The 57,671-nt window shown below is 65.4% G+C and carries 51 protein-coding genes (1 of these 51 cut by a window edge); 27 read left to right on the top strand and 24 right to left on the bottom strand.

Going from position 1 to position 57,671, the window contains the following annotated elements; translation table 11 throughout:
• Positions 1-1,973: the 5' portion of an NADP-dependent malic enzyme gene (locus RPB_RS12570; RefSeq protein ID WP_011441387.1), read on the bottom strand. 337 nt of this gene lie to the left of the window's left edge; 1,973 of the gene's 2,310 nt are visible here — the first part of the coding sequence; its start codon is at positions 1,971-1,973; its stop codon lies off the left edge, out of view.
• A 50-nt stretch (positions 1,974-2,023) separates the two neighbouring features.
• On the bottom strand, positions 2,024-3,796 hold the full coding sequence (gene aspS, locus RPB_RS12565) for an aspartate--tRNA ligase (RefSeq protein ID WP_011441386.1): 1,773 nt from the start codon (positions 3,794-3,796) through the stop codon (positions 2,024-2,026).
• Between the two features lie 250 nt (positions 3,797-4,046).
• Here aspS and RPB_RS12560 point away from each other — a divergent pair, with 250 nt between their 5' ends.
• Together RPB_RS12560 and rnd are read left to right on the top strand one after the other, a co-directional pair.
• Positions 4,047-5,525, top strand: a complete 1,479-nt coding sequence (locus RPB_RS12560; RefSeq protein WP_011441385.1) for a protein adenylyltransferase SelO — start codon at positions 4,047-4,049, stop codon at positions 5,523-5,525.
• 109 nt (positions 5,526-5,634) lie between these two features.
• Positions 5,635-6,783 (top strand): ribonuclease D, encoded by a 1,149-nt coding sequence (rnd, locus tag RPB_RS12555; protein ID WP_011441384.1) that lies wholly within the window; start codon positions 5,635-5,637, stop codon positions 6,781-6,783.
• A 3-nt stretch (positions 6,784-6,786) separates the two neighbouring features.
• Here the strand turns inward: rnd and ppx are convergent, their stop codons facing one another.
• The 4 genes from ppx to RPB_RS12535 all read right to left on the bottom strand — a co-directional run bounded on the left by ppx (position 6,787) and on the right by RPB_RS12535 (position 11,926).
• A complete protein-coding gene (gene ppx, locus RPB_RS12550; RefSeq protein WP_011441383.1) occupies positions 6,787-8,292 on the bottom strand; it encodes an exopolyphosphatase in 1,506 nt (501 codons plus the stop codon).
• A 12-nt stretch (positions 8,293-8,304) separates the two neighbouring features.
• Positions 8,305-10,506, bottom strand: coding sequence for an RNA degradosome polyphosphate kinase (locus RPB_RS12545; protein ID WP_011441382.1), 2,202 nt, complete (start codon positions 10,504-10,506; stop codon positions 8,305-8,307).
• 150 nt (positions 10,507-10,656) lie between these two features.
• A complete protein-coding gene (locus RPB_RS12540) occupies positions 10,657-11,334 on the bottom strand; it encodes a DnaA ATPase domain-containing protein (protein ID WP_011441381.1) in 678 nt (225 codons plus the stop codon).
• 46 nt (positions 11,335-11,380) lie between these two features.
• A complete protein-coding gene (locus RPB_RS12535) occupies positions 11,381-11,926 on the bottom strand; it encodes a CDP-alcohol phosphatidyltransferase family protein (protein ID WP_041798228.1) in 546 nt (181 codons plus the stop codon).
• 266 nt (positions 11,927-12,192) lie between these two features.
• Between RPB_RS12535 and purM the strand changes: the two genes are divergently transcribed.
• Entirely contained in the window at positions 12,193-13,266 is a 1,074-nt protein-coding gene (purM, locus tag RPB_RS12530; RefSeq protein WP_011441379.1) for a phosphoribosylformylglycinamidine cyclo-ligase, read from the top strand.
• A 4-nt stretch (positions 13,267-13,270) separates the two neighbouring features.
• Positions 13,271-13,927, top strand: a complete 657-nt coding sequence (gene purN / locus RPB_RS12525) for a phosphoribosylglycinamide formyltransferase (RefSeq protein WP_011441378.1) — start codon at positions 13,271-13,273, stop codon at positions 13,925-13,927.
• Positions 13,928-13,946: 19 nt separating this feature from the next.
• Here the strand turns inward: purN and RPB_RS12520 are convergent, their stop codons facing one another.
• A complete protein-coding gene (locus RPB_RS12520; protein WP_011441377.1) occupies positions 13,947-14,150 on the bottom strand; it encodes a cold-shock protein in 204 nt (67 codons plus the stop codon).
• Positions 14,151-14,702: 552 nt separating this feature from the next.
• Between RPB_RS12520 and RPB_RS12515 the strand changes: the two genes are divergently transcribed.
• Positions 14,703-15,503: a Crp/Fnr family transcriptional regulator gene (locus RPB_RS12515; RefSeq protein ID WP_011441376.1), complete on the top strand. Its 801-nt coding sequence runs from the start codon at positions 14,703-14,705 to the stop codon at positions 15,501-15,503.
• 149 nt (positions 15,504-15,652) lie between these two features.
• On the opposite strand, the gene ndk is transcribed toward RPB_RS12515, so the two are convergent.
• Positions 15,653-16,075, bottom strand: a complete 423-nt coding sequence (gene ndk / locus RPB_RS12510) for a nucleoside-diphosphate kinase (protein WP_011441375.1) — start codon at positions 16,073-16,075, stop codon at positions 15,653-15,655.
• 176 nt (positions 16,076-16,251) lie between these two features.
• Between ndk and RPB_RS12505 the strand changes: the two genes are divergently transcribed.
• Complete coding sequence (locus tag RPB_RS12505) at positions 16,252-18,129, top strand: ABC-F family ATP-binding cassette domain-containing protein (protein ID WP_011441374.1); 1,878 nt, start codon at positions 16,252-16,254, stop codon at positions 18,127-18,129.
• Between the two features lie 36 nt (positions 18,130-18,165).
• Here the strand turns inward: RPB_RS12505 and RPB_RS12500 are convergent, their stop codons facing one another.
• From RPB_RS12500 to RPB_RS12490, 3 genes are all read right to left on the bottom strand, one after another.
• Positions 18,166-18,702 (bottom strand): hypothetical protein, encoded by a 537-nt coding sequence (locus RPB_RS12500; RefSeq protein WP_011441373.1) that lies wholly within the window; start codon positions 18,700-18,702, stop codon positions 18,166-18,168.
• Positions 18,703-18,821: 119 nt separating this feature from the next.
• On the bottom strand, positions 18,822-19,274 hold the full coding sequence (locus RPB_RS12495) for a DNA polymerase III subunit chi (RefSeq protein ID WP_011441372.1): 453 nt from the start codon (positions 19,272-19,274) through the stop codon (positions 18,822-18,824).
• Between the two features lie 14 nt (positions 19,275-19,288).
• Positions 19,289-20,791, bottom strand: a complete 1,503-nt coding sequence (locus tag RPB_RS12490) for a leucyl aminopeptidase (protein WP_011441371.1) — start codon at positions 20,789-20,791, stop codon at positions 19,289-19,291.
• A gap of 403 nt (positions 20,792-21,194) precedes the next feature.
• Between RPB_RS12490 and lptF the strand changes: the two genes are divergently transcribed.
• The 8 genes from lptF (at position 21,195) to RPB_RS12450 (ending at position 31,124) form a co-directional block, all read left to right on the top strand.
• Positions 21,195-22,361, top strand: a complete 1,167-nt coding sequence (gene lptF / locus RPB_RS12485; RefSeq protein ID WP_011441370.1) for an LPS export ABC transporter permease LptF — start codon at positions 21,195-21,197, stop codon at positions 22,359-22,361.
• Positions 22,362-22,374: 13 nt separating this feature from the next.
• A complete protein-coding gene (gene lptG / locus RPB_RS12480; protein WP_011441369.1) occupies positions 22,375-23,460 on the top strand; it encodes an LPS export ABC transporter permease LptG in 1,086 nt (361 codons plus the stop codon).
• Between the two features lie 5 nt (positions 23,461-23,465).
• Positions 23,466-25,967 carry an LPS-assembly protein LptD gene (locus RPB_RS12475; protein WP_011441368.1) on the top strand — a complete coding sequence of 834 codons (2,502 nt, stop codon included), beginning with the start codon at positions 23,466-23,468 and terminating at the stop codon, positions 25,965-25,967.
• Between the two features lie 67 nt (positions 25,968-26,034).
• Complete coding sequence (locus tag RPB_RS12470; protein ID WP_011441367.1) at positions 26,035-26,964, top strand: peptidylprolyl isomerase; 930 nt, start codon at positions 26,035-26,037, stop codon at positions 26,962-26,964.
• Between the two features lie 63 nt (positions 26,965-27,027).
• Complete coding sequence (pdxA, locus tag RPB_RS12465) at positions 27,028-28,032, top strand: 4-hydroxythreonine-4-phosphate dehydrogenase PdxA (RefSeq protein ID WP_011441366.1); 1,005 nt, start codon at positions 27,028-27,030, stop codon at positions 28,030-28,032.
• Positions 28,029-28,892, top strand: coding sequence for a 16S rRNA (adenine(1518)-N(6)/adenine(1519)-N(6))-dimethyltransferase RsmA (gene rsmA, locus RPB_RS12460; protein ID WP_011441365.1), 864 nt, complete (start codon positions 28,029-28,031; stop codon positions 28,890-28,892). Before pdxA ends, rsmA begins: the two co-directional genes overlap by 4 nt.
• Positions 28,893-28,905: 13 nt before the next feature.
• Positions 28,906-29,964 carry an alcohol dehydrogenase gene (locus RPB_RS12455; protein WP_011441364.1) on the top strand — a complete coding sequence of 353 codons (1,059 nt, stop codon included), beginning with the start codon at positions 28,906-28,908 and terminating at the stop codon, positions 29,962-29,964.
• 170 nt (positions 29,965-30,134) lie between these two features.
• On the top strand, positions 30,135-31,124 hold the full coding sequence (locus RPB_RS12450; RefSeq protein ID WP_011441363.1) for a hypothetical protein: 990 nt from the start codon (positions 30,135-30,137) through the stop codon (positions 31,122-31,124).
• Positions 31,125-31,160: 36 nt separating this feature from the next.
• Here the strand turns inward: RPB_RS12450 and gmk are convergent, their stop codons facing one another.
• From gmk to fabD, 7 genes are all read right to left on the bottom strand, one after another.
• The gene (gmk, locus tag RPB_RS12445) at positions 31,161-31,823 is read right to left on the bottom strand and encodes a guanylate kinase (RefSeq protein WP_011441362.1); all 663 of its coding nucleotides are present in this window, start codon (positions 31,821-31,823) and stop codon (positions 31,161-31,163) included.
• 2 nt (positions 31,824-31,825) lie between these two features.
• Entirely contained in the window at positions 31,826-32,713 is an 888-nt protein-coding gene (locus RPB_RS12440) for a YicC/YloC family endoribonuclease (RefSeq protein ID WP_011441361.1), read from the bottom strand.
• Between the two features lie 97 nt (positions 32,714-32,810).
• Positions 32,811-34,058 carry an endolytic transglycosylase MltG gene (gene mltG / locus RPB_RS12435; protein ID WP_011441360.1) on the bottom strand — a complete coding sequence of 416 codons (1,248 nt, stop codon included), beginning with the start codon at positions 34,056-34,058 and terminating at the stop codon, positions 32,811-32,813.
• 203 nt (positions 34,059-34,261) lie between these two features.
• Positions 34,262-35,527, bottom strand: a complete 1,266-nt coding sequence (gene fabF / locus RPB_RS12430; protein WP_011441359.1) for a beta-ketoacyl-ACP synthase II — start codon at positions 35,525-35,527, stop codon at positions 34,262-34,264.
• 95 nt (positions 35,528-35,622) lie between these two features.
• Positions 35,623-35,862: an acyl carrier protein gene (locus RPB_RS12425; RefSeq protein ID WP_011441358.1), complete on the bottom strand. Its 240-nt coding sequence runs from the start codon at positions 35,860-35,862 to the stop codon at positions 35,623-35,625.
• Between the two features lie 313 nt (positions 35,863-36,175).
• Complete coding sequence (gene fabG / locus RPB_RS12420) at positions 36,176-36,913, bottom strand: 3-oxoacyl-[acyl-carrier-protein] reductase (RefSeq protein ID WP_011441357.1); 738 nt, start codon at positions 36,911-36,913, stop codon at positions 36,176-36,178.
• A gap of 20 nt (positions 36,914-36,933) precedes the next feature.
• Positions 36,934-37,893, bottom strand: coding sequence for an ACP S-malonyltransferase (gene fabD, locus RPB_RS12415; RefSeq protein ID WP_011441356.1), 960 nt, complete (start codon positions 37,891-37,893; stop codon positions 36,934-36,936).
• Positions 37,894-38,196: 303 nt separating this feature from the next.
• On the opposite strand from fabD, the gene RPB_RS12410 reads away from it, so the two are divergent.
• The 5 genes from RPB_RS12410 to rplI all read left to right on the top strand — a co-directional run bounded on the left by RPB_RS12410 (position 38,197) and on the right by rplI (position 42,154).
• A complete protein-coding gene (locus RPB_RS12410; RefSeq protein ID WP_011441355.1) occupies positions 38,197-39,480 on the top strand; it encodes a GGDEF domain-containing protein in 1,284 nt (427 codons plus the stop codon).
• 246 nt (positions 39,481-39,726) lie between these two features.
• Positions 39,727-40,206, top strand: a complete 480-nt coding sequence (gene rpsF, locus RPB_RS12405; protein ID WP_011441354.1) for a 30S ribosomal protein S6 — start codon at positions 39,727-39,729, stop codon at positions 40,204-40,206.
• Between the two features lie 5 nt (positions 40,207-40,211).
• A complete protein-coding gene (gene rpsR, locus RPB_RS12400; RefSeq protein WP_011441353.1) occupies positions 40,212-40,451 on the top strand; it encodes a 30S ribosomal protein S18 in 240 nt (79 codons plus the stop codon).
• Between the two features lie 126 nt (positions 40,452-40,577).
• Positions 40,578-41,528, top strand: a complete 951-nt coding sequence (locus tag RPB_RS12395; protein ID WP_011441352.1) for a hypothetical protein — start codon at positions 40,578-40,580, stop codon at positions 41,526-41,528.
• 35 nt (positions 41,529-41,563) lie between these two features.
• Positions 41,564-42,154 carry a 50S ribosomal protein L9 gene (gene rplI / locus RPB_RS12390; protein WP_011441351.1) on the top strand — a complete coding sequence of 197 codons (591 nt, stop codon included), beginning with the start codon at positions 41,564-41,566 and terminating at the stop codon, positions 42,152-42,154.
• A 93-nt stretch (positions 42,155-42,247) separates the two neighbouring features.
• On the opposite strand, the gene RPB_RS25170 is transcribed toward rplI, so the two are convergent.
• Positions 42,248-43,393, bottom strand: coding sequence for a hypothetical protein (locus RPB_RS25170; protein ID WP_011441350.1), 1,146 nt, complete (start codon positions 43,391-43,393; stop codon positions 42,248-42,250).
• A gap of 551 nt (positions 43,394-43,944) precedes the next feature.
• Between RPB_RS25170 and RPB_RS25165 the strand changes: the two genes are divergently transcribed.
• The 3 genes from RPB_RS25165 to alr all read left to right on the top strand — a co-directional run bounded on the left by RPB_RS25165 (position 43,945) and on the right by alr (position 47,107).
• Positions 43,945-44,067: a hypothetical protein gene (locus RPB_RS25165; protein ID WP_283804828.1), complete on the top strand. Its 123-nt coding sequence runs from the start codon at positions 43,945-43,947 to the stop codon at positions 44,065-44,067.
• A gap of 251 nt (positions 44,068-44,318) precedes the next feature.
• Positions 44,319-45,815: a replicative DNA helicase gene (locus RPB_RS12375; RefSeq protein ID WP_011441348.1), complete on the top strand. Its 1,497-nt coding sequence runs from the start codon at positions 44,319-44,321 to the stop codon at positions 45,813-45,815.
• A 50-nt stretch (positions 45,816-45,865) separates the two neighbouring features.
• A complete protein-coding gene (gene alr, locus RPB_RS12370; RefSeq protein ID WP_041798226.1) occupies positions 45,866-47,107 on the top strand; it encodes an alanine racemase in 1,242 nt (413 codons plus the stop codon).
• Between the two features lie 24 nt (positions 47,108-47,131).
• Here alr and RPB_RS12365 read toward each other — a convergent pair whose 3' ends face one another.
• Entirely contained in the window at positions 47,132-47,386 is a 255-nt protein-coding gene (locus RPB_RS12365) for a hypothetical protein (RefSeq protein WP_011441346.1), read from the bottom strand.
• 229 nt (positions 47,387-47,615) lie between these two features.
• Positions 47,616-48,008, bottom strand: a complete 393-nt coding sequence (locus RPB_RS12360) for a NifB/NifX family molybdenum-iron cluster-binding protein (RefSeq protein WP_011441345.1) — start codon at positions 48,006-48,008, stop codon at positions 47,616-47,618.
• Between the two features lie 205 nt (positions 48,009-48,213).
• Here RPB_RS12360 and radA point away from each other — a divergent pair, with 205 nt between their 5' ends.
• The 5 genes from radA to RPB_RS12335 all read left to right on the top strand — a co-directional run bounded on the left by radA (position 48,214) and on the right by RPB_RS12335 (position 54,242).
• Complete coding sequence (radA, locus tag RPB_RS12355; RefSeq protein ID WP_011441344.1) at positions 48,214-49,665, top strand: DNA repair protein RadA; 1,452 nt, start codon at positions 48,214-48,216, stop codon at positions 49,663-49,665.
• Between the two features lie 212 nt (positions 49,666-49,877).
• Positions 49,878-50,504: a CvpA family protein gene (locus tag RPB_RS12350; RefSeq protein ID WP_011441343.1), complete on the top strand. Its 627-nt coding sequence runs from the start codon at positions 49,878-49,880 to the stop codon at positions 50,502-50,504.
• 22 nt (positions 50,505-50,526) lie between these two features.
• The gene (gene purF / locus RPB_RS12345; protein ID WP_011441342.1) at positions 50,527-52,071 is read left to right on the top strand and encodes an amidophosphoribosyltransferase; all 1,545 of its coding nucleotides are present in this window, start codon (positions 50,527-50,529) and stop codon (positions 52,069-52,071) included.
• Positions 52,072-52,192: 121 nt separating this feature from the next.
• Complete coding sequence (locus RPB_RS12340) at positions 52,193-52,936, top strand: SDR family NAD(P)-dependent oxidoreductase (protein WP_011441341.1); 744 nt, start codon at positions 52,193-52,195, stop codon at positions 52,934-52,936.
• A 79-nt stretch (positions 52,937-53,015) separates the two neighbouring features.
• Positions 53,016-54,242 carry an ABC transporter substrate-binding protein gene (locus tag RPB_RS12335; protein ID WP_011441340.1) on the top strand — a complete coding sequence of 409 codons (1,227 nt, stop codon included), beginning with the start codon at positions 53,016-53,018 and terminating at the stop codon, positions 54,240-54,242.
• 105 nt (positions 54,243-54,347) lie between these two features.
• Here RPB_RS12335 and RPB_RS12330 read toward each other — a convergent pair whose 3' ends face one another.
• The 3 genes from RPB_RS12330 to RPB_RS12320 all read right to left on the bottom strand — a co-directional run bounded on the left by RPB_RS12330 (position 54,348) and on the right by RPB_RS12320 (position 57,603).
• On the bottom strand, positions 54,348-55,622 hold the full coding sequence (locus tag RPB_RS12330) for a TCR/Tet family MFS transporter (RefSeq protein WP_011441339.1): 1,275 nt from the start codon (positions 55,620-55,622) through the stop codon (positions 54,348-54,350).
• Entirely contained in the window at positions 55,619-56,998 is a 1,380-nt protein-coding gene (der, locus tag RPB_RS12325; RefSeq protein ID WP_011441338.1) for a ribosome biogenesis GTPase Der, read from the bottom strand. Before der ends, RPB_RS12330 begins: the two co-directional genes overlap by 4 nt.
• A 71-nt stretch (positions 56,999-57,069) precedes the next feature.
• Positions 57,070-57,603, bottom strand: coding sequence for a hypothetical protein (locus tag RPB_RS12320; protein WP_011441337.1), 534 nt, complete (start codon positions 57,601-57,603; stop codon positions 57,070-57,072).
• Positions 57,604-57,671 lie beyond the last annotated feature (68 nt).

The following is a 57,671-nucleotide window of genomic DNA, read 5'->3' as shown; positions in this document are numbered from 1 at the left end:
AGGATCGCCGTGGCGCGCCGCATCTTCATCGACGATTCGGTCGGATAGCTGCCGAAATCCGAATGCGACAGGAACGCGATCCGCGGCTTGATATTGAAGCGCTGGACGTGGACCGCGGCGAGCGCGGCCACCTCGGCCAGTTCCTCGGCGGTCGGATTGGGCCGCACCTGGGTATCGGCGATGAAGATCGCGCCCTTGCTGGTGATCAGCAGCGCCAGCGCCGCGTAGTCCGAGACGCCCGGCAAGGAACCAATCACGTCGCGGACATGACGCAGATGATTCATGTAACGGCCGTCGAGGCCGCAGATCATCGCGTCCGCCTCGCCGCGCGCCACCGCCAGCGCGGCGATCACGGTCGAATTGGTGCGCACCACCGTGCGGGCCGCCGCCGGCGTCACGCCGGCGCGACCGGCAATGTCGATATAGGACTGCACGTAGGAGCGGTAACGCGGATCGTCCTGCGGATTGACCAGGTCGAAATCCACGCCGGGCTTGATCGACAGGCCGGACCGCTTGATCCGCGCCTCGACCACCGAGGGCCGCCCGACCAGAATGGGCCGCGCCAGCTTTTCCTCGAGGATCACCTGCACGGCGTGCAGCACGCGCTCGTCCTCGCCTTCGGCATAGATCACCCGCACCGGCTGCGCCTTGGCCTTGGCGAACAGCGGCTTCATCACCAGGCCGGAGCGGAACGCGAAGCGCTCGAGCTGGGCGTAGTAATCGTCGAACGAGGTGATCGGCCGGGTCGCGACGCCGGAATCCATCGCCGCCATCGCCACCGCGGGCGCGATGCGCAGGATCAGCCGCGGATCGAATGGACTGGGGATCAGCGAACCTTCGCCGAAGCCCAGCACTTCGTCGGTGTCGAGGCTGCCCGCCACCGGATCGGCCGGCGGATCGCGCGCGAGCTGGGCGATCGCATCGACCGCGGCGATCTTCATCTCCTCGTTGATCGCGGTGGCGCCGACATCGAGCGCGCCACGGAAGATGTAGGGAAAGCACAGGACGTTGTTGACCTGGTTCGGGAAGTCGGAGCGTCCGGTGCAGATCAACGCGTCGGGCCGCACGCGGCGGACTTCGTCCGGCATGATCTCCGGCGTCGGATTGGCGAGCGCCATCACCAGCGGCTTGTCGGCCATCTGCATGACCATCTCGGGTGTCAGCACTTTCGGGCCAGACAGGCCGAGAAACACGTCGGCGCCGCCGATCACGTCGGCGAGCTTCCGCTTGTCGGTCTTCTGCGCGTAGACCGCCTTCCAGCGATCCATCAGCACGGTGCGGCCTTCGTACACCAGGCCTTCGAGATCGCAGACCCAGATGTTCTTGCGCTGCGCGCCGAGCGACACGAGAAGATTGAGACAGGCCAGCGCCGCGGCGCCGGCGCCGGCGGTGACGATCTTGACCTCGCTGAGCTCCTTGCCCTTCAGCAGCAGCGCATTCTTGACCGCCGCGCCGACGATGATCGCAGTGCCGTGCTGATCGTCGTGAAACACCGGGATCTTCATGCGCTCCTTGAGCTGCGCCTCGATCTCGAAGCACTCCGGTCCCTTGATGTCCTCGAGATTAATGCCGCCGAAGGTCGGCTCCAGCGCCGCCACCGTCTCGACCACGCGCTCGACCGTGTCGGCCGCGATCTCGATGTCGAACACGTTGATGTCGGCGAACTTCTTGAACAGGACCGCCTTGCCCTCCATCACCGGCTTGGAGGCGAGCGGACCGATATTGCCGAGACCGAGCACCGCGGTGCCGTTGGTGACCACGGCGACCAGATTGCCGCGCACCGTGAGCGACGCGGCCTGGGCCGGATCGGCCGCGATCGCGTTGCAGGCGGCGGCGACGCCCGGTGTGTAGGCGAGCGCGAGGTCGCGCTGGTTGGCCAGCGGCTTCGACGCATGCACTTCGAGTTTGCCGGGCCGCGGCAGCCGGTGATAGGCCAGCGCCGCAGCTTGCAGGTCTTCGGAATTGGACGCCATGAATTCTCCCGGCAGCTTCGTCGGCATGTGGATCGTCGACTCGGCCGTGTTCAGCTTTCCGGCAGATTGAGACGGATGTGCAACTCACGCAACTGCTTCGGCGCCACCTGAGACGGCGCGCCCATCAGCAGGTCCTCCGCGCGCTGGTTCATCGGGAAGAGCGAGATCTCGCGCAGGTTGTTGGTGCCGCACAGCAGCATCACGATGCGGTCGACGCCGGCCGCCATGCCGCCATGCGGCGGCGCGCCGTATTGGAAGGCGCGATACATGCCGCCGAAGCGGTCGATCACTTCCTGCTCGCCGTAGCCGGCGATCTCGAAGGCCTTCACCATCGCCTCGGGGCGATGGTTGCGGATGCCGCCCGACGCAATCTCGTAGCCGTTGCAGGTGATGTCGTATTGGAACGCCTTGATGGTCAGCGGATCCTGCGACGTCAGCGCATCCATGCCACCCTGCGGCATCGAGAACGGGTTGTGCGAGAAGTCGACCTTCTTGTCGTCCTCGTTGTACTCGTACATCGGGAAGTCGACCACCCAGGCGAGCGCGAACTGATCCTTGTCGATCAGGTTGAGCTCCTCGCCGACCTTGGTGCGCGCGAGGCCAGCGAACTTCACGAACTTCGCCGGATCACCGGCGACGAAGAACGCGGCGTCGCCAGCCTTCAGGCCGAGCGCCACGCGGATCGCCTCGGTGCGCTCGGGACCGATGTTGTTGGCCAAGGGTCCCGCGCCCTCATTGCCTTCGCGCCACATGATGTAGCCGAGCCCGGGTTGGCCCTCGCCCTGCGCCCACGAGTTCATGCGATCGCAGAACGCGCGGCTGCCGCCGCCCGGACCGGGGATCGCCCAGACCTGGTTGCGCTCCTCTTCGAGCATCCGCGCGAACACCTTGAAGCCGGAGCCGCGGAAATGCTCGGAGACGTCCTGCATCTCGAGCGGATTGCGTAGGTCCGGCTTGTCGGTGCCGTACTTCCGTAGGCTTTCGAAATAAGGAATCCGCGGCCACGACTTTGTCACAGGTTTGCCTTTGGCAAAATCCTCGAACACGCCGGTAATCACGGGCTCCATGGCGGCGAAAACGTCGTCCTGGGTGACGAAGCTCATCTCGACATCGAGCTGATAGAATTCGCCCGGCAGCCGGTCAGCGCGCGGATCTTCATCGCGGAAACACGGCGCGATCTGGAAGTAGCGATCGAAGCCGGACATCATCAGGAGCTGCTTGTACTGCTGCGGCGCCTGCGGCAGCGCGTAGAACTTGCCCGGATGAATCCGGCTCGGCACCAGGAAGTCGCGCGCGCCTTCGGGCGACGACGCCGTCAGGATCGGCGTCTGGAATTCGAAGAAGCCCTGCTCCTTCATCCGCTTGCGCATCGCGTCGACGATCGCGCCGCGGGTCATGATGTTCTGATGCAGCTTCTCGCGTCGCAGGTCGAGAAACCGGTACCGCAGGCGCACATCTTCGGGATAGTCCTGCTCGCCGAACACCGGCAGCGGCAATTCGCCGGCCGGGCCGAGCACTTCGATCTCGGTGATGAAGATCTCGACCTTGCCGGTCGGCAGATCGTCATTGTCGGTGCCTTCGGGGCGACGGCGGACGCGGCCATCGATCCGCACCACCCATTCCGCGCGCAGTTTCTCGGCATCCTTGAACGCCGGCGAATCCGGATCGGCAACGCATTGCGTGAGCCCGTAATGGTCGCGCAGATCGATGAACAGAAGGCCGCCATGGTCGCGGATGCGATGGCACCAGCCGGACACGCGGACGGTCTGGTCGATGTCGCTGTCGCGGAGCGCGCCGCAAGTATGGGTTCGGTAACGGTGCATGGAAATCCCGGGGAAAGCCGTCTCAAAGCAGAATCGAAGCGTCCGCAGCCTTGCGGAGAGCGTCAGGGTTTACCCGAGCGGACCCATCGCGGCAACCAAATGCGGCCACCTCCCGGCTGCGGTTTCGGGTCGAGGCGGCCCGGCCGCCACCGCTGCTGGCAAACGCGTGCAGGAAGCTTGCAGAAGCTGTTGATCCGGGCCGCTTTCGGGCTGATTGTCAGAGTGGCAAACCGTTCCTATCTGGTGCCGGATGACAGTCCATTTCCCGTTCGACAACAGCTATGCCGCACTGCCGGAAAACTTCTTCGCGCGGGTGGCTCCAACGCCGGTCGCCGCCCCGCGGCTGATCAAGCTCAACCGCCCTCTGGCGCAGCGGCTCGGTCTCGATCCGGACAGGCTCGACAGTCCCGAAGGCGCCGAGATCCTCGCCGGGACCCGCGTCCCGGAAGGCGCGGCCTCGATCGCGATGGCCTATGCCGGGCACCAGTTCGGAAATTTCGTGCCCCAACTCGGCGATGGCCGCGCCATCCTGCTCGGTGAAGTGATCGACCGCGACGGCGTCCGCCGCGACATCCAGCTCAAAGGCTCCGGCCGGACGCCATTCTCGCGGATGGGCGATGGCCGCGCCGCACTCGGGCCGGTGCTCCGCGAATACATCGTCAGCGAGGCGATGGCTGCACTCGGCGTCCCGACCACCCGCTCGCTGGCCGCGGTGCTGACGGGGGAGCGGGTTCTGCGCGATCCGATCCAGCCGGGCGCCGTACTGACCCGGATTGCGTCGAGCCACATTCGGGTCGGCACCTTCCAGTTCTTCGCCTCCCGCGGCGACCGCGACGCCGTCCGGGCGCTGGCCGACCACGTCATTGCCCGGCATTATCCGGAAGCGGCAGAGGCGGATTCGCCCTACCTGGCGTTGCTGGAGGGCGTGATCGCCAGGCAGGCCGACCTGATCGCACGGTGGATGATGATCGGCTTCATCCACGGCGTGATGAACACCGACAATACCTCGATCGCCGGCGAAACCATCGACTACGGCCCCTGCGCCTACATGGACACGTTCGACCCCAAGACGGTGTTTTCGTCGATCGACCATATGGGCCGCTACGCCTTCGGCAATCAGCCGCCGATCGCACTTTGGAACCTGACCCGGCTCGCGGAGTGCCTGGTTCCCCTGCTGTCCGACGATGACGACAAGGGCGTGGAGATCGCCCAGCGCGCGCTGGGCGGCTTCGCCGACCGCTTCAATGCCGCCTATCTGGCAGGACTGGCGGCCAAGCTCGGCTTGGCGACGACGCAACCGGAGGATACGCAGCTCGCGCAGGATTTTCTGGCCGCGATGGCGAAGGGCCGCGCCGACTTCACCCTCGCCTTCCGCAGGCTGAGCGACGCCGCGATCGACCCGGTCGACCTCGGTGCGGTACGGGCGCTGTTCGACGATCCAACCGCCTTCGACGAGTGGGCGCCACGTTGGCGAAGCCGGATTTCACTCGAAGAGCAAAATAATACCGCTCGACAAACCGAAATGCGGGAGGTCAATCCGATCTATATCCCGCGCAATCACCGCGTCGAGGCGGTCATTCGAGCCGCGGTCGACCACGACGACTTCGCTCCGTTTGAGGAAATCCTGGCGGTGCTCAGCAACCCCTTCCGGGAACAAGCGAAATTCGCCCGCTATGCGGAGCCGCCGCAGCTCCATGAAAGGGTTCTCGAAACCTTCTGCGGAACTTGATCGCCGCACGGCGAGCGTGTCTAGTGGTCCGGAGTCGACGGCTTTCTGGGCAGACGGCGCTTTGCCGCTTGTTGCCTATGCCACCATTTCCGGAACGTGACAGAGTTTGATGGACCTGATTTCGACCACTGAGCAGCTCGCCAGCGCCTGCACCCGCCTCGCCAGCCACCCCGTCATCACGGTCGATACCGAGTTTCTGCGCGAGACCACCTACTACCCTCTGCTCTGCGTCGTGCAGATGGCAAGCCGGGATGAGGCGGTTGTCGTCGATACGCTGGCACCCGGGATCGACCTGAAGCCGTTCTTCGACCTGATGGCCAACGAGAACGTCCTCAAGGTCTTCCACGCCGCCCGCCAGGACATCGAAATCGTCTGGCACCGCGCCGGCATCGTCCCACACCCGATCTTCGACACCCAGGTCGCGGCCATGGTGCTCGGCTATGGCGACAGCATCGCCTACGACCAGCTCGTCGAGCGCATCACCGGCCACCGTCCGGACAAGACTCACCGCTTCACCGACTGGTCGCGCCGCCCGCTGACCGACGAGCAGCTGCACTATGCCGTCTCCGACGTCACCCATCTGCGCGACGTCTTCGCCGCACTGGATGCGGACCTGAAACAGCGGGGCCGCAGCGATTGGGTCAGCGAGGAGATGGAAGTTCTGACCTCGCCGAAAACTTACGACTTCCATCCCGAAAGTGCCTGGGAGCGGCTGAAGACCCGCGTGCGCAAGCCGAAAGAGCTCGCGGTGCTGATGGAGGTGGCGGCCTGGCGCGAGCAGGAAGCGCAAACCCGCGACGTGCCGCGCTCGCGCGTGTTGAAGGACGACGCGCTCGGCGACATCGCAACCCACGCGCCGACCTCACTCGAGCGGCTCGCCAATCTGCGCTCGCTGCCGAAGGGGTTCGACCGCTCGAAATGGGGTTCCGAGATCGTGGCCGCGGTCCAGCGCGGTCTGGCGCGAGATCCGCAGACGCTGCCCAAGATCGACAAGCCGCGGAATAATTCCAACGGCGGCGCCATCGTCGAACTGCTCAAAGTATTGCTGCGCATGACGTCCGAGCGCCACGCCGTCGCCGCCAAAGTGATCGCCACCGTCGACGATCTCGAGCAGATCGCCTGCGACGACAAGGCCGAAGTCGGGGCGCTGCGGGGGTGGCGACGCGAATTGTTCGGCGAAGCGGCGCTGGCGCTCAAGCACGGCCAGCTCGCGCTCGCGATCGAGAAGGGCCGCGTGATCCACGTCGACCGCGGCTGAGCGCTATCGCCTGACGATCGTCCCCGAGCGCCCGACCATACGGCCGAGCTGCTTGAAGCGGCTGCCGACTCGATCGGCGACCAGGTCGACCAGCCTGTGCTCGAACACCAGCATCAGTTTGCGTTCGCTGGTCCGGAAATGCGTCGCCGGCAACACGCCCGGCCGCGCCGCACTGATCAGATGCGCGACCCGGAAAGCGGCGCCGAGCAGGCGCGCGCGCTCGTCCATCGCCTGCGTCACCAGCTCGCGCACAGCAGCTGGCGGCTCGTTCTGCTCGCTGAATCCCGCGTAGCGATAGAACACCGAGAGCGCCATGAAGGCGCGCTCCTGATGGGTCACGTCGCCGAAATTGCCGTTGGTGATCAACGCCAGCGTCTGCTCGCCGCGATGGTCGGGATGCACACGCCAGCCGACATCGGACATCAGGCAGGCGGCACGGCGGAGACGTCGATCGATTTCGGTCTCGCGCACCTTTGCGACCCGGAACAGCCGGTCGGTCCATTCGATGAGTTCTTCGGCGTGGCGCGCCGAGCGCGACAACAACAGGTTGAGGTTCTGCGCGGAGCAGATCAGGCCGTCCTTGGCGCGCTCCGCGGCAGGCAATTGCTCGTAAAGCAGTCCCTCACGAACACCGTAGGTCGAGAACACGATGGTCTTCGGCTTCGCGGCTTCGATGACGTATTCGAGCACCAGCGCCGCGTAAGCCAACAGCGGCCGCCGCGCATCAGCGACGAGGTCGAGATCGGCCAGTTGATTGGTCGAGGCCAGCACACGCAGCCGCTTGGCGAACCTCAGCGCTTCCGCGGCCGGGATCGCGTAACCATGCATCACCTTGAGCGCGTAGCCGCTCTGCGCGATGTGAATCCGCGCCAAAGCGCGCCAGGTCCCCCCGACTGCGTAGAACGTCCGCCCGCTCGCCGCCTTCAGCGGGAGGGCACCCGCGAGAGCGTCTTTCGCGATCCGTTCGGCCCGCTTCAGGGATTTCTGCGAGGCATCCTGAAGCGCCAGACTCCCGAGCGGCAAGGTTACGCCCTTGCGAACCAGGTTGCCGCGAACATCGATCAGTTCCAGCGATCCGCCGCCGAGATCGCCGACGATGCCGTTCGGCTTGTGAACCCCGGCGATGACGCCGAGTGCCGACAGCTTGGCCTCGCGCGGCCCCGACAGGATTTCGATCGTGACACCGCAGATCCGCTCTGCGGCTGCGATGAAATCGGGACCGTTGCTGGCGTCGCGGCACGCTGCCGTGGCAATGGCGTAGACTCGGCCGACGCGCATCACCCGAATCAACGCGCGGAACCGACGTAGCGCGGTCAGCGCCTTGTCGACGGCATCGGTCGCCAACAGCCCCGTGCTCTGCACTTCACGCCCGAGCCCGCACAGCGCCTTTTCGTTGAAAACCGTGACCAGGCTGCGCGCGAGCGACTCGTAGACCACGAGACGCACGGAATTCGAGCCTATGTCGATCACTGCGACGCTGGTTTCGCGCCTGCGCGCCCGCTTCGTCACCGTGCAAAATCCTCAAGGCGACTGATGGCGCTCCGAACGGCGCGTGAGTCGTCGCGGCGAAGATTCTTTGAGCGACTTTCCACGGCCGGACAGACTCGGATTGGTCATGAAGTAGTTGTGCACGTTGAAGGGTTCTTCACCCTTCGCCGCCTTCATACGCGTCGATGACCCATCCGGCAACAACTGCCAGCTCTGCTCGGTATCCTTCAGGTTCGCGACCATGATCTGCTCCAGCACCTGCTGATGCACGGTCGGGTTGAGCAGCGGGCAAAGGATCTCCACGCGCCGATCGAGGTTGCGCGGCATCATATCGGCCGACGAGATGTAAACCGCCGCTTTGGCGCTGGGCAGGCCGTGGCCGTTTCCAAAGCAATAGACGCGGCCGTGCTCCAGGAACCGGCCGATGATCGATTTGACACGGATGTTCTCGGACAGGCCCGGCACACCGGGCCGCAGGCAGCAGATGCCGCGAACCACGAGTTCGACCGAGACGCCGGCGCGCGACGCCTCGTACAGCGCGTCGATGATGTCCGGATCGACCAGCGAGTTCATCTTCAGCCAGATCGCCGCCGGCTTGCCGTGGCGCGCGAAAGCCGTCTCGCCTCGGATGTGTTCGAGCATGCGCTTGCGCAGCGTGAGCGGCGACACCGCCATTTTTTCGATGTCGCTCGGCTCGGCATAGCCGGTGATGTAGTTGAAGACCCGTGCCGCGTCGCGGCCGATGATCGGATCGGAGGTGAAATACGACAGGTCGGTATAGATTCGCGCGGTGACCGGGTGATAGTTCCCTGTCCCGGTATGGACATAGGTGGTCAGGGTATTGCCTTCGCGACGCACCACCAGCGACAGCTTGGCGTGGGTCTTGAGCTCCAGGAAGCCGTAGACCACTTGGACACCAGCGCGTTCGAGGTCGCGCGCCCAGCGGATATTGGCCTCCTCATCGAACCGCGCCTTCAGTTCCACCAGCGCCGTGACCGACTTGCCGGCCTCCGCGGCTTCCGCCAACGCCCGGACGATCGGCGAGTTGTTCGAGGTCCGGTACAGCGTCTGCTTGATCGCAACGACATCCGGATCGCGGGTCGCCTGTTGCAGGAACTGCACCACCACGTCGAACGACTCGTAGGGATGATGGACGATCAGATCCTTCTTGCGGATCGCCGCGAAGATGTCGCCGCCATGGTCGCGCACACGCTCCGGATGGCGCGGCACGTACGGTGGAAATTCGAGGTCGGGGCGATCGACCCGTGTCAGTTGCGACAGTTCGTTCATCGCCAGCACGCCGTCGACGAGCAGCACTTCGTCGTCGGCGGTCGACAGCGCGCGCTGCACGAAGGCACGCAATTCTTCCGGCATCGTCGAATCGACTTCGAGCCGGATCACCGACCCCCGCCGCCGCCGCTTCAGCGCGGTCTCGAACAGCCGGACCAGATCTTCGGCCTCTTCCTCGATTTCGAGTTCGCTGTCGCGAATGACCCGGAAGGAGCCCTGCCCCTTCACGACATATCCCGGAAACAACCTCCCGATGAACAGCGACGTCGCCTGCTCCAGCGTCATCAGCCGGACGGACTGGTCCTTGCCGTTCGGCGGCAGCCGAATGAAGCGGTCGATTTTGCCCGGCATGCGGATCAGCGCGTTCATCGACTTGCCGTCCGACACCCGCGCGAGTTGCAGGCCGATGGTGAAACCGAGGCTCGGGATGAAGGGAAACGGATGCGCCGGATCGATCGCCAGCGGGGTCAGCAGCGGAAAAATGTTGTGGAGAAAATGATCCTCGATCCACGCCCGCTGCGACTTGGTGGCGTCGCGGCCGTCGAGCAGCACGATGCCGGCCTCGGTCAGAATCCCGCGCAGGTCACGCCAGATCGCCTGCTGGTCGCTCGCCAGGCGCGAGACCGCCTCGTTGATCAGCACCAATTGCTCGGCCGGCGTCAGCCCGTCCGGGCTGCGCTCGGTAATGCCTTCCCGGACCTGCGCCTTGATGCCGGCGACTCGCACCATGAAGAATTCGTCGAGGTTGTTGGCCGAAATCGACAAAAAACGGACGCGCTCGAGTACCGGATGGGAGGGATTGACCGCCTCCTCGAGCACCCGCCGATTGAAATGCAGCCACGACAATTCGCGGTTGATGAAGCGTTCCGGCCCGGCGGCAACCACGGACGCCGGCTCGGCTTCACCATTTTTCTCTTCGATGACAATGATTTGGTCGGAGTCCATGAGAGGTCGGTCCAGTGCGATGCGGGGTCGTCGTGCCGGAGGTGGCGGTGCGGCGAGACAATGCTGCACACGCAAGACGTTTCCATGACATTGAGGGACTTAGCGAAGATCGCGTCAAGCCGAGCCGGCCGGCAAGGATGCCGCAGGGGCTCAGTCGTTGCGCAGGACGTCCGCCGCCAGCGCTCGGGTCACTGGCCGGCCGAGACGCAGCGCCTCGGTGTCCAGCCGCTCCACCGTCTGACGCGCGGCAGCGAAAGACCGGTCGATTCTGTTGGCGAGATAGCCGACCAGATTGGCGTCGATGCTCATCTGGCGGTCGGCGCAGAATTTGACGATCAGCGCCCGAAACAATGCATCGTCGGGCGGCAGCAGGGTCACCACTGGCACCGCCCTCAGCCGGGACCGCAGATCGCGCAAGTCGGCTGGAAATGCCGCAGGGGCCAGCCGCGCGGTGATCAGAACATAGGCCTCGTCTTCACGTGCCAGATTGATCAGATGAAACAGCGCGCGCTCGTCGAAGCTGCCCGGCGTCAGGTCTTCCACCACCAGCGCGCCAGTGGCGAGCTCGCCGGGGACGTTCGCCGCGGTCAGCGCCTGAGCCGAGGTCGATCGCGCGCCGGCCTGCTCGGCCCAGATCGATGCCAGATGACTCTTGCCGCTGCCCTCCGGTCCGACCAGCAGCATGATGCGGTTCGGCCAGTCGGGCCAGCTTTCGATCAGCCTCAGCGCCGAGGAATTGGCCGTGCCTTCGAGGAAGTCCTCGCGCGACAGGCTTTCGGCGTGCGGCAGGTCCAGGGCCAGTTGACGGGGTTGTACGCGGACTACCACGGGGTCGCTCCATGCCGGCCCGCACTGCGCGGCCGGCCGACGCGTTTCAGTGGCCAGGCTCGATCGTGCTCATATGCCGCGTCCACTCCACGAGATAGAAGGAGACCGAAAGCAACGTCAAGAGCGTCACCAGAATCATCAAGACTAGGTCATAGGGCGCCGGCTCGAACCCGAAGCCGAGCGCACCGAGCACCAATGCGGCAAATCCGACCTGCGCCACCGTATTCAGTTTCGAGACCATCAACGGTTTCATCGGCACCGGCTTGCCGAACAGCCAGGAAATGATCACCGCTCCCACGATCATGATGTCGCGCGACACCACCAGAATCACCAGCCAGCGCGGGATCGCGCCCCAGATGCCGAGCGACACGTAGATCGACACCAATAGCGCCTTGTCGGCCAGCGGATCGAGCAACGCACCGAGCTCGCTGCTCATGTTGAAACGCTTGGCGAGAAAGCCGTCGATCGCGTCGCTGACGCCGGCGATCACGAAGACCGCGAACGCGACTGCCATTTCATTCGACGCAATGGCCCAGACGATGACCGGCACCAGCAGAATCCGGCCCAGGGTAATAATATTCGGAATGCTCACGCGACGTTCCCGGCTTCCAGCCCAGATCCGGCGAAACCATTCGACTTTCGACGGCGGGAGGGGCTGGTTGTCTACATAGTACATGCTGGGTCCCCTTGCGAGCCATTGCACGCCGGCGGAATCCGACGTAACCACCCCAAAACCATTGGTCGGACGCGGACAAGCGGGACTTAGGTCTAGCGCGATCGACGGGGGTTCATCGGCGGCGGCTCGATGCCGGGCGGCAATCGTTGCCGCGCAGCGCCTTTTTCTTGCGGGAGCCGGCCATGACCGAGCGGAAGCACGGCCTCACCTATGCCGATTCCGGCGTCGATATCGACGCCGGCAATCGCCTCGTCGACCTGATCAAGCCGATGGTCCGGGCCACCGCCCGGGCCGGCGCGGACTCCGAAATCGGCGGCTTCGGCGGACTGTTCGACTTGAAGGCCGCGGGCTTCAAGGACCCGGTGCTGGTGGCGGCGACCGACGGCGTCGGAACCAAGATCAAGGTCGCGATCGAGGCCGGGGTGCACGCCGGGATCGGTATCGACCTGGTCGCGATGTCGGTCAATGATCTGGTCGTCCAGGGCGCCGAGCCGCTGTTCTTTCTCGACTATTTCGCGTGCGGCAAACTCGATCCCGAGGCCGTGGCCGAAATCGTCGCAGGCGTCGCCGAAGGCTGCCGCGAGTCTGGCTGTGCGCTGATCGGCGGCGAGACCGCGGAAATGCCGGGCCTCTACAAGGACGGCGACTATGATCTCGCCGGCTTCGCGGTCGGCGCGGCGGAACGCGGCACGCTGCTGCCCTCCCCCGACATCACCGCCGGCGACGCGGTGATCGGGCTGGCCTCATCCGGGGTGCATTCGAACGGGTTTTCGCTGGTCCGCAAGATCGTCGAAAAATCCGGCCTGCCCTACGACGCCAAGGCGCCGTTCTCGCCGGTGATGACGCTCGGCGGAGCGCTGCTGACGCCGACCCGGCTCTACGTGAAATCCTGTCTGCAGGCGATCCGCACCACCGGCGCGATCAAGGGGCTGGCGCATATCACCGGTGGCGGTTTCACCGACAACATCCCGCGGGTGCTGCCGAAGCATCTCGGCGTCGGCATCGACCTGCCGCGGCTGCCGGTGCTGCCGGTGTTCAAATGGCTGGCCGAACAAGGCGACATCGCCGAACTCGAACTGCTGCGCACCTTCAATTGCGGCATCGGCATGATCGCGATCGTCAAGGCGGACGCCGTCGACGCCGTCACCGAGGCGCTGACCGCGGGCGGCGAGAGCGTGCATCTGCTCGGCGAAGTGATCGCGGCGAAGGGCGAACATCGCGTCGTCTACGACGGTCACCTCGACCTGTCCTGGTGATCGCGTGAGCAAGCGTCGTGTCGCCATCCTGATTTCCGGGCGCGGGTCGAACATGGCCGCGCTGATCGAAGCCGCGGCCGAAGACGGCTTCCCTGCCGACATTGCGGTCGTGATCGCCAACACCGCGAGCGCCGGCGGCCTTGCGATCGCTCAACGCAGCGGGATTGAAACGCTGGTGATCGAAAGCAAGCCGTTCGGCAAGGATCGCGCCGGCTTCGAAGCCGTGTTGCAGGCGGCGCTTGACGCACGCGGCATCGAGCTGATCTGCCTCGGCGGCTTCATGCGGCTGTTCACGGCGGATTTCGTCAATCATTGGTACGGCCGGATGCTCAACATTCATCCGTCGCTGCTGCCGTCCTTCCCGGGCCTCGATCCGCACGGTCAGGCCCTGCGCGCCGGCGTGAAGATTTCCGGCGCCACCGTGCATTTCGTCATCGCGGAAACCGACGCCGGACCGATCGTGATTCAAGGCGCGGTGCCGGTGCACGACGACGACACCGCCGACACGCTGGCCGACCGCGTCCTGGCGATCGAGCACCGGATCTATCCGAGAGCCCTGCAGATGGTGGCATCCGGCCAAACGCGATTCGAGGGCGATCTGTGCAGATCGACCTCGAGTGGCCCGCATGATCAGGCGCTGATCGTACCGTCGGAGAACTGATCGAGACGATCGAACCTGCTCACGTGAGCTTGAGGTTCTCCGCCGAGGTCTTGCCGCGATTTTCGACCAGATCGTATTCGATCGCCTGGTTTTCATTCAGAGTGCTGAGACCGGCGCGCTCGACCGCCGAGATATGGACGAAGACGTCCTTGTCGCCGCTGGTAGGACGGATGAAACCATAACCCTTGGTCGGGTTGAACCACTTGACGGTGCCCTTTTGCATCGCCTGTCTCCTGTCTAGACACAAAAAAGACGTGGCGCGCTATCCGCGTGCCACGCCACAAACGGCGATCCCGTAAGCGCTGCCTGCTGCAAGACTTGATATCCGAGGTGATATTCAAGCCCCGACTGCAAAGCCCTGATTTTCGAGTCGCGAAACATAAAGCCGAACGGCCCACATTCGATTGCGGGTCAATTGCAACATGATTTTTCCGGGTTAGCAAGCCTTGCGAGTGCCGCAGATATAAGCGCCGCATAGTTGCGCCGGGCCGCTCTTCATTGTGGCAGCCGCCCCGCGCGATCTGGCAGCGCCACCAATGGCGCGCTTCCAACGGTTCCGAGCTGATTGCTGGTCGCGTTTGGTGGCGAGGCGGCGACATCGAAACGCCCTCCCGCGCGGCTCTGCACGGCTCACATCTCGGCGCGTGCGACAATATTGAACACCCGGCAAGATGTTCATGCGGACCACACTTGACTAGTGTTGCCCTGAATCGGCCACGGCCGGTTCCCTTCGCAACCTGACAAACACCCCGCGTGCGAGGAGATCATCCTGATCGTGTCCAGCGACATCAACAACAACCATTGCCCTTCGACGGTGAAGAACCGCGTTCTTGCGCAGCTGTCACCCGAGGATTTTCAGGCCCTCAAGCCGATGCTGCGGCCGGTCGAATTCAAGGGACGCGCTGTGCTGCAGGAGGCCAACCGGCCGGTCGAGTGCATTCACTTCATTGAAGACGGTCTCGTTTCGCACGTTTCCGGAAGCCGCACCGACTACGTCGAGACCGCAATGGTCGGCGTGTTCGGATATGTCGGAGTTCCCTTGGTCCTCGGAGCGTCGGTTGCGTCACAGCGCTCGATCGTATCCATGCCGGGAACCGCGCTGCGGATCGAGGCCGAGGATCTCGCGCGCGTGATCGCCAGCCGGCCGCAGATCCGCGAGCAGTTGTTGCGCTACGTCCCCGCGCTGATCGCTCAGAACACTCAGAGCGTGCTGTGCGCCGCCCGCCACGAGATCAATCAGCGTCTGGCGCGATGGCTGCTGCTGGCCAACGATCGCATCCAGAGTGACGTGCTGTACATCACTCATGAATTGTTGGCCGCCAGCCTCGGCGTCCGCCGCGCAAGTATCACCAATGCGCTGCTGCAGTTCGAGACCGAAGGCATCGTGCAGAAGACCCGCGGTGCGGTGCGCGTGATCGATCGGCCAGGGCTCGAAAACCGCGCCTGCGATTGCTACCACATCGTGCGTGACGCCTATGCGTGGACGCAGATCACGCATGACGGCCACGATCACGCCAAGGGTTCCGACGCGTGCTCCCATGGGCACGACGGCGGCGTCATCGCGGGCACGGCTTGAGGCTCCGTCCCGCACCGACCAGGTGCGGAGACGCCCTCCGGAACAGGGACGGCACAGCGAGGACGGGTCCCCCGCTCAGCAAGGCCGACCCGATTGCCACGACCGCGGCCGCCCGATCAGCGGTCCGCGGACGTGGTGTGGTGCGGGGCTCAGCCGACGATTTCGTTGCCGGCGAAGAACTGCGCGATCTCGATGGCAGCGGTCTCCGGCGCATCCGAACCGTGCACCGAGTTTTCGCCGATCGATTTGGCATGCAGCTTGCGGATGGTGCCGTCCGCGGCCTTCGACGGATCGGTCGCGCCCATCACGTCGCGATACTTCGCAATCGCCCCCTCGCCTTCGAGCACCTGCACGACGACCGGGCCCGAGGTCATGAAGTCGACCAGTTCGCCGAAGAACGGGCGTTCCTTGTGGACCGCATAGAAGGTCTCGGCCTGGCCGCGGGTCATGTGAATCCGCTTCTGCGCCACGATGCGCAGGCCGGCCTTCTCGATCAGGGCATTGATCGCGCCGGTGATGTTGCGCTCGGTCGCATCGGGCTTGAGGATCGAGAAAGTTCGTTGAACAGCCATGGAAATGTCCTTGAAACGCTTGGGGCGGGAGAGTTGCGCGCTTATATCGGCGCCGCCGCGGCACGGCAAGCCGCGCCACCAGACGAACGCCGCCCTCCCCACCTGTCGCGCGTGCGGCCGATCACAATCGCCCTGATCCCGGTTGCCTTTGAGGCCCGTCCCGGTCAAAACGCGCCATGCTCACTTTGTCCGACATATCGGTCCGGATCGCGGGACGGCTGCTGATCGACCAGAGCACGGTGCAGATCGCGCCGGGTGCCCGGGTCGGCTTCATCGGCCGCAACGGCGCCGGCAAGTCGACGCTGTTTCACGCCATCCGCGGCGAGCTCGCGACCGAGACCGGGCGCATCACCATGCCGCCGCGCTGGCGCGTCGGCAGCCTCGCGCAGGAAGCGCCCAACGGGCCCGAGACCCTGCTCGAAGTGGTGCTCAAGGCGGATTTGGAGCGCGACGCCCTGCTCGCGGAGGCGGAGACCGCGCACGATCCGCATCGCATCGCCGACATCCAGACCCGGCTGGTCGACATCGACGCGCATTCGGCCCCGGCGCGCGCCGCCGCCATTCTCAGCGGCCTCGGCTTTTCCGCGGCGGACCAGGCGCGCTCCTGTTCGGAATTCTCCGGCGGCTGGCGGATGCGGGTGGCGCTTGCGGCGACGCTGTTCGCAGCGCCCGATCTGCTGCTGCTCGACGAGCCGACCAACTATCTCGATCTCGAAGGCACGCTGTGGCTCGAGGATCACCTCGCCAACTATCCGCGCACGGTGATCGTGATCAGCCACGACCGCGATTTGCTCGACACCTCGGTGAACGAGATCTTGCATCTCGATCGCGGCCGGCTGGTGCATTTCCGCGGCACCTACTCGGCCTATGCGGAATTCCGTGCCAACAAGGAGGCGCTCGACGCCAAGAACGCCAAGCGGGAAGAAGCCCGGCGCAAGCACCTGCAGGAATTCGTCGACCGCTTCAAGGCCAAGGCCTCGAAAGCGCGTCAGGCGCAGTCGCGCGTCAAGATGCTGGAGAAGATGAAGCCGGTGACGCGGCTGGTGAGCGACGACGTGCCCGACATCGTCTTTCCCGCGCCGGAGAAGACGCTGTCGCCGCCGATCATCGCCGCCGACAACGTCTCGATCGGCTACGACCCCAAACACCCGGTGCTGCGTCATGTCACGCTGCGCGTCGACACCGAAGACCGCATTGCTTTGCTCGGCGCCAACGGCAACGGCAAGTCGACGCTGGTGAAGCTGCTGGCCGATCGGCTGACGCCGTTCTCAGGGACGGTGACGCGAGCCGACAAGCTGTCGGTCGCTTACTTCGCCCAGCACCAGCTCGACGAGCTCAACGAGGATGGCTCGCCCTACGACCACATCCGCAAGCTAATGCCGGACGCGCCCGAGAGCAAGATCCGCGCCCGCGCCGGCCAGATCGGGTTTTCCGGCAAGGCCGCCGACACCCTGGTGAAGAGTCTGTCGGGCGGCGAAAAAGCGCGGTTGCTGTTGGGCCTCGCGACCTTCTACGGCCCGAACATGATCATTCTCGACGAGCCGACCAACCATCTCGACATCGACAGCCGCGCGGCGCTGGCGGAGGCGATCAACGACTTTCCGGGCGCGGTCATCATGGTGTCGCACGATCGCTACCTGATCGACGCCTGCGCCGATCAATTGTGGGTGGTCGCCGATCACAAGGTGAAGCCCTATGACGGCGATCTCGACGACTACCGCCGCGCCGTGTTGTCGTCACGCGGCGCCCGCAGCGGTTCGCGCGAGCCCAGGGAGCGAGCCGCGGACGGAACCGGCGCCAAGCAACCACGTCAGAAGTCGGAGAAGCGCGTACCGCTGAAGCAGCAGATCGCCGACGCAGAAGTCGAGATCGAGCGGATCACCGCGATCATCGCCAAGATCGATGCAGCGCTTGCATTGCCGGACCTGTTCACGCGCGATCCGAAACAGGCCGCACAGCTCTCCGGCGCGCGCGCGAAAGCCGAAGCTGCGCTGCAGAAGGCCGAGGAACAATGGCTGGACGCGAGCTCGGCCTACGACAAGGCGCAAGGCTGAGACGCGAAGCTTACGGCCGTGGCGGTAGCGTCGCCGCTACGACCTACTGCGCTTCTTCGCGGCTCGCGGTTGCGGCGCCGGCTCCGGTGCGCGTTCGATCGACGTCAGCCGCCCTGCAGTGAAGGTATAGATTCCGGCGCGCGGACCACGCGAATAGGTCAGCAGTGCGACGCGCTGGCCACGCTCGTTGGTCGAGAGGTTGACGCCGTCAGGCGCACCGGCGCCGCGGGCGACGTCGCATTCGGTGTGGCCGAGCGCCACCGTGCCGCCACGCGCCATCGTCGAAGCGGCAGGGTCGCCCCCCTGCGCGTTGGCGTTGGCGTCGGCCGCGCCGGGCTGGGCCATGCCCGGACACATGCCGTCGGCGGAGATCAGGTCTTCCGCCGTCACCGCTTTGTCGGGTGTCAGCGGCGGCGTCTCGATCGAGATGTTCTTGATGAAAACCCGGCCCGGCCGCGCAAACCAGTCGGCATCGCGTGACAGCAGGTCCGAGCCGCCAGCACAGCCGGCGAGCAGCGGGGTCGCCAGCACCAGGGTGAGCAGGACTGGCCTGTAAGGAAGCTTGTGTTGCACGATCGATTGGGTCCCATCCCGCAGCGTAAGCATCTGTCCAAACATCGATTTACGGCACGACCGTGACCGGCTCCGCGCAGTTGCAAGGATACCAGAATAACCTTAACGGCGTCGCCCAGCTATTCCCGCTTTTGCCATCGGCCGGCGGCATCGGCCTGCCAATAGGTCACCTCGAAGCCACGCGACTTGCTCTGTTTCCACATATCGCGCGCCATGCCGACGGCGTCTTCATCGTCGCCGTCGAACAGCAACACCATCCGCTCGTAGCCTTCCGCGTCGGCCGGCAACGCCGCATTGTCGAGCAGAAACCGAACGGTGGCGGCGTTCGGATTGCTCTCTTCGGCTGTCAGCACGATAGGCTGATGCATCGCGTCGGCCACGCGCCAGGTCGCGTGCGGCAGAAACGAATCGTCACGATAGGTCCACAGATGCGCGTCGAGCGTATCGGCGCGCTCCTCCGAGCCGGCCTGCACCACCACCCGCCAGCCGCGCGCCAGCGACTTCTCGAGCAACGGCGGCAGCACCTGCTCGATCGTCCGTCCCTGCAGGTGATAGAACAGGACCTCGGTCATCGCATCGGATCGGATTACTTCTTGGCTTCGTAGTACTCCGCGACGAGCGCGTTCAAGAGCCGCACGCCGTAGCCCGAACCCCAGCTCTGGTTGATGTCGTTCTTCGGTGCGCCCATCGCCGTGCCGGCGATGTCGAGATGCGCCCAGGGCGTATTGTCGACGAAGCGCTGCAGGAACTGCGCCGCGGTGATCGAGCCGCCGTTGCGCGAACCGGTGTTCTTCATGTCGGCGAATTGCGAGTCGATCTGCTTGTCGTATTCCGGACCGAGCGGCATCCGCCACACCTTCTCGCCGGTCGAAACACCGACCGCAGTCAGCCGTTCGGCGAGTTCGTCGTTGTTCGAGAACAGGCCGGCGTGATCGGTGCCGAGCGCGACCATGATGGCGCCGGTCAGCGTGGCGAGGTCGACCATGAATTTCGGCTTGTGCTTCTGCGCCACGTACCAGAGCACGTCGGCGAGCACGAGACGGCCCTCGGCGTCGGTGTTGATGATCTCGATGGTCTGGCCCGACATCGAGGTCACGATATCGCCAGGGCGCTGCGCGTTGCCGTCCGGCATGTTCTCCACCAGACCGATGGCGCCGATCACATTGACCTTGGCCTTGCGCGCGGCGAGCGCGTGCATCAGGCCGACGACGCAGGCAGCGCCGCCCATGTCGCCCTTCATGTCTTCCATGCTGGCCGACGGCTTGATCGAGATGCCGCCGGTGTCGAAGCACACGCCCTTGCCGACGAAGGCGACCGGCTGTTCGCCGCGCTTGCCGCCGTTCCAGCGCATGATCACGGTGCGGCCCGGATGCGCCGAGCCCTGCGACACCCCGAGCAGCGCGCCCATCTTGAGTTGCGTCATCGCCTTGACGTCGAGGATCTGGATGTCGACGCCGAGCTTCTTCAGCTGCGCCGCGCGCTTGGCGAATTCTTCCGGATACAGCACGTTCGGCGGCTCGTTGACGAGTTCGCGCGCCAGGATCACACCGTCGACGACGGCACTGTCGGGCGCGAATGCCTTCTTCGCCGCGGCGGCGTCCGCAACAGCGATCGACACGTTGGCGTTCAGCGCATTCGCGTCATCGTCCTTCTTCTTGGTCTTGTAGCGATCGAACTTGTAGGCCCGGAGCAGGATGCCGGAGGCGATCGCCGCGGCCTGCTCGGGCTTCATCGCGCCGCCCGGCAGCTCGGCGATCACGGTGACGGCCGTGTCGCCTGCCCCGATCTTGCCCGCAATTGCGCCGCCGAGCTTGAGGACGTCGTAGTCCTTGAGTGCTGCCGCCTTCCCGGTCCCGATCACGACCAGCCGTCCGACCTTGAGGCCCTCGGGCGCCAACAGGTCGAGCGCAGAGCCCGACTTGCCCTTGAACTGGCTCGCCGCCACCGCCCGTTTGACCGTGCTGACCGCGACCCCCAGCGCCTTGCTGGTCGCCGGGCCGAATTTCAGCGCGTCGTCGCAAAGCACAACGAGCGTGCCGCGCGCGGCAACGGAAAACGGGACGAAGCCGACCTTGACGGCGTCGGGCATGGGCATTCCTCCAAATGGGGCTGTCGGGCAGTGACGGAATCCGGCAGGCGGTGCAACCTGTTGTTTTGGTGCCCTGCGTCGTCAAGTCAAGCCGGCATCGCGATCGCCGCATCCCGGCGCCGTGGAACGCATCGACGATATGTCCCGGCGGCTCGCCGGATCCCAATCTCCCCTGGACTTATAAGCGGTACAAAAACACCTCTCACGACCCCCTACCGTGGCGAGCGGGGTACACTCGGGCAACATTAACCATATCCGGAAGCCGCCGCCGGTCAGCCATTTTGTTGACAGATCAGACAGATGGTAATGCGATCGTGGGACAGCCCGCACGATCGCCGCCTGGGGAGGATTCGGATCGAATCCTGGCGGGGATCGAATTGGGCGCAGGGGATTTCGCCGGCCGATGGGCTCCATCGATAGCTATATTTTCCGCACGACTCTGACGTCGTTCGCGGTCGTCATGGCCAGCCTCACCGGCGTGATCTGGATCACCCAGGCTTTGCGTGGCATCGATTTGATGACCAGCCAGGGCCAGACCATCGTGACCTTCCTCGGCCTGACCGGCCTTGCGGTGCCCGTCCTGATCCTGGTGATCGCCCCGATCGCGCTGATGATCGCGGTGGCGCATACGCTGAACCGACTCGCCACCGACTCCGAAATCATCGTGATGAACGCCGCCGGCCTGTCACCGCTGCGACTGTTTCGGCCGTTCGTCTATGCCACGATCTTCGTCGCTGCACTCGTCACTCTGATCGGCTCTTATATCGCGCCGGACGGGTTGCGCCGCATCGCCCGGTGGGACGCCGAGATCACCGCCGACGTGCTTGCCAACGTGCTGCAGCCGGGCCGCTTCGCGCAGCTCGAGCAAAATCTGACGATCCGCGTTCGCGAGCGGCAGGCGGGCGGGCTTCTCGTCGGTGTGTTCATCGATGACCGCCGCGATCCCGCCGATCGCGTCAGCATCATCGCCGACCACGGCACGGTGCTGAAGAACAAGGATGGCTCCTTCCTCGTGCTCGAGGACGGCCATTTGGAGCGGTTTCAGGGCGGAAAGCAGGAGCCGACGCTGGTCGCCTTCAGCCGCTACGCCTTCGATATGTCGAAATTCTCGCGAGCCCGCGACGTCGCCTATGGAATTCGCGAGCATTACCTGTGGGAATTGATCTGGCCGGATCCGAAGGATCCTCTGCTGGCACAATTGCCGACCCAATTCCGCTCGGAGATGCACGATCGCCTGCTGGCGCCGATCTATCCGTTCTTCTTCGCAGCGGTCACGTTCGCGTTCTTGGGCATGCCGCGAACCACGCGCCAGAGTCGAAACTTCTCGATGATCGGCGCTGTTCTGTGCGCGTTCGTCGTCAGGCTCGCGGGATTTGCGCTGTCGGTGGTCGCCAACCACACGCCTTATATCGCCGGCCTGCAATATCTGCTGCTCGCCGTTGCAATTGCCGCCAGCGTCTGGCTGATCCGGCGCAACGTGGTGATCGAACCGCCGACCCTTTTGGTCGACGCGTTCAACGCCCTCACCGCTTCGCTCAGCCGGCTGGTCCGGCGGCCGATGCCGGCGTGATGCGGTGCCCGCCATGGTCTTGAACACGCTCGGACGCTATTTCGCTGCCCGGTTCGTCTCGTCGGCTCTCGGCGTGTTCTTCGGCCTGTTCGTGTTGCTGGTGTTCGTCGACTATATCGATCTGTTGCGTCGCGCCGGCGGTCTCTCCGTGTCGGCCTTCGTGATCGCCCAGGCCTCGTTCTTTCGGGTGCCGCAGTTGCTCGAACGGCTGCTGCCGTTCTGCATCCTGATCGGCGGCATGACCTGCTACCTCGCCCTGTCGCGTCGACTCGAGCTCGTGATCGCGCGAGCGGCTGGGCTGTCGGCCTGGCAGTTCATCGCCCCGGCACTGTGGAGCGCGCTCGCGCTCGGCGTGTTCGCCAGCGCGGTCTTCAACCCGATGTCGGCCTATATGCAGGAACGCGCCAAGCAGATGGAGGCCGAACTGTTCGGCCAGGGCTCGGGCAGTTTGCAGGATGCCAACGGGTTCTGGATGAATCAGGTCAGTCCCGAGGGGCAGTCGATCATCAATGCCGCGCGGAGCCAGCAGCAGGGAGCGGTGCTGAGCGGAATTAGCGTGTTCCGGTTCGAGCCCGATTTTCAGTTCAAGGACCGAATCGAGGCCCGCGAGGCGGTGCTCGAACCCGGCTACTGGCTGTTGAAAGACGTTCGAAAATACACCCTCGATTCCGCACCGGAGGAGCAGGCGACCCTGCGGCTGCCAACCGCGCTGACGCTCGCGCAGGTTCGGAACAGCTTCGCCACGCCCGAAAGTGTGTCTTTTTGGCAACTCCCGTCCTACATCAAAGCCTCGGAGAGCTCCGGGTTCGCGACGGCGGGGTATCGTTTGCAGTATCACAAGCTGCTGGCAAAGCCGTTTTTGCTGGCCGCGATGGTGATGCTAGCTGCTTCTGTCAGCTTGCGATTCTTCCGTTTCGGCGGCGTGCAAAAGATGGTTTTGAGTGGCGTGGGGGCAGGCTTTCTGCTCTATATCCTGTCGAAAGTGACTGAGGATTTGAGCAAGGCTGAGTTGATGCATCCGCTTGCTGCAGCGTGGTTGCCCGTCTGTGTGGGCGGCCTCGCTGGTTTTTTGGCTTTGCTGTACCAGGAGGACGGGTAGTGGCCATGATCGCCGCCCTCCGAGACGAGCTGTTCGCCTTGCCGCGCCGCACCATCGTGCGCAGCAAGCGCTCCCTCATGGCCAGTTGTGCGATTCCGTTGGCTGCCCTGCTGCTGGCAGGCGCGGCCGACCTCGCGTCGATCTCGTCGGCGGAAGCGCAGAGCTACACCTATAATCCGCGCCCGGCCCGGCCGCGTCCGCCCCAGACGGGGACGGACGGGCAGATGCTCGTCCAGGCGACAGAGGTCAACTACGACTACAACAACCAGCGGGTGTCCGCCGTCGGCAACGTCCAGATGTTCTTCAACGGAACCAGTGTCGAAGCCGACCGCCTGGTCTACGACCAGAACACCAAGCGTCTGCGCGCCGAAGGCAACGTCCGAATGACGGACGCGACGGGCAAGATCACCTACGCCAATATGCTCGATCTGAGCGACGACTACCGCGACGGTTTCGTCGATTCGCTGCGCGTCGACACCGCCGAAGACACCCGTATCGCAGCGTCGCGCGCCGATCGCACCGACGGCGACTACAACGTGTTTCAGAACGGCGTGTACACCGCCTGCGCGCCGTGCCGGGACGATCCGAAGAAGCCGCCGCTGTGGCAGGTCAAGGGCGCCCGGATCATCCACGATCAAGTCGACAAAATGCTGTATTTCGAGAACGCCCAGCTCGAATTCTTCGGCGTTCCGATGGCCTATCTGCCGTATTTCTCGACGCCCGATCCGACGGTGAAGCGTAAGACCGGCTTCCTGATGCCGTTCTACACCACCAACACGACCTTCGGGATGGGCTTCGAAATCCCGTTCTATTGGGCGCTCGCACCGGATTACGACGTCACGCTGACGCCCCGGATCACGACCAAGCAGGGCGTGCTGATGCAAGGCGAGTTCCGGCAGCGATTGATGGACGGCGCCTATCAGATCCGCGCCTATGGCATCAGCCAGTCCGACCCCGCGGCGTTCGGAAGCGCGCCGGGCAATCGCTCGTTGCGTGGCGGCGTCGACACCAAAGGCGAATTCGCGCTGAACGACAAATGGGTGTTCGGCTGGGAAGGCGTGTTGCTGTCCGACCGTGCGTTCTTCCTCGACTACAGGCTCGCGCAGTATCGCGACAGTTGGGGCAGCTTCCTCAACCAGAGCACCGAAGCGACCTCGCAGATCTATCTGAGCGGCGTCGGCAACCGCTCCTATTTCGATTTGCGGGCGATTCACTATCTCGGCTGGGCATCGGCTGACATTCAGGGCCAGATTCCGGTCATCCACCCGGTGCTGGACTATTCGAAGACTCTGGATCGCAACATCTTCGGCGGCGAAGTCAGCTTCAAGACCAACTTCACCAGCCTCTCCCGCCAGACGGCGCAGTTCGACCCGATCACGACGATCGCGAATACGACGAGCCTTTGTCTGAACACATCGGCCGATCCGGCTGCGCGCATGCCGTCGAGCTGCCTGTTGCGCGGCATTCCGGGCACCTACACGCGTGCAACGGCCGAGGCGCAATGGCGCCGGTCGTTCACCGACCCCTACGGCCAGATCTGGACCCCATTCGCATCGATCCGCATGGACGCGATCGATTCCTCGGTCTCGAATCAGCCCGGCGTGTCGAACTATCTCCCTGTCGGAGACACCCAGGCGTTCCGGGTGATGCCGACCATCGGTCTCGAATATCGCTACCCCTTCATCAACGTGCAGCCCTGGGGCACCACGACGATCGAACCGATCGCGCAGGTCATCGTTCGTCCGAACGAAACCTACGCGGGCAAACTGCCGAACGAGGACGCGCAGAGCATGGTGTTCGACACCAGCAATCTGTTCAGCGTCGACAAATTCTCCGGCTACGATCGCGTCGAAGGCGGCGGCCGCGCCAATGTCGGCGTCCAGGCGACCACGCAATTCGATCGCGGTGGCGCGATCAACGTGCTGTTCGGCCAGTCCTATCAGTTGTTTGGGCAGAACTCCTACGCGGTGAGGGACACCACCAATACCGGTCTCGATTCGGGGCTCGCGACAGCCCGTTCCGACTATGTCGGCCGGGTCTCATATTCGCCGAATTCGACCTACAAGTTCACCACACGTGCGCGACTCGACGAGGCGACGCTCGACGTCAACCGCTTCGAGGCCGAAGCCAGCGCGTCGTTCAATCGCTGGTCCGTCAGCGTGATCTACGGGAACTACGCGGCGCAACCGGACCTCGGATTTCTGACGCGACGTCAGGGCATCCTCACCACCGGTTCCATCAAGGTGGCGTCGAATTGGGTCGTCTCGGGTGGCGCCCGCTGGGACCTTGAGGCAAACCGCATCAATCAATATATTGTTGGTGCCGGCTACGTGGACGACTGTTTCGTGATGGCCGTGAACTATGTCACCGGCTATTCGTACGCCAACTACGGAACGACGCCGACGCTGAATCATTCGGTCATGCTGCAGATCGGACTTCGGACCATCGGCATGGGCGCGATGCAACAGAGCGTTTCGGGCGCGTCGAGCGGCGTTTTCGGCCAATAGCGCCGAAACACATACGGGCAGCCCCCGTTTCTGATCAATCACATCGGCTGGGAGGCATCTGCGACCCATGACGACCAAGTTCTCCTTTCGTATTTTCGCTGCGGCGCTGTGCTGCGCGGTCGCATCGTGGAGCGGTATCGGACTCGCCCGGGCGCAATCCGTCGCCGTGATGGTCAATGGCGAGCCGATCACCAATTTCGACATTGAGCAGCGCTCCAAACTCGACAAACTGTCGAACCAGTCCCGGACGCGTCAACAGGTTCTCGACGAACTGATCGACGAGAAAGTCAAAATCAGGGAAGGCAAGAAATTCGGCGTCAACCCGAGCGATTCGGACATCGACTCGTCGTTCGCGAGCATGAGTTCGCGGATGCGGATGTCGCCCGATCAGATGGTGAAGATGCTCGCGGCCCAGGGCATTCGTCCGGGCACATTGAAGTCCAAGATCAAGGCCGAGATGGTCTGGACCAGCCTGGTGCGCGGCCGCTTCAAGGACAGCTTGCTGGTCGGCGAAAAGGACATCCAGGCGCAGCTCGCCGCAAAGGGCGGCGACGACAAGTCCACGACCGAAAGCTTCGAATATCAGATGCGACCGGTGGTGCTGATCGTGTCGCGCGGCTCCGGCGCGGGCGCGGTGGAAGCGCGGCGCAAGGAAGCAGAAGCGCTGCGGAGCCGCGTCCAGAGCTGCGCGGACGCCGATCGTATCTTCAAGGCATTGCCGAACGCGGCGATCCGCGCGACGGTCGTCAAGACGTCGGCGGACCTGCCGCCGGCGCTGCGCGAGATTCTGGACAAGACCCCGGTCGGCCAGATGACTGCGCCGGAAGCAACCAAGCAAGGGGTCGAGATGGTCGCGCTGTGCTCGCGCAAGCCCACCACCGCCGACACGCCGATGAAGCGCGAAATCCGCGAGAAGATGTATGCGGAAAAATTTCAGGCCAAGTCGAAGGACTATTTGCGCGAGTCGCGCAATGCCGCGATGATCGAGTATCGCTAGGACCTCGGCACAGGCGCCGCGCGAAGTCGCCCGGTACGGGCCGCAATCGGCGGCGGACAAAAAATGACCAGACCACTAGCGTTGTCGCTCGGCGAGCCCGCGGGCATCGGCCCCGATATCACGATCGCGGCGTGGATGCGCCGCGACGCGGTCGATCTTCCGCCGTTTTACCTGCTCGGCGACCGCGACTGCGTGGCGCGACGCGCGCAGCTGTTGGGCGTCGACATCCCGATCGCTGATGTGTGTGTCGAGGACGCTGCCGATACCTTTGCGACCGCCCTGCCCGTCGTGGCGACTGGACATCCCGCGACTGCCGAGCCGGGAAGACCCAACGCCACCAGCGCCACCGCTGCGATCGCGTCGATCCGTCGGGCGGTGGACGATGTCGGCGCGGGCCGCGCGGCCGCGGTGGTCACCAATCCGATCGCCAAAAGCGTTTTGTATCAGGCCGGCTTTGCACATCCCGGCCACACCGAATTCCTCGCCGAACTGGCGCGCAGCGATGGCGTCGTGCCGCAGCCGGTGATGATGCTGTGGTGTCCGAGCCTCGCCGTCGTGCCGGTCACGATCCATGTTTCGCTGCGCGACGCGATCGCGCAGCTCACGACCGAGCTGATCGTTTCGACCGCACGCATCGTGGTGCAAGATCTGCGACGCCGCCTCGGCATTGCCGCGCCGCGGCTCGCGGTCGCCGGCCTCAATCCGCACGCCGGCGAAGACGGCGCGCTCGGCAGCGAAGATCGCAATATCGTCGCGCCGGCGGTGGAGATCCTGCGCCGCGAAGGGATCGACGCCCGCGGTCCGCTGCCTGCCGACACGATGTTTCATGCCGCCGCGCGCAAGCGCTACGACTGCGCGATCTGCATGTATCACGATCAGGCCCTGATCCCGATCAAGACCATCGCCTTCGACGAAGGCGTCAACGTCACTCTCGGTCTCCCTTTCATCCGCACCTCGCCCGACCACGGCACGGCATTCGACATCGCCGGCACCGGACGCGCCGATCCGTCGAGCCTGATCGCCGCGCTGAAGCTCGCGGCCCGGATGGCTGCGGCGCCTTCGCCATGAGTGCGATCGACGGCCTGCCGCCGCTGCGCGACGTCATCAAGCGTCACGATCTCGCCGCGCGAAAATCGCTCGGCCAGAATTTTCTGCTCGACCTCAATCTCACCGCCCGGATCGCGCGCGCCGCCGGCCCGCTGGACGACGTGACCGTGGTCGAGATCGGCCCCGGCCCCGGCGGATTGACCCGCGCGCTGCTCGCCACCGGCGCGAGGCGCGTGATCGCGATCGAACGCGACGAACGCGCCCTCGGCGCACTCGAGGAAATCGCGGCGCACTATCCGGGACGGCTGGAGATCGTCTGCGCCGACGCCATGGAGTTCGACCCCCGGCCTTTGCTCGGCGGAGCACGCGCCAGGATCGTCGCCAACCTGCCCTACAACATCGCCACGCCGCTCCTGATCGGCTGGCTCTGCGCCGAGCCGTGGCCCCCCTGGTACGACATGATGGTGCTGATGTTTCAGCGCGAAGTGGCGCAACGCATCGTCGCCTGCGAGGACGACGACGCCTATGGCCGGCTCGCGGTGCTGTCGAACTGGCGGTGCGACACCGGGATGCTGTTCGACATCGCGCCCTCCGCCTTCGTGCCGCAGCCGAAGGTGACCTCCTCCGTCGTCCGCCTGGTCCCGCGCTCCGCGCCCGAACCATGCAACCGCGCGGCGCTGGAGCAGGTCGCCGCCGCCGCCTTCGGCCAGCGCCGCAAGATGCTGCGGCAAAGCCTCAAGGCGCTCGGCGTCGACCCGGCGCGGCTGGCTGCGGCGGCCGGGATCGACCCGACACGCCGCGCCGAGACCGTCCCGGTTTCCGGCTTTGTTGCCATGGCGAACGAATTGATCGATATACGAGATACAAAAAACACACCCTAAGGGAGAGACCGACATGACGCAGATGCGTCGCCAATCGCTGGTGAAATTCGACGCCCCGCTGTGCGAGACCATTATCGACACGCCGAAGCCGCAAGGCCGCGAAGTGCTGGTCCGGATCGAACGCTGCGGGTTGTGTCATTCCGATCTCCACATCCAGGACGGCTACGCCGATCTCGGCGGCGGCAAGAAGCTCGACACCACGCGCGGCATGACGCTGCCCTTCACGCTCGGCCACGAGATCGCCGGCATCGTCGACGAGGTCGGCCCCGATGCACCGGCCGAACTGATCGGCAAGAAGAAGGCGGTGTTTCCCTGGATCGGCTGCGGCAAGTGCCGCGATTGCCTCGCCGGTGACGAGAACCTGTGCACCAAGAACCGCTTCCTCGGCGTCGCGATCGACGGCGGCTTCGCCACGCACGTGCTGGTACCCGACGCGAAATATCTGCTCGACTACGATCCGCTGCCGACCAATGTCGCGGCGACGCTGATGTGCTCCGGTATCACCGCCTACGGCGCGCTGAAGCGGCTGGTCGATCAGCCGCGCCAGCGCAACATCCTGCTGATCGGTCTCGGTGGCGTCGGCATGATGGGCCTGTCGCTGGCGCAGACGATGTTCAAGCAGCCGATCTCGGTCGCCGATCTCAGCCCTGCAGCGCGCGAAGCCGCTCTGCAGAACGGCGCCACGACCGCCTACGATCCGTCCGAGCCCGACGTGATCAAGCGCATCGTCAAGGAGAACGACGGCGGTTTCGACTGCATCGTGGATTTCGCCGGCAACGACAAGTCGATGAACTTCGCCGTCGGCACTGTCGCGCGCGGCGGCAAGATCGTCGTCTCCGGGCTGATGGGCGGTCAGTTCAGCCTGCCGATGGTGCAGTGGATCTACAAGCGCATGACGATCGAAGGCTTCATGGTCGGGACCCTCGAGGAGACCAAGGAACTGCTGGCGCTGGCGCGCGCCGGCAAGATCAAGCCGACGCCGATGAAAGAAGAACCGATGACGGACGTGCAGAAGTGGATCGATCAGTTGCGCGCCGGCAAGGTGGTCGGCCGCATCATGCTGACGAACTAATCGCGCTTCCGACGCGCCCACGGAACTGCGTTGCGGGTTCCCGTTTCACCCGCAATGCAGGCCCGATTCTTGTCCCAACCGCACCGGAATTGCGGCTTATTGCGACCCCATTTGATGACGACAACACCCTCCGTTAAGGATCGGTTACCGCATCACGATCGGGGGATGCCATGCGTAAACTCACCACGAACGTCCTCTGTGCCGCCGGGCTGACCCTGGCTGCGACCGGCGCCCTCGCCGCGCCTCCGGGCAGCGCCGCTCCGGCCGGCGAATGTCTTTCCGGACCCAAGGGGCCGGCGCCGGCGGGCAGCCGTTGGTTCTACCGCACCGATCACGCCAACAAGCGCAACTGCTGGTACACGCGCGCCGCCGGTGACAAATCCGCGGCGCCGGCCGAGACCGCTGCGGCCAGCCCCGCATCCGACGACTCCGCCCGCGCGGCGCCGGCCAGCCGAACAGAAACCGCATCGGGCGATGCCGCGACCGTCCCCGCGGCGAAGACCATACCGAAGCCGGTGCGAACGACGACCGTTCCGCTGCATTCCGCGATCGCCAACGCGCGCGCCGAATTCGATGCGCCGCCGGAGCCCGCCCCGCTCCGCGAGGTCGCCGCGCCGGACCAGGCTTCCGCCTTTCCCGCTCCGCTTCCCGCCGTGACCGATCAGCCACCCGCAGCGACGCAGGCTTCGCCGATCGCGCAGCGCTGGTCCGACGCAGCCGTGAGCGACGCTGCTTCGACGGCCCCGGACGCGGCGAGCAAACTGCGCAGTGCCGCCCAGACCGCGGCCGCCAAGAGCACGGTGCCGGCGGCTGCGTTCTCGGCGGGATCGGCCACCATGCTGATCGCGGCGCTGCTCGCCGCGCTCGCCCTCGCCGGCCTGATCGTGGGCGGCATCGTGAAATTCAGCAGACGTGAGCCGATGGTGCGCCGCGATCCCAACGGCAGGCCGGACATCTGGCGCGACGTACCGCGGCCGGCGGCCGCGGCCGATGACGTCGCCCCGGGCCACGCCGAACTGGACGTCGATCCGTCGCCGCCGACGCAGCCCGCCGAGCCGCCGGCCTGGATCAGAGCCGCGCGCCAGCGCCAAGCCGAAGTACAGAGCACCAATGAGATCGAAGAGTTGCTGGCGCGCGCGCAGAAGCGTCCGGCGGCCTGAGCGAGCCTGCACGAGAGTGGCGGCGCTGCCGGCCCGCTATTTTTCGAGTTCGCGCCGCATCTCCCGCACGAAGGCGTCGATCCCGATCTGCCGCTCGCGCTTGAGCTGTTCCGCGCGCAGGATCGCTTTGACGGACTCGAAGGCGACGCCGATGTTGTCGTTGACGACGATGTAGTCGTAGGCGTCGAAATGGCTCATCTCGTCGCCGGCCTTTTTCATCCGCCCGCGGATCACCTCGTCGGAATCCTGCGCCCGCGTGTGGAGCCGATGCTCGAGGTCCTGAACTGACGGCGGAAGGATGAAGACGCTGACGACGTCGTTCGACGCCCGGCTGCGCAACTGTTGGGTGCCCTGCCAGTCGATGTCGAACAGCACGTCGTTGCCGGCCGAGAGCGCCGCTTCGACCGGCGCGCGCGGCGTGCCGTAACAATTGTCGAAAACGTTGGCCCATTCGAGAAACTCGCCGGCCTCGACCATGGCGTCGAATTTCGGCCGATCGACGAAGTAGTAGTCACGGCCGTCGACTTCGCCCGGCCGCTTCGGCCGGGTCGTCGCCGACACCGACATCCGCAATCCCGGCGCCTCGTCGACCAGCATACGCGAGAGCGTCGTCTTGCCGGCGCCCGACGGCGACGACAGCACGAACATCAATCCGCGCCGCTCGATGCCGTTCAGGCTGCCTGCCGCCCCGTCCTTCATCCTCACTCCAGATTCTGCACTTGCTCGCGGAACTGCTCGACCACGTTCTTCATCGCAAGGCCGGTGTTGGTCAGTTCGAGATCGATCGACTTGGAGCAGCAGGTGTTCACCTCGCGATTGAATTCCTGCGACAGGAAGTCGAGCCGACGGCCGACGGCGCCGCCCGCGCCCAGCATCTCGCGGGCCTGTGCGACGTGGGAAGCGATGCGGTCGAGTTCTTCGCGAATGTCGGCCTTGGTCGCCATCATGATGGCTTCCTGATGCAGCCGATCCTGATCGAAACGCTCCGACGTCTCCAGCAGCGCCGCGACCTGTTCGGCGAGCCGGGCCTTGATAGCCTCCGGCTTGCGACCGGGCGCGGCCTCCGCCTTCTTCGCCAAAGTTTCGATCTCGTCGAGCCGCTGCGACAGCACACCGCCGAGGCTCGCGCCTTCACGCTGGCGCATTTCGATCAGGCTGCCGAGTGCCTGCGTGAACGCAGCCTCGACTGCGCCGCGGGCGGCTTTTTCCTCGGCCTCGTCTGCCTCCGGCTCGAACAGTTCGATCACGCCCTTGATCGACATCAGACCGTCGATGCTCGGCGCCACCGCATCGACCCTGCCCGCGAGTTCGGTCGCGATCCTCAAGACCGAGTTCAGCACATCCTCGTTGATGCGCACGGTCGATGCCGCATCGGCACGCTTGACCGTGAGGTTGGCGTAGACCGTGCCACGGGACAGCGCTTCGGCCGCACGCTTGCGCACGCCGGCCTCGATATCGTCCCACCCCTGCGGAATGCGCAGCCGGAAATCGAAGCCCTTGGCGTTGACGGACTTCAATTCCCATTCAAACGAATACGGGCCGCTGCTGCCGTGGCTGCGCGCAAACCCCGTCATGCTCGACAAAGACATCGCTCACAGACTCCGCAGATTGCTGGATTGAGATTCGCGTGACGCGTGGACGGCGGAGCTTAGCCCATCACGGCGCGCATTGGGAACAGCCGCACGACTAATCCTGGCCGGCTGCAGCCGGAGCGGCGCCGTTTCGCTTCTTGGATGCGCCGCTGTTCTTCGATGGTCGCGTCACCGGCGCGGGCGACGGGACCGATGCGTTCGCGTCGGGAGCCACCGTCGCCGTCGGCGGGGTATCTTCGGCGGGCTCGATCGTGTCGTTCTGGGTCTGGCGCTCCAGCGCCCGCAGCTTGGCGACGTTCTTCAGATGCTGGTCATAGCTGTCGCTGAAGGCGTGACCGCCGCTGCCGTCCGCGACGAAGTACAGATCGCGCGTTCGCGCGGGATTGGCCGCAGCTTCGAGCGACGCCCGGCCGGGATTCGCGATCGGGCCCGGCGGCAGACCGTCGATGACATAGGTGTTGTAGGGGGACGGCTGCTGAATTTCGCTGCGCTTGATCTGTCGCCCGAGCGTGCCCTTGCCGCCGACGAGCCCGTAGATGATCGTCGGGTCGGACTGCAATCGCATCTTCTTCTGTAGGCGGTTGACGAACACGGCAGAGACACGGCTTCGCTCGTCCGGCTTGCTGGTCTCCTTTTCCACGATCGACGCCAGCGTCACCAATTGCTCCGGCGATTTGACCGGGATTTCCGGGTTGCGACGTTCCCAGACTTCGCTCAGCACACGCTTCTGCGCCTGCTGCATCCTGTTGATGACCTGCTCGCGCGGCGTGCCCCGGGGAAATTTGTAGGTCTCGGGCAGCAAGGTTCCCTCTCGCGGAATTTCGCGGAGGCTTCCGGTGAGGATGTTGTTGTCCGTGAGCCGCGCGACGATCTGCTCGGAGGTCAAACCTTCGGGGATCGTCACGGCGTGCTGAACCACCTTGCCTTCGACGATGGTGCCGATCACGTCGCGAAGGCTGGCTTCCTTCTGAAATGAATATTCGCCGGGCTTGAGATCCGCCCGCGCCTTCAGGGCCAGCACACTGCCGATGAACACCCAGCGATTGTTTTCGATCACGCCCTCGCGCTGCAGGATCTCGGCGATGTCGCCCAGCCCGGCGCGCTGCGGAATGTTGACGACCTTGTCGTCCTGCAACGGCCCGGCAGCCTCGATCTTCTGCTTGCCGTAGACATAGATGCCGCCTGCGCCGATCATCAGTACGAGCACCAGCGTGATGATGGCGTTGCCAATAATCACCAGCGGATTGCGCGCACGATCCGATCGTTTCGGCGGTGGCGGAAGTTGCTCCGGCTCCAGCGCCGCGCGCGGACTTCTCGGCGAGATCGGCGGCCTTTCACTCATCGGTGCAACCTGATTCCTGTGGTCTGATGGATGGTCCGTGCAAGATCGCACCGGAGGCGTTCGGGATCACGTCTTTGGTGGGAACATCCGGTGTGGAATCGCTCCAGACCTCGTCGGGCCGTCGCCGATCATACTCCCATATCGCCTAATGTCGTAGGTTTTAGCAGGGATTACGGCGAAACGTTGAAGTGCCTGCAACGCCTTCAATCGGCGACGCGCTGCAGGATCAACGATGCATTAGTCCCGCCAAAGCCGAAAGAGTTCGACAGCGCGACGTTGATTTCACGTTCGCGCGGTTTCCACGGCACGAGGTCGATCGCGGTCTCGACCGACGGGTTGTCGAGATTGATGGTCGGCGGCGCAACGTTGTCGCGAATCGCCAGCACGCTGAAGATCGCTTCGACCGCACCGGCCGCGCCGAGCAAATGGCCGATCGAGGATTTGGTCGACGACATCGACACGCGTGACGCGGCATTGCCGAGCAACCGTTGCGCGGCGCCGAGTTCGATCTCGTCGCCAAGCGGCGTCGAGGTGCCGTGCGCGTTGATGTAGTCGATATCCGAGACCGAGATGCCGGCGCGTTTGATCGCGGCGCTCATGCAGCGGAACGCGCCGTCGCCGTCCGGGGTCGGTGCCGTGATGTGATAGGCGTCGCCGGTCAGACCGTAGCCGATCACTTCGGCGTAGATCCGCGCGCCGCGCGCTTTCGCATGTTCGTACTCCTCGAGCACGACGATGCCGGCGCCTTCGCCCATCACAAAACCGTCGCGATCCTTGTCGTAGGGCCGCGACGCCTTCTGCGGGTTCTCGTTGAAACCGGTCGACAGCGCGCGCGCGGCGCAGAAGCCGGCCATCGCCAGACGGCTGATCGGGGATTCGGTGCCGCCGGCGACCATGATGTCGGCGTCACCGAGCGCGATCAGTCGCGACGCGTCGCCGATCGCATGCGCGCCGGTCGAGCATGCCGTAACGACGGAGTGGTTCGGCCCCTTGAGCCCGAACTCGATCGATACGTAACCCGAGGCGAGGTTGATCAGACGACCCGGAATGAAGAACGGCGAGATTTTGCGCGGCCCGCGTTCCTTCAGAACGAGCGCCGTCTCGGCGATGCCCTGCAGGCCCCCGATGCCGGAGCCGATCAAAACGCCCGAGGCGCAGCGCTCTTCTTCGGTGGAGGGATGCCAGCCGGCGTCGTCGAGAGCCTGACGCGCCGCACACATTGCATAGACGATGAAGTCGTCGACCTTGCGCTGGTCTTTCGGCTCCATCCATTGATCGGCGTTATAGGTGCCGTCGGTGCCGTCACCACGCGGGATGATGCAGGCGATCTGGCTGGTCAGATCGGAAACATCGAAAGCGTCGATCTTGCGCGCGCCGCTTTCGCCTTTGAGAATCCGGCTCCAGGTCGAATCGACGCCACAGCCGAGCGGCGAAACCATGCCAAGGCCTGTGACGACGACACGTCTCATTTTCCGTACTCCGGGCCAGAATGCGCGGTCCAAAGCAAGAAGCCGGTGGACCGTTCATCACGGTCCGTCCGGCTCCATCGTCACCGCGCAGGGCGTCAGCTCTTCGCGTTTTTCTCGAGGAACTTGGTGGCATCGCCGACGGTGAGAATCGTCTCGGCGGCATCGTCGGGAATTTCGCACCCGAACTCTTCTTCGAACGCCATCACGAGTTCGACGGTGTCGAGGCTGTCGGCGCCGAGATCATCGATGAAGCTGGCGCCATCGACCACCTTCTCCGGCTCGACACCGAGGTGCTCCACCACGATCTTCTTAACCCGCTCGCCAATCTCACTCATTCTCTCTAACCCCGTTGTTCCGACCCGACCGACAGACGATACGAGCCATCGTGGTGCGTCAAACTCGCTAAGTTCCAGTCGCAATCGCGATAGTGTACTGATTTTGCCCCGTCCCCGAGGTCGAAACCCGACCGCCCGAAGCGGCGGGTCCCCATCGGCAATATACAGGGTTTGGACTTCCTGCAATGGCCTTCTTTGCCTATCCGCCGGTGGTCCGGTTATCATACTTCCGATGCATTGACCACAACACGCGGTCCCCCCGCCGCAAGCCCCGCTTGCGATGCAACGGACTTGCAGCGGCGTGCCGCCGGAATCAGATCATGGCCATCCCGCCATTGACGTGGATGGTCTGACCGGTGACGTAAGCGGCCTCGTTCGAACTGAGATACACTGCCGCAGCGGCGATGTCCTCCGGGGTGCCGAGCCGTCCGGCCGGCACCTTGCCGAGAATGGTTTCGCGCTGCTTGTCGTTGAGGACGTCGGTCATCGGCGTGGCGATGAAGCCCGGCGCGATGCAGTTGGCGGTGACGTTGCGCTTGGCGTATTCGGCGCCGAGCGTCTTGATCATGCCGATCAGCCCGGCCTTGGACGCCGTGTAGTTGCCCTGCCCCGGATTGCCGGTGACGCCGACCACCGAGGTGATCGCGATGATGCGGCCGAATTTCTTGCGCATCATCAGTTTGGTCGCGGCCCGCGTCAGCCGGAACGTCGCGGTGAGGTTGACCTTGATGACCTCGTCCCAATCCTCGTCACGCAACTGCACGAAGAGATTGTCGCGGGTGATGCCGGCATTGCAGACCAGAATATCGAGCTGGCCCATGGCCTCGGCCGCCGCCGGCACCAGCGCCTCGACCTCGGCCGCATCCGACAGATTGCACGGCAGCACGTGAACGCGCTCGCCGAGCTTCGCCGCCAGCGTGTCCAGCGCCTCGCGCCGCGTCCCGGAGATCGCCACCGTCGCGCCCTGGCCATGTAGGGCCTGCGCGATCGCGCCGCCGATGCCCCCGGTCGCGCCGGTGACCAGCGCGGTTCGTCCCGTCAAATCGAACATGTCGTCTCCTTCGCCGCCGGTTACGCCGAACGCCCGGCCGTGAGTGCGTCCTTGGCGGCCGCGATATCGTTGGGATTGCCGATCGCGACGCCGGTCGCGCCGTCGGCGATCCGCTTGACCAGTCCGCTCAGCACCTTGCCGGCGCCGATCTCGAGAAAACGGCTGACGCCGTGGCCAGCCATATAGGCCACTGACTCGCGCCAACGCACGGTGCCGGTGACCTGTTCGATCAGCCGGCGGCGAATCTCATCCGGGTCGGTAATCGGCGCGGCCAGAACGTTGCAAACCAGCGGCACGGCGGGCGACTGGATCGCCACACCCGCCAAAGCTTCCGCCATCGCCTCGGCCGCGGGCTGCATCAGGGCGCAATGGAACGGCGCCGACACCGGCAGCAGCATCGCGCGCTTGGCGCCCTTGCCCTTGGCGATCTCGACGGCGCGCTCCACCGCCTCCTTGTGGCCGGAGACCACGACCTGTCCGCCGCCATTGTCGTTGGCGGCCTGGCAAACCTGGCCCTGGGCCGCTTCGCTCGCGACCGCCACGGCGGCCTCGTAGTCGAGCCCGAGCAGCGCGGCCATCGCGCCGACGCCGACCGGAACGGCCTTCTGCATCGCACGGCCCCGGATGCGCAGCAGCCGAGCGGTATCGCTGACCGTCAGCGCGCCCGCGGCTGCCAGCGCCGAATATTCACCCAGCGAATGCCCGGCGACGAAGGCCGCATCGCGTCCAACCGAGATCCCGGCCTCGCTTTCGAGCACCCGCAGCGCGGCGAGCGACACCGCCATCAGCGCCGGCTGGGCGTTCTCGGTGAGTTGCAGCGTCTCTGCCGGCCCTTCCCAGATGGTCGCCGTCAGCTTTTCGCCGAGCGCGGCGTCGACCTCGTCGAACACCGCCTTTGCCGCAGGAAAGGCATCGGCCAGCGCCTTGCCCATGCCGACCGCCTGCGAGCCCTGCCCTGGGAATGTGAATGCTGCCGTCATCTGCGTTCCTGAACCTGTCTGAAGTGGCGCCGTAAGACACCGCGCGGGCATGTCGTGTCAAGTTGACCGCGCAAATCCGCAGCGCAAGAGCCCGGCCGGCCCGGCTGCTTCGCAGTCGCCGATTCGTGCGCGGAGCCGGATGGAATTCCTGCCCGGCGGCGGCGGAAGGGGCGCGGACCTGGGGGCATTCGGCAATGAATTCTTCACCCTGTCGAGCCCCCGGCGAAATCTTCCGCACCTGCGAAAAGTACCTATAAACAATTTGGGGAATAGCCTTTGGGATAACACCAAACAACTCACCTGATGCGCCGCGTGAACAATCCCAAACTCAACTTCATCGAAGCAGCCAACGCCGGGGGGCCGATCGTCGAGACGCGCCTGATCCGATGGCTGATCAACGGTCCCAGACCGCAACCCGACGCCATCCTGCGCCGCCTGCTGCTGCAAAGTCAGACCAAGACGCGCACGCTGCTGATGGCCATGCTGTCGACGACGATGTTCACGATCATCGCGGCGCTGTTGACGGGGAAGACCTGGGCCTATGCCTGGATTGCGTTCGAGGTGGCCTTCGGCATTGCGCGCTACAGTGTCGCGCGAAGGATGAGCACAGCACACGCGTCCGATCGGCCCGCCGACGGACTGCCAATCTACCTCGGGCTCGCCTGGGCGCTCAACTATTCGGTCGGCTGCACGCTCTGCGTCCTGACGGGTCAAGGACCTTTGATTCTGCTGACCGGCATCGTCATCGCGGGGCTTTCCGGGGCCATCTCCTCCCGACATGCCGGCACGCCGCGCTACGGCATCGCCCTGATCTGCATTCTGGTGCTGCCATACACGGTGGCGATGGTGTTTTCGCCGATTGCGCAGACCTACCTGATCGCGCTGCTCATTCCGGGCTGGGGAGCCGGAATGGCTCTCCTTCTGTTCGAGAACTACGATGTTCTGCTCCATCTGTTTCTTTCGGAGCGGGAAAACAAATGGCTGGCGAACTACGACCAGCTCACTGGCCTGCCGAACCGGACCATGCAGCATCGGCGCTTCGACGAGTTGCTCCGCGACGCGAGGGGCGCGCCAGGACGGGACGATCAGCCTCTGACGGTGCTCTGCCTCGACCTCGACGGCTTCAAGGCCGCCAATGACGGCTACGGCCATGCGGTCGGCGACGCTGTGCTGGTGGTGGTGGCCGAACGGCTGCGCAGTTGCGTGCGCGATCACGACCTCATCTTCCGGGTCGGCGGCGACGAATTCGTGATCCTGCTTCCGGCTGTCTCGGCGATGGAAAGCGCGCCGATCGCCGAGCGGGTGATCGCGCGGATCGCCCAGCCCTTCGACCTCGGCCAAGACACCCCGCTCAGCATCGGCGTCAGCATCGGCAGCGCCACTTTCCCCAACGACGGCCCGACTGCCGACGACCTGTTGCGATCGGCCGATCACGCAATGTACGAGGCCAAGCGGCGCGGCAGAGGCGTCGTTGTCCACTGCGGTGCCCGCGACGACGCGATCGGGCTGGTTCCAATGCCGGATGCCGACGCCCGCGCGGCGCGCCGGGTTTGGTCCGCGGCACACGCCGACAAGGTTGATTCCTGAGGTCGATGGCGCCGGACACCGGTCCGACCCTTGCCATTGCGACAAAAATACGTATAACCCGCGCATCCGCAGATCCCGGCCGGGAGCTGAACGGACGGTCTCAGCATTTTCACCTTTCTGGCGAAATTGATGCGGCAGAGCCAGTCGGCTCGTCGTCCCGTGCTCCCGCCTTCTGAGCAGTCGAGTCCTTTCCGAAGGGTTCGAAGGGCTTGCCGCCGGTTCTGCGCCAACATGGAAAGGACCATCATGCCTCTTTATGAGCATGTTTTTCTCGCGCGCCAGGACGCGAGCACCCAGCAGGTGGAAGAGTTGACCACCCAGATCACCGGCGTGATCGAAGGTCTCGGCGGCAAGGTCACCAAGACCGAAGCCTGGGGACTGCGTTCCCTCACCTACCGCATGAACAAGAACCGCAAGGCGCATTTCGTGCTGCTCAACATCGACGGCCCCTCCGCGGTGGTCTCCGAGATCGAGCGCCAGGAGCGCATCAACGAGGACATCGTCCGCTATCTGACGGTCCGCGTCGATGAGCACGAGGAAGGCCCCTCGGCGATGATGCGCAAGGCCGATCGTGACCGCGAACGCGACGACCGTGGCCCCCGCGAGGGCGGCTTCCGGGGCGACCGTGAAGGCCGTGGCGACCGCGAGGGCGGCGGCTTCCGGGGTGACCGGGGTCCGCGCCGTCCGCGTGAAGACGCCGACACTGCCGCAGCGAGCGAGGAGTAAGAATCATGGCTGAAGCAGGTGCCCGCCGTCCGTTCTTCCGCCGCCGCAAGACCTGCCCGTTCACGGGCCCGAATGCGCCGAAGATCGACTACAAGGATTCCAAGCTGCTGATGCGTTACGTCTCCGAGCGCGGCAAGATCGTGCCGAGCCGCATCACCGCTGTCTCCGCCAAGAAGCAGCGCGAACTCGCGCGCGCCATCAAGCGCGCCCGTTTCCTCGGCCTGCTGCCCTACGTCATTCGCTGATCTCTCACCCGCGGCGTCCGCGCCGCGGGTTTCCACCCGTTGTCGTAAGTCATAAGGCTCCGCTCGTCCGGATGCCGATGGTTGGGGCGAACCGCCTCTAACCGCTCGAAAGGAGCGGGACAGCTGATGATGATCCAGATCCTGATCGCGATTGCCGCAGGCTGCGCCTCGGCGCTGATGTTCGCCTCGATCGTCTCGGGCGCGTTGATCTCCCTGATTCTGTTCTATCTGGCGCCGCTACCGCTGATGGTGGCCGCGCTCGGCTGGGGCGCCGTCGGCGCCGCGGCCGGCGGACTGCTCGGCGCCGCAGGGCTCGCCGCGATCTTCAGTTTCTCCTATGCCATCGCCTTCATCGTCACCGTCGTGGCGCCGGCCTACTGGCTCGGCCGCCTCGCGATGCTGGCGCGGCCAGCCGAAGCGTCCGATGCACCCCCGCCCGGCGCGCTGGAGTGGTACCCGGTCGGCCGCATCGTGGTGTGGTTGGCCGGCTTCGCCGCGTTGACCACGATGGCCGCGATGCTGACGCTGGGCACCGACGGCGCGACCATCAGCGAAGGCCTGCGCAGCGGATTGCAACGGGCGCTGAGCCCGCGCGACTCCGCCGATACCGACAAGCTGATCGACGCGCTGGTCGCCGTCGCGCCGCCGGCCGCCGCCACCGTCGCGATGCTGACCTTGACGCTGAATCTTTGGCTCGCCGCCAAGATCACCGCGACCTCCGGCCGGCTGACCCGGCCACGGCCCGATCTGCGCACGGTGGCGCTGCCGGCGATGACTCTGGCGGTGCTGTCACTCGCGCTCGGCCTCAGCTTTGCCGGCGGAATCGCCGGATTGATCGGCAAGACCGTCAGCGCCGCGCTGCTGGTCGCTTATGGGCTGACCGGTGCCGCAACGCTGCACACGTTGACGATGACCGCCCGCCATCGCGGCTTTCTGTTGAGTTCTACCTACGCGCTGGTGCTGATCTTCCTGTGGCCTGCGATCGGCCTGATGGCTCTCGGCATCGGCGACGCCGCCTTCGGCTTTCGGCAGCGCTACTACCAGCGCCGATCGATGCCGCCGCCGCCCACTACCTGATTTCGTCCCTTATCCAACGACACGAGGAGAACAATATGGAAGTCATTCTGCTGGAACGCGTCGCCAAGCTCGGCCAAATGGGCGAGTTGGTTCGCGTCAAGGACGGTTACGCCCGTAATTTCCTTCTGCCGCGCGGCAAGGCGCTGCGCGCGACCGCGGCTAATCGCGACAAATACGAGCACATGAAGGCCGACCTCGAGGCGCGCAACATCGCCGCCAAGGCCGAAGCGGCGAAGGTCGCGGAGAAGATCGACGGTCACAACGTCATCGTCATCCGCCAGGCGTCGGAGACCGGTCAGCTGTTCGGTTCGGTTTCGGTGCGTGACATCGTCACGAGCTTCGAAGCCGAAGGCGTCATGATCAGCCGCAGCCAGATCCTGCTCGATGCGCCGATCAAGACGATCGGCAAGCACGCCATCGAGGTTGCAGTGCATCCGGAGGTCGAAGTCGGCGTGTCGGTGACGGTGGCGCGCAGCGCCGAAGAAGCCGAGCGGATCAACCGCGGCGAAGATATCTCGACCCGTCGTGAAGATCAGGACGCAGCCGCCGAGGCGATCGCCGCGGCCGGCGAATTCTTCGATCCGGACGCAGTGCAGGACGACGAAGAACAGCCGGTGGAGCAGTAAGCACTCGTCGGTCGCGCATCTCAGCGAAGAGCCCGGCATTCACGCCGGGCTCTTTTGCGTTGAGAGGGCTTGTTGCGTTCAGGATGAGCCGGACTACCGTGAGATCGGTACATCCGGCGCACTGCCTTGATCGGACGGCGGCGGGACCGGCGTCACGGTGACGGAAGGCTCGCTGCTGGGAGCGACCGCCGGGGCCGGTGCGTTAGTCGTCGGCGCGGGCGTGCCCGTCGACGCAGGCGACTCGGCCGGCTTCGTCTGCGGAGCCGTCCCGGACCCCGGTGGCGTGTCGGCCGCTTTCGGCGCGGGCGTCACCGCAGGAACCGGATCGGCGCGCAGTGGCACCTCGTCCGGCGTCGTGGCCCGCGCCGCCGGCGCGGCTTCCGGCTTCGACGTGTCGGATTTCGGCGGCTCGCGCTTGATGTCGTCGGCCTTCGGCATGTCCGGCTTGGCGACATCCGATGTCGACACACCGGGCTTGGAGGCGTCGGAGCTCGACGTCTCCGGCTTTGCAGCCTCCGGTTTTACAGTCTCCGGTTTTACAGTCTCCGGCTTTGAAGTTTCAGATGCGGAAGGTCCCGGCTTCGCAGCATCAGGCTTCGCTGCAGTCGGTTCGCTGGCGGCTGGCGCTGGCTTCGCAGCTTCGCCCTTGGCCGCCTCGGCGCCCGCAGGCGCATTCTTCGCCGGCTTGTCCTTCCGGCTCTGCTTGCGGTGATCCTTCGCGGGCGGTTGCTCTGCGGGCGCAGCGGTCTCCGCGGCAGCCCCTTCGGCGGGTTTGTCCGCCTCCGGCTTCGGCGGCCGCTTGCTGTGTCGGTTGCGGCGCGTGCCCTCCTCGGCCGGCGCCGTGGCCTCGGGCCTGGCAGCCTCGGGTTTGCCCGCCTCGGGCTTCGCGGCCTCCTGCGCACGCGGCCTGCGACCCGGTCGGCCGTCCTGCTGGCCGGGATCAGTCCTGACGTCGTTCTGCCTGTAGCGGGTGTCGGTCGCGCCGTTGGAGATCAGATAGGCTGCGAGCAACGAAGCCATGTCGCTGCTGGTCGTGTAGTGCTGCCGCAGAAACGAAGCCAGAGAGTTGGGCGGGACGGAGCGGACGAGACCGCGCGCGCCTTTGTGGCAGACGGCGCAAGTCGCTGCGAAAAGCTGGGCCGGAGTCTTGCCGGCTTCGAGGTTCTGCGCCCGCGCCGGGGGCATGATGGAGGCGATCAGAAGCATCACCGCCGCTGAAATGAGCGCTCGGCTCGTCATTCAATCCTCCAATGCATTCAAAGCCGCGCCCGCGGCGCAGCTCTTTTAGCCGATTGGAGAATGATTGGAAGGGAGGAGATGGCGCTGTTTCGTCCTAGCGGATAGTCGCATACCAGCCGCGCGATCGGATCATCGATGGGCCGTGCCGGCGCGACTGTGCGCGGTCCGACGACCGGGTTCGCCACCGCGCGCCCTGGACTCAGGCAGCGTGGACCAAGCGTCCTTTGCCCTCACTATCGTGGGGCCCCTTGCGAATCGACAGATGCGCACGCGCGGCCTGCAGCAGCTCCCGGTCGCAGGGTGGGGATCGACCATCGCTGCAGGACGAAGCCTCGAACGATTCGATTAGGGACTTCAGCCAGAGCCGGTCGGATCCGTCGCGTCGCTGATTCTGAGCCATCGCCGTTCCCGTGTTTACGTCGTCGTCTTCGTCTTTGTCCATTTACGTGATCAACCTACCGTCGCTCGAACCGTTCCTTGATGGGTTTGCCTTCAGCTTGATGTGATCCCGATCACAGATCGATGTCGCTGGATGGCGCTCAATCCGGCCCATGATCGACAAGCCACCGCGAACCCACCTCCTCATCCCGAAGGACATCGCGATCGACGATGCCCTGCTTGCCGTCGGGATCGCCGCAGGACTGATCGGACTGATCGGCCTGCTGCTGGCGTAACGCAACCGACCTGCTCAATAGGTATGGGCGCGCGATTGCGAGGTTCAACCGGGCGGCGACAAAGGCGTAACGCCTTGGCTGACGGCTTCCGCAACGCCGGTTCCGTCAAGCCCGCGGCCTCGGGCGCATCGGGTCATCCACACTCTTCTTCGAGCTGGTGCATAACGCGCGATTGACGCTTCCGCTCGCGATTGAATCGGCGCTTTAGTCGCGCCCCGCATCCGACAAATTCGAAAGAACAATCCAGAGCTATGGCCGCCATTGATTCGAACGTTCTGAAGCTCGCGCCCGACGCCACCGCGCCTGCCTATCGGACCGCGCCCCACAATATCGAGGCGGAACAGGCCCTGCTCGGCGCCATCCTTGTCAATAATGACGCGTTCTACCGGGTGTCGGACTTTCTCGAGGCGAAGCACTTCTTCGAAACCATCCACCAGACCATCTTCGAAACGGCGACCAGCCTGATCCGCGCCGGCAAGGTCGCGACGCCGATCACGCTCAAAACCTTCCTCGCCGCCGACCTCGATCTCGGCGGCCTGACGGTCGCACAATATCTGGCGCGACTCGCCGCCGAAGCCACCACCATCATCAACGCCCACGACTACGGCCGGACCATCTACGAGCTGTCGCTGCGGCGCGACCTGATCGGCATCGGCACCGATATGGTCAATGTCGCGTTCGACGCGCCGGTCGATTTTGCGCCGCGCAACCAGATCGAGGACGCCGAGCGCAGGCTGTACGAGCTCGCGGAATCCGGCCGCTATGACGGCGGCTTCCAGCGTTTTTCGCAGGCGCTGACCACCGCGGTCGATATGGCCGCAAAGGCGTTCCAGCGCGACGGCAAGCTGTCCGGCATCGCCACCGGCCTGCGCGATCTCGACACCAGGATGGGCGGACTGCAGCATTCCGACTTGATCGTCCTCGCCGGCCGCCCCGGCATGGGCAAGACCGCGCTCGCCACCAACATCGCCTACAATGTCGCCAAGGCCTATCGCGGCGAGGTCCAGGCCGACGGCACGACGAAGGCCGTCAATGGCGGCATCGTCGGCTTCTTCTCCTGCGAAATGTCGGCCGAACAGCTCGCCACCCGTATTCTCGCCGAGCAGGCGGAGATCGCGTCGAGCAAGATCCGGCGCGGCGGCATTTCGGAATCCGATTTCGAGAGAATCCGCGACGTCTCGATCGAGTTGCAATCGCTGCCGCTTTACGTCGACGAAACCGGCGGCCTGGCGATCTCTCAACTCACCGCGCGAGCGCGGCGGCTGAAGCGGCAGAAGGGCCTCGACCTGCTGGTGGTCGACTACATCCAGCTGCTGCAGGGCTCGAGCAAGAAGGGCGACAACCGCGTTCAGGAAGTCACCGAGATCACCACCAATCTGAAGGCGCTGGCGAAGGAGCTCAACGTTCCGATCATCGCGCTGTCGCAGCTGTCGCGTCAGGTCGAATCCCGCGACGACAAGCGTCCCCAGCTTTCCGACCTGCGTGAATCGGGCTCGATCGAACAGGACGCCGACGTGGTGATGTTCGTGTTCCGCGAGGAGTACTACCTGCAGAACAAGGAGCCACGGCCCGGCACGCCGGAACACGAAAAATGGGCGACCGACATGGACCTCGTCCACGGCAAGGCCGAAGTCATCATCGCCAAGCAGCGCCATGGCCCGACCGGCACGGTCGACCTGCAGTTCGAGGGCCAGTTCACGCGCTTCAGCGATCTGGTCAGCGAAGGCCACCTGCCGGAACGGATCTGAGCTGCAGCAACTCCCGTTGAATGGAATTCGGGCAGCGATTATTGTGCGGCATGAACATCCTCCCCGATCCGAATGCGACCGTCGCCAGCCTGTTGACACCTGAAGCCGCGAAGGCAGCGGCGCTCGCTGCGGCGACCGCCACAGCCCCCGGCATTCTCACCATCGACCTCGACGCGATCGTCGCCAATTGGCGCAAGCTGGAGAAGACCGCGGTGCCGGCCGAAGCCGCCGCCGTGGTCAAGGGCGACGCCTATGGCTGCGGCATCGCGCCGGTCACCAAGGCGCTCGTGGCCGCCGGCTGCAAGACCTTCTTCGTCGCAACGCTCGCCGAGGCCGCCGCCGTCCGTGCGACCGCGCCGGACGCGGCGATCTACGTTCTCGACGGCTTCTTCCAGAGCACCGGCGATGAATTCGCCAGGCTGAACTGCCGCCCGGTGATCGGCGACCTCTATGAACTCGCCGAGTGGGACGTGTATTGCCGCCGCACGCAGTGGAGCGGCGGCGCGGCGATCCATATCGACACCGGCATGAACCGCCTCGGCCTGACGATCTCCGAAGCGCAGGGCATCGTGCCGCGGATCGCCACGGGGGATCACGGCATCACGCTGGTGATCAGTCACCTCGCCGCGGCCGAGGCGCTCAACCATCCGATGAACGCCCGACAGGTCACGGCGTTTCGCGAGATCGCGAGCCTGTTCACCGGCGTGCCGGCGTCGCTGTCGGCCTCCTCCGGCATCTTCCTCGACCCGCAATTCGCCTTCGACATGGTGCGCCCAGGTGCCGCGCTCTACGGCATCAACCCGACGCCGGAGGCCGACAATCCGATGCAGCCGGTGGTCGATCTCAAGGCCCGCATCCTGCAGGTCCGCAGCGTCGAGCGCGGCGACAGCGTCGGCTATGGCGGCACCTGGACGGCGCGGCGCCCGACCAAGATCGCGGTGCTGTCCGCCGGCTATGCCGACGGTTACTTCCGCGCCGCCGGCTCCAACGATGGCACCCGCGGCGCCGACGTGATCATCGCCGGCCAGCGCTGCCCGGTCGCCGGACGGATTTCGATGGACCTGCTCGCGGTCGACGTCACCGACCTGCCCGCCAACGCCGCCCGCCGCGGCCAGATGGCGACGCTGATCGGCGACGGCATCACCGTCGACGAACTCGGGCATCATTTCGGCAGCATCGGCTACGAAGTGCTGACCAGCCTCGGCCGCCGCTACGCGAGGGTCTACAACGGCGGTGACGCGAAGCCGGCGGACAAGCCGGCGGCCGACACGCCGCCGGCGGCATTGAGCTGACGGCGGCGGACGGTCACCGCCGACCTAGTCCTCGTGCACCAGAAACAGGAAGCCGGTGATCGCCGCGAGAAACGCAAACGAGCCGGCGATGCCGACGACCAGCACCGCGCGGATCAGCATCGGCGCCTCGCTGGTGTCGATGACTTTGGCCAGGCCGAAGTAATTGCCGAGCAGCAGCACGATCGCGAACAGCGCCCCGAACACCGCGCCCATGGCGAAATGCCCGGCCACCTGCCGCCATTTCCGTCGCTCATAGGCGTTGCGATCGTCGTCGGGCATGGTCACGCGATGCTAGAGCAATTCATCGCGTGGTTGAAGCGGCACGGCCTTCCGCAGGCACTGCTCGTCATCCTGGGTGTCCGGCCGAAGATGCGGCCTATCACATCGGGCACCACCGCCTCAACGCGTCATGCCCGGCCTCGTGCCGGGCATCCACGTCTTGCAGCAGACGCAGGAAGTTAAGGCGTGGATGGCCGGGACGAGCCCGGCCATGACGAGATGCGGCGATTCAATGCCGCGAGAACAAATCCCGCAGCCGGCACAGCGTCGTGGTGATGTCGAAGCGCTGGTCGGGCAGCGTCTCGCCCTTGATGATGAGATCGATCGCGGTCGCGGGATCGGTCTCGCCGGTGAGCAGCACGTCGGCGCCGCGCTTCTTCATGTGACGGACGAAGCCGTCGCCGGCGCTCCCCGCGACGATCAGTTCGACGCCGTCGAGCGGATGCGGACCGTCGTCCTTGAAGTAGTGCGGAAGCTGCTCCTTGGTCAGTTCGACCCGGGTCGGCGCCGGCAGCGGCGCGTCGCCGCGATGCCCGGCCAGATCGTACAACAGCCATTGCCGCGCCTGCCCGGCGTGGCCGCTGACGGTGACCCAATCCGAGGTGGGGATGGCAATCTTCATGTTGGCTCTTCCGCTCTGTGCTCAGAATCGGAAGCCACAATGCCGCGCCTTCCAGGCAACGGCGTTGATCCAAATCTTCCTCATCGATTGCTGCCTCGGCGTCGCCGCTCGCCAACTGCTGGCGTCAACCTCGCCTCCGAGGTTGACGCCAAGAACAAAGTATGAACAAAAATGTCGACACGCTCTCGTCGCGACTGCATGAACAATGGCCAAAGCCTCGCCCTCCTTCGTCTGCCAGAACTGCGGCGCAGCCTTTAACCGCTGGCAGGGCAAGTGCGAGTCCTGCGGCGAGTGGAATACGCTGGTCGAGGAAGCCGGCGACAGCGCCGTCCCGGTCAGCATCCGCGCCAAGCGGCGCGGGCGGCCGTTCAAGCTGGAATCGCTCGCCGGCAAAAGCGTCGACGCGCCGCGCCTGCCCTCCGGCATGGCCGAACTCGACCGCGTCACCGGCGGCGGCTTCGTCCGCGGCTCGGTGCTGCTGGTCGGCGGCGATCCCGGCATCGGCAAGTCGACGCTGCTGACCCAGGCCACCAGCCTGATGGCGCGCAGCGGCCATCGCGCGGTGTACATCTCCGGCGAAGAAGCGGTGGCGCAGGTGCGGCTGCGCGCCGAGCGGCTCGGCCTCGCCTCCGCGCCGGTCGAACTCGCCGCCGAGACTTCGGTCGAAGACATCATCGCAACCCTTTCTGAAGGCGCGACGCCGCGGCTGATCGTGATCGATTCGATCCAGACGATGTGGACCGACACGGTCGAGTCGGCGCCCGGCACGGTGACGCAAGTGCGCGCCTCGGCGCAGGCGCTGATCCGCTTTGCCAAGAAGAGCGGCGCGGCGATCATCCTGGTCGGCCATGTCACCAAGGACGGCCAGATCGCCGGTCCGCGCGTGGTCGAGCACATGGTCGACGCGGTGCTGTCGTTCGAGGGCGAAGGCTCGCAGCAGTTCCGCATCCTGCGCGCGGTGAAGAACCGCTTCGGACCGACCGACGAGATCGGCGTGTTCGAGATGACCGGGCTCGGCCTGCGCGAAGTCGCCAACCCGTCGGAGCTGTTCCTGTCCGAGCGCGATCTCGGCTCGCCCGGCACCGCGGTGTTCGCCGGCATCGAGGGCACCCGCCCGGTGCTGGTCGAATTGCAGGCGCTGGTGGCGCCGACCACGCTCGGCACCCCGCGGCGCGCGGTGGTCGGCTGGGATTCGGCGCGGCTGTCGATGGTGCTGGCGGTGCTGGAGGCGCATTGCGGCGTCAAGCTGTCGGGCTACGACGTCTATTTCAACGTTGCCGGCGGGCTGCGGATCAACGAGCCGGCGGCCGATCTCGCCGCAGCAGCAGCGTTGGTGTCGTCGCTGGCGAATTCACCGTTGCCGACCGACGCGGTCTATTTCGGCGAAATCTCGCTGTCGGGCGCGGTGCGGCCGGTGGCGCAGACCGCCGCTAGGCTAAAGGAAGCCGCCAAGCTCGGCTTTGCCCGCGCCATCTTGCCGGAGACCGCCCGCGGCGACGCGCCGTCCGACGCCGGGATGGCGCTGCAGACGGTCGGCGGCCTCACCAGCTTGGTCGCCGACATCGCCGCGCGTGGAACGCCCCGCCCCGCCGGCCGCGACACTGCGTCTTCGGAGAAAAATGCCACACCGGCGCGATTCCGGCGGCAGGAAGGCTGAACCGGGGTGACCTTTGCCGGTGGCGCCGCTATACAACGCGCGCGCTTTCCGGCAGCGGCGGCCACCAAGCTTTAACCCAGCGGAACATTGCTGTGGCGACGGGGTGGATGGCGGTTTTCTCGCCTTGCGCCGCGTGCCATACCACCGTCACCTGGAGCGGCGCTGCGCACGCCGATTCTCCGTTTTGCAGACCGAGCGGACCCGACGAACCGATGCCGATCACGATTCTCGATTTCGTTGTCCTCGCGGTGATGTTGGTGTCGGGCCTGCTGGCGATGGTCCGCGGCTTCATGCGCGAAGTGCTGTCGATCGCGGCCTGGGGCGCCGCCGCGCTGGTGACGCTGTACGCCTTCCAAAAGTTGCTGCCGACCGCCAAGACCTATTTTTCGAACGATACCGTGGCCGCCGTCGTCGTGATCGCCGGCGTGTTCCTCGGCACCCTGATCGTGGTGTCGATCGTCACCGTGCGGATCTCCGACATGATCCTCGATTCGCGGATCGGCGCGCTCGATCGGACGCTCGGGTTCCTGTTCGGCCTCGCGCGCGGTCTGCTGATCGTCGTTGTGGCCTATCTGTTTTTCAACTGGCTGGTACCCGAAAAGCAGCGGCCTGATTGGGTAACCAATGCAAAATCACGCACCGTCCTTCAAGGAAGCGGTGATTGGTTGATGACGCTCTTGCCGGACGACCCTGAAAATACCATCTTGAAAAGGTTCAAGAAGAAGTCTGACGACGAGCAGACCGACGAGTCGGCGACGCCCGGCAGTGGCGACGGCTACAGCAAACCCGCCCGCGACAGTTTGAAAAAGCTGATAGAGGGCAAACCCGACGCACGCTGACGCGTGCTCAGTGAGAGGCGCGATGGACGCGATCAACAGCTCTTCCGACGACGCCGCAACGCCCGCTCTGGACGCCCGCGACACGCAAGATCTCGATAACCATATTCTGGATAACGACGTGTTCGATACCGACGGCGATACGCTGCGGGAAGAATGCGGCGTCTTCGGCATCTTCGGCCATCCCGACGCCGCCGCCATCACCGCGCTCGGTCTGCACGCCCTGCAGCACCGCGGACAGGAAGCCGCCGGCATCGTCTCCTTCGACAACGGTCGCTTCCACTCGGAGCGCCGGCTCGGTCTGGTCGGCGACACCTTCTCCCGCGCCGACGTGATCGCCCGGCTGCCCGGCAATCTTGCGGTCGGCCACGTCCGCTATTCCACCACCGGCGAGACCATCCTGCGCAACGTGCAGCCGCTGTTCGCAGAGCTGAACGCCGGCGGCTTCGCGGTCGGCCACAACGGCAATCTCACCAACGGCCTGACGCTGCGCCGCGAACTGGTGCAGAGCGGCGCGATCATGCAGTCGACCACCGACACCGAGGTGATCCTGCATCTGGTCGCGCAATCCAAGCGTGGCCGCTTCATCGACCGCTTCATCGAGGCGTTGCGCGCGATCGAGGGCGCCTACTCGCTGGTGGCCCTGACCAATAAGAAGCTGATCGGCGCCCGCGATCCGCTCGGCATCCGCCCGCTGGTGCTGGGCGAGCTCGACGGCTGTCCGATCCTGGCATCCGAGACCTGCGCGCTCGACATCATCGGCGCGAAATACGTCCGCGACGTCGAGCCCGGCGAAATCATCGTATTCGACGAGAGCGGGGCGCAGAGCCACAAGCCGTTCCCGCCGCAGCCGCCGCGACCCTGCATCTTCGAGTACATCTACTTCGCGCGGCCGGATTCGATCGTCGGCGGTCGCTCGGTCTACGACGTCCGCAAGGGGTTCGGCGCCGAACTGGCGCGCGAAAGCCACGTTGCAGCCGACGTGGTGGTGCCGGTGCCGGATTCCGGCGTGCCGGCGGCGATCGGCTACAGCCGCGAAAGCGGCGTGCCGTTCGAGCTCGGCATCATCCGCAATCATTATGTCGGGCGCACTTTCATTCAGCCGACCCAGAGCGTCCGCGAACTCGGCGTGCGGATGAAGCATTCCGCCAATCGCGCGGCGATCGAAGGCAAGCGGATCGTCCTGATCGACGACAGCCTGGTGCGCGGCACCACCTCGAAGAAGATCGTCAAGATGATGCGCGACGCCGGCGCCAAGGAAGTTCACTTCCGCATCGCCTCGCCGCCGATCACGCATCCGGACTATTACGGCATCGACACCCCGGACCGCGCCGGCCTGCTCGCGGCGACGCGCTCGCTCGAAGAGATGCGAGATCTGATCGGTGCGGATTCGCTGGCCTTCCTGTCGGTCGACGGCATCTATCGCGCGATGGGTGAACCGCGCCGCGACCCGGCGCATCCGACCTACACCGACCATTGCTTCACCGGCGACTATCCGACGCCGCTGACGGACCTGAACCAGACCGAGGCGTCGCCGCGTCAGTTGTCGCTGCTGGCCGAAGCCAGCTGACGGCTCACCCCGTCCTTCTTACTAAAGTTCGTCGTGCCCGGCCTTGTGCCGGGCATCCACGTCTTTAGAAGGTCGTGGATGACCGGGGCCAGCCCGGCCGCCCCACGGACAAGAGCACGTCATGACCCAACCCCTCGCCTCCCGCATCGCACTCGTCACCGGCGCTTCGCGCGGCATCGGCTATGCGACCGCGCGGGCCCTCGCCAGGGCCGGTGCCCATGTCATCGCCGTGGCCAAGACGCAGGGCGGCCTTGAAGAACTCGACGACGCGATCCGCGCCGAGGGCGGCCACGCCGCGACGCTGGTGCCGCTGGATCTCACCGACTTCGATGCGATCGGCCGACTCGGCGCCTCGATCCACGAGCGCCACGGCAAGCTCGACGTGCTGGTCGGCAATGCCGGCATCGCCGGTCCGTCGTCGCCGCTCGGCCATATCGAGATGAAGTCCTGGACCGGCGTGATCGGCATCAACCTCACCGCCAACTTCCAGCTGATCCGCTGCATGGAGCCGCTGCTGCGGATGTCGGATGCCGGACGCGCGGTGTTCCTGACGTCGCGGGCCGGCGGCAGGGCCCCGGCCTATCGCGGCCCCTACGCGGCCTCCAAGGCGGCGCTTGAGACTTTAGTTCAAGTCTGGGCCAAGGAGGTGGTGAATACCACCCCGATCCGTATCAATCTGTTCGATCCCGGCCCCACCCGCACCAAGCTGCGCGGCACCATCATGCCCGGCGAAGACCCTGAAACGCTGCCGTCGCCGGAGCAGATCGCGGAGCTACTGGTACCTCTCTGCCTGCCGTCCTGGTCCGAGACCGGCAAACTGTTCGACGCGGCGTCCCGAACCTTGAAAGACCCCTCCGCCGATTGACTTCGGCCCGGTGGCGCGATTGACTGAACGTAAGCGGGGGCGACACCCGCTCACAATCGACCACCCAAGGGGGAAATGAATGAGAGTTATCTTCTCGTGCCGTCGCGCCGTGGCCATCGCGCTGGCCGGCGCTGCCTTCGCATCGCCCGCGTTCGCTCAGGACAAGACCGCCAAGATCGGCGTTCTCAACGACATGTCGAGCCTCTACGCCGACATCGGCGGACCGAACTCGGTCGTCGCCGCCAAGCTCGCCATCGCTGATTCCGGTCTCGAAAAGAAGGGCTGGAAAATCGATCTGGTCGTCGGCGACCATCAGAACAAGCCGGATATCGGCGTCAACGTCGCGCGCCAGTGGATCGACGTCGACAAGGTCGACATGATCACCGACACGCCGAACTCCGGCGTCGCGCTCGCGGTCAGCAATCTGGTCAAGGAAAAGAACATCATTCTGATGAACTCGGGCGGCGCCAGCGCCGACCTGACGGGCAAACAGTGCACGCCCAACACGATCTCGATGACCTACGACACCTACATGCTGGCCCACGGCACCGGCCAGGCGCTGACCAAAGCCGGTGGCAACACCTGGTTCTTCCTGACCGCGGACTACGCGTTCGGCGCCGCGCTCGAGCGTGACACCACCGCGGTGGTCAAGGCCAATGGCGGCCAGGTGCTCGGCGGCGTCAAGCATCCGCTCAACACCGCCGACTTCTCGTCGTTCCTGCTGCAGGCGCAGGCGTCCAAGGCCAAGGTCATCGGCCTCGCCAATGCCGGCGGCGACACCACCAATTCGATCAAGCAGGCTTCGGAATTCGGCATCACCGCCGGCGGCCAGAAGCTCGCCGCGCTGCTGCTGTTCATCAACGACGTGCACTCGCTCGGCCTCAAGGTCGCGCAGGGCCTGACCTTCACCGAATCCTACTACTGGGATCTCAACGACAATACCCGCGCCTTCGCCAAGCGCTTCTCGGAGCAGGCCAAGAACAACGCCAAGCCGTCGATGACCCAGGCCGGCGTCTATGCCGCCGTGCTGCACTATCTCAAGACGCTGGAGGCGATGGGCGGCAATCCGCATGACGGCGCCAAAGTCGTCGCCAAGATGAAAGAAATCCCGGCCGACGACACGCCGTTCGGCAAATCGATCATCCGCGCCGACGGCCGGCGCATGGTCCCGGCCTTCCTGTTCGAAGTGAAGTCCCCGGCGGAGTCGAAGGCGCCGTGGGACTACTACAAGAAGATCGCCGACATCTCCGCCGAAGACGCCGCGCGCCCGCTGGCCGACAGCGAGTGCCCGCTCGTCAAGAAGTAACCCCCAACGCCGTCATTGCGAGCAATCCAGATAACCGAGTGCCGTGCTGGATTGCTTCGTCGCTTCGCTTCTCGCAATGACGACGAACGCCACGAGTTTCAGCTTTCAGGCGCCGCTTGCGGCGCCTGATTTGCTTTGCGGCGGCGTCGAGATGCCTGCGAGTAGCATCGAAACCATCAGCAGCGCGCCGGCGAGCAGGAACGGCGCGCCGGGAAACCAAATCGGCGCATCGGGCTCGATGAAATAGGCGAAGATGCCCGTGAACAGGAAAGGCCCGATCAGCGCCGCGATGCTGTTCATGCTGGTGGTTGCGCCCTGCAATTGTCCTTGCTGCGCCGGCGCCACCAGGCGCGTCATCACCCCGGCGGTCGCCGGCTTAGCGATGCCCCACAGCGTCATCACCGGAATGCCGATCCAGAACAGCGCGCCGGTCGGCGCCAGCGCATAGATCAGAAAGCCCGCTGCGCCGCCGAGATAGCCGATCACTTGGGCGCGCCGCTCACCGAGCCGCTTGACCGCGGGGCCGACGAGAAAGCCCTGCACCACGGTAGTGCAGAAGCCGACGAAGGCCAAGGCGAGACCGACCGTGGTCTGATCCCACGCGTAGCGATAGCTGGCGTAGAGGACGAAGGTCGCGGACAGCGCCACATGGGCGACCTCGGCGCAGAACGCCACGATCGCCATACCGGCGAGTATCGCATTCGACGACAGCAACTGCACCGCGCCGATCGGATTGGCGGCCCGCCAGCGGAACGGCGACCGCCGCTCCGGCGGCAGCGATTCCGGCAGCACGAACAAGCCATACAGCGCGTTGCACAGGCTCAAGCCGGCCGCCACCCAGAACGGCAGCCGCGGATCGACGCCGCCGAGCAATCCGCCGATCGCCGGGCCGAAGATGAAGCCGAGGCCGAAGGCGGCGCCGACCTTGCCGAACACGGCCGCGCGTTTTTCCGCAGGTGTGACGTCGGCGATATAGGCGAACGAGGTTGAGATACTCGCCGAGGTGATGCCGGAGATCACCCGGCCGATGAACAGCCAGGCCAGCGTCGGCGCCAGCGCCATCAGGATGTAATCGAGCCCGAGACCGAGATTGGACAGCAGGATCACCCGGCGGCGGCCGAAACGATCAGACAGCGCGCCCAGCACCGGCGACGCGACGAACTGCATCAGCGCCCAGGCCGTGCCGAACAGGCCGTAGATCTTGGCCGCAGCCGCGGTGTCGTTGTCGGAGAAGCTCTCGATCAGCTTCGGCAGGATCGGCAGGATCATGCCGACGCTCAGCATGTCGAGCAGGATGGTGACGAAGATGAAGCCGACCGCGGCGGGGCGCGCGCCGGGTGCCGGCGCGCTCGTCCCGCTCGCGTGGCCGGCCGCGGTCATGATTTCCGTTTGCGCTTGTGGGCGAAAGGATTGGCCTTTTCGCGCAGCGTGATGCGGACCGGCGTGCCCGGCAGTTTGAACACGCCGCGCAGACTGTTGACCAGATAGCGCAGATAGGATTCCGGCACCGCGTCGGCGCGCGAACAGAACACCACGAAGCTCGGCGGTCGCGCCTTGGTCTGGGTGACGTAGTTCAGCTTCAGCCGGCGACCCGCGACCGCCGGCGGCGGATTTTGCGCCACCGCCTGCTCGAACCAGCGGTTCAGCGCTGCCGTCGACACCCGCGTATTCCACACCGCATAGGCGTCCTGGATCGCATCGATCAGCCGGTCGACGCCCTCGCCGAGCATCCCGGAGGTCGCGACGATCGGCACGCCGCGGACCTGGGGCAGCCAGTGATCGGCGTCGGCGCGCAACTGCGCGATCTGCCCGCCCTGCTGCTCGACCAGATCCCATTTGTTGACCGCGATCACCAGCGCGCGGCCCTCGCGCTCGATCAGGTCGGCGATGCGCAGATCCTGCTCCTCGAAGCGGTTCTGCGAATCCATCATCAGCACCACGACTTCGGCGAAACGCACCGCGCGCAGCGCATCGGCGACCGACAGCTTTTCGAGCTTCTCCTCGATCCGCGATCGGCGGCGCAGCCCGGCCGTGTCGAAGATCCGGAACTCGCGGCCTTTCCAGTTCACCTCGACGGCGATCGAGTCGCGCGTGGTGCCGGCCTCCGGGCTGGTCAGCAGCCGATCCTCGCCGAGCAGACGGTTGATGAAGGTCGATTTGCCGGCGTTCGGGCGGCCGACGATCGCGACCCGGATCGGGCGCTTGGAGAAGTCCTCCTCGGTGAGGCCGTCGATCTCCTCGTCGTCGTCCTCGACCTCCGGCTCCGGCATGATCGCGCGCAGCGCGTCGTAGAGTTCGCTGAGGCCCTCGCCGTGCTCGGCGGAGATCTGCACCGGGTCGCCGAGACCTAGCGCGTAGGACTCCATCGCGCCGATGCCGCCGGCCTTGCCTTCGCTCTTGTTGGCGACGAGGACCACGGGCTTGTTGGCGCGGCGGGCGAAATCGGCAAAGGCGCGGTCGTTCGGCGTCAGGCCGGCGCGGGCGTCGAACACGAACATCAGCGCGTCGGCGAGTTCGATCGCAGTTTCGGTCTGCTGCTGCATCCGCGCGGTCAGCGAGCCCTTGGCGCCTTCGTCGAGGCCAGCGGTATCGATAATCGTGAATTCGAGATCGCCGAGGCGCCCCTCGCCTTCGCGGCGATCGCGCGTCACGCCTGGAGTGTCGTCGACCAGCGCGAGCTTCTGCCCGACCAGACGATTGAACAGCGTCGACTTGCCGACGTTAGGTCGGCCGATAATGGCGAATGTGAATGACATGGCTGATCCGTGCGCCGAGAAGCGGTGGCCTGTCAATGTCGCGGGACGCCGGAGGAGCCCCCAAGGTCGGATCAGCGCTGGAAAGTACCGCTCGGCAAGGGAGCCGGGAACGCCGACGGCGCGGTCGCCGAACTCGCCGCGGGCGCGGTTGCCGCAGCGTCGTCCGCCGGCGGCGTGGTCACGCGGCGGCGCGATTGCTTGACGGGTTTCGGCGCCGGTGGTGCGGCGGCGGTCGAGCCCTCTTCCTCGGGCGCGGGCGCGGCGTCAGGCTGCGGCGCCGCGCGGACGGCGGCCGAATTGCTGCGCTTGGCGCGTTTCTGTTGGGCCGCAGCGGGTGGCGGCTCGACAGCTGTGGCCGCGGCGGCGGCCTGCTCGCGCTGCTGCTCCTCGACCGACCCCCGATAGAGGCTCTTGGGGACGCCCTGTTCGAGGCCCGGCACGCCCTCGGGAAACACCGGCTTGCGATCGCCCGGCAGCTTCTTCTTGGTGTCGAGGAAGTCGAACATATCGGTCGGGTCCCATCCACCCAAGCTGCCGCAGCCGGTCAGTCCGCTCGACAAAGCGAGCAACACGGCGAGGGAGATCAGGCGGTGCGAACGACGCATGGATGGGGGTCTCACATGAACTCAAAAGCGGGCATTGGTGCCGGACGGGTCGAACTCAGCTCTTCAAC

The organism is Rhodopseudomonas palustris HaA2, assembly GCF_000013365.1.
GTDB lineage: Bacteria > Pseudomonadota > Alphaproteobacteria > Rhizobiales > Xanthobacteraceae > Rhodopseudomonas > Rhodopseudomonas palustris_J.
This window is presented reverse-complemented; position numbering and strand designations above follow the sequence as displayed.

Bases quoted from the DNA above. Each gene is read 5' to 3' on its own strand.
- aspS (WP_011441386.1), bottom strand. From the start codon at position 3,796: ATGCACCGTTACCGAACCCATACTTGCGGCGCGCTCCGCGACAGCGAC.
- RPB_RS12560 (WP_011441385.1), top strand. From the start codon at position 4,047: ATGACAGTCCATTTCCCGTTCGACAACAGCTATGCCGCACTGCCGGAA.
- rnd (WP_011441384.1), top strand. From the start codon at position 5,635: ATGGACCTGATTTCGACCACTGAGCAGCTCGCCAGCGCCTGCACCCGC.
- RPB_RS12545 (WP_011441382.1), bottom strand. From the start codon at position 10,506: ATGGACTCCGACCAAATCATTGTCATCGAAGAGAAAAATGGTGAAGCC.
- purM (WP_011441379.1), top strand. From the start codon at position 12,193: ATGACCGAGCGGAAGCACGGCCTCACCTATGCCGATTCCGGCGTCGAT.
- RPB_RS12520 (WP_011441377.1), bottom strand. From the start codon at position 14,150: ATGCAAAAGGGCACCGTCAAGTGGTTCAACCCGACCAAGGGTTATGGT.
- ndk (WP_011441375.1), bottom strand. From the start codon at position 16,075: ATGGCTGTTCAACGAACTTTCTCGATCCTCAAGCCCGATGCGACCGAG.
- RPB_RS12505 (WP_011441374.1), top strand. From the start codon at position 16,252: ATGCTCACTTTGTCCGACATATCGGTCCGGATCGCGGGACGGCTGCTG.
- RPB_RS12495 (WP_011441372.1), bottom strand. From the start codon at position 19,274: ATGACCGAGGTCCTGTTCTATCACCTGCAGGGACGGACGATCGAGCAG.
- RPB_RS12490 (WP_011441371.1), bottom strand. From the start codon at position 20,791: ATGCCCGACGCCGTCAAGGTCGGCTTCGTCCCGTTTTCCGTTGCCGCG.
- lptF (WP_011441370.1), top strand. From the start codon at position 21,195: ATGGGCTCCATCGATAGCTATATTTTCCGCACGACTCTGACGTCGTTC.
- lptG (WP_011441369.1), top strand. From the start codon at position 22,375: ATGGTCTTGAACACGCTCGGACGCTATTTCGCTGCCCGGTTCGTCTCG.
- RPB_RS12475 (WP_011441368.1), top strand. From the start codon at position 23,466: ATGATCGCCGCCCTCCGAGACGAGCTGTTCGCCTTGCCGCGCCGCACC.
- RPB_RS12470 (WP_011441367.1), top strand. From the start codon at position 26,035: ATGACGACCAAGTTCTCCTTTCGTATTTTCGCTGCGGCGCTGTGCTGC.
- pdxA (WP_011441366.1), top strand. From the start codon at position 27,028: ATGACCAGACCACTAGCGTTGTCGCTCGGCGAGCCCGCGGGCATCGGC.
- rsmA (WP_011441365.1), top strand. From the start codon at position 28,029: ATGAGTGCGATCGACGGCCTGCCGCCGCTGCGCGACGTCATCAAGCGT.
- RPB_RS12455 (WP_011441364.1), top strand. From the start codon at position 28,906: ATGACGCAGATGCGTCGCCAATCGCTGGTGAAATTCGACGCCCCGCTG.
- RPB_RS12450 (WP_011441363.1), top strand. From the start codon at position 30,135: ATGCGTAAACTCACCACGAACGTCCTCTGTGCCGCCGGGCTGACCCTG.
- gmk (WP_011441362.1), bottom strand. From the start codon at position 31,823: ATGAAGGACGGGGCGGCAGGCAGCCTGAACGGCATCGAGCGGCGCGGA.
- RPB_RS12440 (WP_011441361.1), bottom strand. From the start codon at position 32,713: ATGTCTTTGTCGAGCATGACGGGGTTTGCGCGCAGCCACGGCAGCAGC.
- mltG (WP_011441360.1), bottom strand. From the start codon at position 34,058: ATGAGTGAAAGGCCGCCGATCTCGCCGAGAAGTCCGCGCGCGGCGCTG.
- fabF (WP_011441359.1), bottom strand. From the start codon at position 35,527: ATGAGACGTGTCGTCGTCACAGGCCTTGGCATGGTTTCGCCGCTCGGC.
- RPB_RS12425 (WP_011441358.1), bottom strand. From the start codon at position 35,862: ATGAGTGAGATTGGCGAGCGGGTTAAGAAGATCGTGGTGGAGCACCTC.
- fabG (WP_011441357.1), bottom strand. From the start codon at position 36,913: ATGTTCGATTTGACGGGACGAACCGCGCTGGTCACCGGCGCGACCGGG.
- fabD (WP_011441356.1), bottom strand. From the start codon at position 37,893: ATGACGGCAGCATTCACATTCCCAGGGCAGGGCTCGCAGGCGGTCGGC.
- RPB_RS12410 (WP_011441355.1), top strand. From the start codon at position 38,197: ATGCGCCGCGTGAACAATCCCAAACTCAACTTCATCGAAGCAGCCAAC.
- rpsF (WP_011441354.1), top strand. From the start codon at position 39,727: ATGCCTCTTTATGAGCATGTTTTTCTCGCGCGCCAGGACGCGAGCACC.
- rpsR (WP_011441353.1), top strand. From the start codon at position 40,212: ATGGCTGAAGCAGGTGCCCGCCGTCCGTTCTTCCGCCGCCGCAAGACC.
- RPB_RS12395 (WP_011441352.1), top strand. From the start codon at position 40,578: ATGATGATCCAGATCCTGATCGCGATTGCCGCAGGCTGCGCCTCGGCG.
- rplI (WP_011441351.1), top strand. From the start codon at position 41,564: ATGGAAGTCATTCTGCTGGAACGCGTCGCCAAGCTCGGCCAAATGGGC.
- RPB_RS25170 (WP_011441350.1), bottom strand. From the start codon at position 43,393: ATGACGAGCCGAGCGCTCATTTCAGCGGCGGTGATGCTTCTGATCGCC.
- RPB_RS25165 (WP_283804828.1), top strand. From the start codon at position 43,945: ATGATCGACAAGCCACCGCGAACCCACCTCCTCATCCCGAAGGACATC.
- RPB_RS12375 (WP_011441348.1), top strand. From the start codon at position 44,319: ATGGCCGCCATTGATTCGAACGTTCTGAAGCTCGCGCCCGACGCCACC.
- alr (WP_041798226.1), top strand. From the start codon at position 45,866: ATGAACATCCTCCCCGATCCGAATGCGACCGTCGCCAGCCTGTTGACA.
- RPB_RS12365 (WP_011441346.1), bottom strand. From the start codon at position 47,386: ATGCCCGACGACGATCGCAACGCCTATGAGCGACGGAAATGGCGGCAG.
- RPB_RS12360 (WP_011441345.1), bottom strand. From the start codon at position 48,008: ATGAAGATTGCCATCCCCACCTCGGATTGGGTCACCGTCAGCGGCCAC.
- radA (WP_011441344.1), top strand. From the start codon at position 48,214: ATGGCCAAAGCCTCGCCCTCCTTCGTCTGCCAGAACTGCGGCGCAGCC.
- RPB_RS12350 (WP_011441343.1), top strand. From the start codon at position 49,878: ATGCCGATCACGATTCTCGATTTCGTTGTCCTCGCGGTGATGTTGGTG.
- purF (WP_011441342.1), top strand. From the start codon at position 50,527: ATGGACGCGATCAACAGCTCTTCCGACGACGCCGCAACGCCCGCTCTG.
- RPB_RS12340 (WP_011441341.1), top strand. From the start codon at position 52,193: ATGACCCAACCCCTCGCCTCCCGCATCGCACTCGTCACCGGCGCTTCG.
- RPB_RS12335 (WP_011441340.1), top strand. From the start codon at position 53,016: ATGAGAGTTATCTTCTCGTGCCGTCGCGCCGTGGCCATCGCGCTGGCC.
- RPB_RS12330 (WP_011441339.1), bottom strand. From the start codon at position 55,622: ATGACCGCGGCCGGCCACGCGAGCGGGACGAGCGCGCCGGCACCCGGC.
- der (WP_011441338.1), bottom strand. From the start codon at position 56,998: ATGTCATTCACATTCGCCATTATCGGCCGACCTAACGTCGGCAAGTCG.
- RPB_RS12320 (WP_011441337.1), bottom strand. From the start codon at position 57,603: ATGCGTCGTTCGCACCGCCTGATCTCCCTCGCCGTGTTGCTCGCTTTG.